The sequence below is a fragment of the Amycolatopsis sp. NPDC114505 genome (assembly GCF_055633615.1).
The window spans coordinates 1,658,497-1,713,424 of sequence record NZ_JBVKDV010000002.1 but is presented as its reverse complement, the minus strand read 5'-3'; the positions used below and the strand labels follow the sequence as shown (position 1 = coordinate 1,713,424).

Below are 54,928 nucleotides of genomic sequence, written 5' to 3'. Positions count from 1 at the left end.
TGGTCAACAACACCGACTTCGGGTTGCTGCACAACGCCGACTTCGCCCAGCGCATCCCCACCCGCACCGGCCCACCGACCCCCGACGACCTGGATGAGCTGCTGGCGTTGGTGTGGAAGGACCCCGGGTTCTTCCTGGCGCATCCGAAGACGATCGCCGCGTTCGGCCGGGAATGCACCAAAGCCGGTGTCTACCCCGACGCCGTCGACTTCGGCGGCCACCACGTCCCGGCCTGGCGCGGGGTGCCGATCCTGCCCTGCAACAAGATCCCGGTGACGGAGACCCGCACCAGTTCGATCCTGCTGATGCGGACCGGGGAACAGGCCCAGGGCGTGGTCGGCTTGCACCAGACCGGGTTGCCGGACGAGTACCAGCCCGGGCTCAACGTCCGGTTCATGGGACTTTCGGAGCAGGCGATCATGTCGTACCTCGTGTCGGCGTACTACTCCGCCGCCGTACTGGTCCCGGACGCGCTCGCGGTGCTCGAAAGCGCCGAACTCGGTCGAGAAGGCTGACACCGATGACGGTGACGGAAGAGCTCCAGCTGTCCCTGAGCGTCACGGCCGCGCGGACACTCACCACGACCACCAAGACGTTGCCGCAGATGCGCGGCATCACCACCCGCTGGCTGCTCTCCCAGCTGCCCTGGGTCGACGTGCCGGGCGGCAGCTACCGCGTCAACCGCCGCCTCACCTACACCATCGGCGACGGCAAAGTCTCCTTCTACACCACCGGCGCCCGCGTCCAGGTCGTCCCCGCCGAGCTCACCGAACTCGAACTGTTGCGGGGCTTCGGCGACGAGGACGCCCTCAGCGCCCTCGCGGAAGCCTTCGAGCAACGTGAGTACGAGCCGGGCGACACGATCGTCACCGCGGGCCGGCCGGTCGACACGCTGATCCTCGTCGCCCACGGCAAAGTCACCCGGCACGGCCGCGGCGAATACGGCGACGAGACCACCCTCGGCACCGCCACCGACGGCGACCACTTCGGCGCCGAACTCCTCGCCCGCGACGACGCGCGGTGGAGCTTCACCGCCCGCGCCGCGACCCACGTCATCGCGCTCGCTCTGCCCGCCGAAACCTACGCCCGCCTCAACGGCCGGTCCGAGTCACTCCGCGCTCACGTCGCCGAGGCCATCGGACGACCCCGGAAACCGCAGAACCCCAAGGGCGAAGCCAGCATCGACCTCTCCGCCGGCCACGACGGCGAACCGATCCTCTCCGGCACGTACGTCGACTACGACCCTTCACCACGCGAATACGAGCTCGCCGTCGCCCAGACGATCCTGCGGGTGCACAACCGCGTCACCGACCTCTACAACCAGCCGATGAACCAGCTCGAACAGCAGCTGCGGCTGACCGTGGAAGCGTTGCGGGAACGTCAGGAACACGAACTCGTCAACAACACCGACTTCGGCCTGCTCCACAACACCGATCTCAAGCAGCGCCTCACCACCCGCACCGGGCCACCGACGCCACTGGACCTCGACGACCTGCTTTGCCGCCGTCGCAAGACGAAGTTCTTCCTCGCCCACCCGCGCGCCATCGCCGCGTTCGGCCGCGAATGCACGCGGGCCCGCGTCTACCCCGACACGGGCGTCCTCGACGGCAAACGCGTCCACACCTGGCGCGGGGTCCCGATCCTGCCGTGCGACAAGATCCCGGTCACCGACACCGGCACGACGTCGATCCTCGCCATGCGCACCGGCGAAGACGACGCCGGAGTCATCGGGTTGCGCCCCAAGGAACTCCCGGACCAGTACCAGCCGGGACTCAACGTCCGGTTCATGGGCATCAGCGACCGGGCCGTGACGTCCTACCTGGTCAGCGCCTACTACTCCGCCGCCGTCCTCGTCCCGGACGCGCTCGGCGTCCTCGACCACGTCGAAACCGGCTCATGACCCGCCGGGACCGTCGGCGATGTGCCACGGCAGCACCTCGTATTCGCCCTCGCACGGGTTCCCGCGCAGCACCCGGTACTCCCCCGCGGTGAGGTCGACCAGGCTGCTCATGGTCGTCTTGTAGCGGCGCACGTCCGGATCGTCGTCACGCGGGTGCGCGCACACCCCGTGCGGGTGCCCGAAGTGGTCGCTCATGGTCTCCTGCACGACCTTGCGCACGCCCGCCGAGTCCGTGGCGTCCACCGCCCGCGCGAGCCCGCGTTCGATGACCGGGACGCGGTAGAGCGAGTCGACCGCGGCCGGCCGGTACCGCCCGGCCAGCGCCGGCGGGATGCCGTACTGGTAGTGGTTGCCGTGCACCAGGACGCCGTCCGACGCGTATCCCCAGCGGTGGTCGAGCGGCGTGGTCTCCAGGTCCACGGCGAACCCGTCGCGGTGGGTGAACAGCAGGTTCGTGGCGATGTGCTGAGGGTTCGCGAACGGCACGCGCAACGCGTCGCGCAGGGTCGGGCTGTCGAGGATCAGGCGGCGCAGCACCGGTTGCGGCAGGCCGGGCGGAGTGCCGAACGCGCCGTCGAGGCCGTTGGCGTTGAGCGCGAGGCCCGCCGAGTTGACGCCGTGGCGGCCGACCTGCCCCGCCTCCACCTGCATGATCACGGTCGGCTTGGGCGGCTGCACGATCCGGATCAGCACGGTCGTGGCCTCGGTCTCCGCCCGCCAGTCCCAGTTCTGTCCACAGTAGACGTGGCCGTCACCGGTCGCTTCGGGCAGCAGCGCGAACGACGAACAGCCGTCCATCTCGGTGAAGCCGCTGAGGTGGTTGCGCGCGATCTCGCCGCGCGCGTTGAGCGCGAGCACCTCGTCCGGGTGCACGCCGGCACCCGCCGCGATGCCGTCCATCTCCGCCAGGAGGTCCGGCGCGTGGGCGGCCACGAGCGTGCGCCACGGGCCGACCCGGGAGACCACGTCGGCCCAGGCCAGGCCGGGCTTGAGGGCGAACGAGCGCCGGTAGTGGTCGAGCGAGCGGGCGATCTCCGCCCGCGCGGCCTCACCGTGGTGGCGGCCGCGTTCGGCGGGTGGTCCGCTGAGCTCCAGCAGGGGCACGGTCGGCACGGGCGACTCCTCCGGCGGATGTAATGGCTATTACAAACCTTGCAGCGAATGACTGATGCGCTACTATGTAGTCATTCCTACAGGGAAGTCAATGACTGACATGGACACTACAGAGCTGTCGCTGCAGGACCGGATCACCGGCCGGCTGGCGATGATGTCGAAGGCGGAGCGGAAGGTCGCGGAGTACCTGCGCACCCACAGCCGCGAGGCCATCTTCGCCACCGCCGAGCAGATCGCGGCGGCCGCCGGCACCAGCGACGCGACCGTCGTCCGGACGGCCCGCTCGCTGGGCTACGCCGGCCTGCTGGAGCTGCGGCACAGCCTGACCCGGCAGGTGGTGCGGGCCACGAGCCCGGCGCCCCCGCCCGGGAGTCCGGACGAGCGGGTCTCGGCCACCGCCGCCCTGCTCGACCGGGTGTTCACCGAGGCGGCGCAGCGGCTCGCGGACACCTGGCGGCTCACCACCGAGGAGGCGTTCGGCACGGCGGTCGCCGCCCTGGCCGGCGCCCGCGACGTGCTCGCGTTCGGCATCGGGCCGTCCGAGTCGGTCGCCGCCTACCTGGCCCTGCGGCTGCGCCGGATCGGCCGGCGCGCCCGGGTCAGCGGGGCCACCGGCTTCCGCCTGGCCGACGACCTCCTCGAGCTCGGCCAGGGCGACGTGGTCGTGCTGTACTCCCCCAGCCGGCTGCTCGCCGAGCTGGAGATCGTGCTCGACCACGCCGCCGCCGTCGGCGCGCGGGCCGTGCTGATCTCCGACTCCCTCGTGCCCGTGTACGCCGACCGCGTGCACGTCTCGCTGTTCGCCGTGGACAGCACCACCGGATCCACCGGCGAAGGCCTGCCGTCCCAGGTGCTCACCGACGCCCTCGTGCTCGCGGTGCGCGCGCGGGACGAAAGCCGCGCCACCGAACGCGCCGAGCTGCTGACCGGCTTGCGGTCCGAGCTCAGCCAGACCCGAACCACCCGCCGCACCAGGAAAGAGAGCCCGTGAGCGCGACGACCGACGAGATCAGCCGCGTCGAGGCCGGTACCGCCCGCAACTACCACCCGCTGCCGGTCGTGCTGGCCGAAGGACACGGTGCCTGGGTCACCGACGTGGAGGGCCGGCGTTACCTGGACCTGCTCGCCGGCTACAGCGCCCTGAACTTCGGCCACGGCGACAAGGAGCTCCTGTCGGTGGCCCACGAGCAGCTGGACCGGCTCACGCTGACCAGCCGCGCGTTCCACCACGACCGGCTGGGCACCTTCAGCGAAGAGCTGGCCGCGCTGGCGAGCATGGACATGGTGTTGCCGATGAACACCGGCGCCGAAGCCGTCGAGACGGCGATCAAGGTCGCCCGCAAGTGGGGCTACACGGTCAAGGGCGTGCCGGCCGGACGCGCCCGGATCGTCGTGGCGGGCGGCAACTTCCACGGCCGCACGACGACGATCGTCAGTTTCTCCGACGACCCGGTCGCCACCGCGGACTTCGGCCCGTTCACACCGGGGTTCGACACGGTCCCGTTCGGCGACGCCGACGCCTTGCGCGCGGCCGTCACCGAGGACACCGTCGCGGTGCTGATCGAGCCGGTGCAAGGGGAAGCGGGCGTGCTCCTGCCCCCGCCCGGCTACCTCGCCGCCGTCCGCGAAGCCTGCACCGCGCACGACGTCCTGATGATCGCCGACGAGATCCAGTCCGGGCTCGGCCGGACCGGGCGCACGTTCGCCTGCGAGCACTTCGGCGTCGTGCCGGACGTCTACCTGCTCGGCAAGGCGCTCGGCGGCGGCCTCGTCCCGCTGTCTGCCGTGGTGTCGCGCCGGGACGTGCTCGGTGTCCTGCGGCCGGGCCAGCACGGCAGCACGTTCGGCGGCAACCCGCTGGCCTGTGCCATCGGCACGGCCGTGGTCCGCAAGCTCGCGACCGGCGAACCCCAGCACCGGGCCGCCGAGCTGGGCACGGTCTTCGCCGGGCTCCTCACCGGGCTGCCGAACGTCCGGGAAGTGCGGACGCTCGGCCTCTGGGCCGGGGTCGACGTCGTCGGCCGCAGCGGCCGCGACGTGTGCGAAGGGCTGCTCCGGCGGGGCGTGCTGGCGAAGGACGCCCACGGCTCGACGATCCGCCTCGCGCCACCGCTGGTGATCGACGAAGACGACCTGCGCCACGCCGTCACGCAGCTCGCCGAAGAGCTGGGCTCGTGAAGGAGTTCCTGCGCGGCCACGCGGAACTCGTCGAGGAGGACGGCCGGTTCGTCCCCCGCCGGCTGCCCGCCGGATCGCTGCACCCGCGGCTCGACGAGGTCGCGCGGATGCCCGCCGGGGTGCGGCTGGAGTTCGACACCGACGCCCGCGGGTTCGACTGGGACGTGGAGACCACCGGGTTCATCGACGTGGTGGTCGACGGCGAACTGGTCAGCCGCTCGCACGCCGTCCACGTCGGCGACCTGCCCGCCGGACGCAAGCGCGTGCGGATCTGGCTGCCGCAGTCGAGCCACATCAGCCTCGGCGAACTCCGGCTGAGCGGCGAAGTGACGCAGGTGCCGGAAGGCCCGCGCTGGATCGCGTACGGCAGCTCGATCACGCAGTGCCGGCTCGCCGCCGGGCCGTCCGAGACCTGGCCCGCCCTGGTGGCGACCGAGCTCGGCTGGTCGGTGCGCTGCCTGGGTTTCGCGGGCGAATGCCACCTCGATCCCGCGGTGGCGCGGTACATCCGCGACACCGAGGCGGACGTCATCAGCCTGTGCGTCGGCGTCAACATCCACGGCGCCGCGTCGTTCTCCGCGCGCTCGCTCGGGCCCGCGCTCGAAGGGTTCGTCCACACGATCCGCGACGGCCACCCGGACACCCCGATCCTGCTCACCACTCCCCTGCACGCCCCCGAGCGCGAGCAGCAGCCCAACGCGCTCGGGCTGACCCTCGCCGACGTGCGGGCCGAGGTCGCGAAGGCCGCCCACGGGCTGCCCGTCGTCGACGGCCCGTCGCTCCTCGGCCCGGCCGACGCCGGGCTCCTCGCCGACGGCCTGCACCCCGACGCCGAGGGCTACCGCCTCATCGCCGAGCGGATGCGGCCCCACCTCGCCGCGCTGCTCCCCACCGAAGGGCACCACCCATGAAGATCCTCGTCCTGCCGGGCGACGGCATCGGCCCCGAAATCACCGCCGCCACCCTCGACGTCCTCGCCGCCGCCGACCGCCTCCTGGGCCTCGGTTTGGAGTTCGAGCGCCGGGACATCGGGCTGGCGTCCCTGGCGGCCGAAGGCACCACCTTGCCGTCCGACGTGATGACCCGGATCCCGCAGGTCGACGGCGTGCTGCTCGGCCCGGTGTCGCACTACGAGTACCCGCCGCGCGCCGAAGGCGGCATCAACCCGTCGGCCGAGCTGCGGACGGTGTTCGAGCTGTTCGCCAACGTCCGGCCGTGCCGCTCGCGCCCGGAGCTGAGCGTCCTGCGGGCCCCGATGGACCTGGTCATCGTTCGCGAGAACACCGAAGGCTTCTACTCCGACCGCAACATGCACGCCGGCACCGGCGAGTTCATGCCCGACCCCGATCTCGCGCTGTCGGTCCGCAAGGTGAGTGCGAAGGCGGCCGAGCGGGTGGCCGTGGCCGCGTTCGACCTGGCGCGCGGCCGCCGCCGCAAGGTGACCGCGGTGCACAAGGCCAACGTGCTCAAGCTGTCCGACGGGCTGTTCCTGCGCGAGGTCCGGAAGGTCGCTTCGCGGTACCCGGACGTGGAACTGGAGGAGCTGATCGTCGACGCCACGGCCGCGCTGCTCATCCGCACCCCGGACCGCTTCGACGTCCTGGTCACCACCAACATGTTCGGCGACATCCTGTCCGACGAAGCGTCCGAGCTGTCCGGCGGCCTCGGCCTCGGCGGGTCGGTCAACGCGGGCCACGACCTGTGCGTCGGGCAGGCCCAGCACGGGTCCGCGCCGGACATCGCCGGGCTCGGCGTCGCGAACCCGACGTCGCTCATCCTCTCCGCGGCGATGCTGCTCGACTGGCGCGGCCGCCGCGACGACCACCCCGGCCTGGTCAAGGCGGCCGAGCTGATCACCGCGGCCGTCGACATCGCGCTCGACGACCCCGCCACCCGCACCCGCGACCTCGGCGGCTCCCTCGGCACGGCCGGGTTCGCCGAGGCCGTCGCCCACGCACTGACGAAGGTGAGCGCCCGATGATCCTGTCCGTCGACCCGGCCACCGGCACCGAGCTGGCCCGGTTCACCCCGCAGTCCACTGTGGACGTCGAAGCCGCGCTCGACGCGGCCGCCGCCGCCCAGGCCCGCTGGCGCACCTACGACGTCGGCGAGCGGGTGGGGCTGCTGCGGGAGCTGGCCCGCGTTCTCCGTGCGGGCAAGGAGAAGTACGCGCTGCTGATCACCGCGGAGATGGGCAAGCCGCTCGGCGAGGCCGAAGCCGAGATCGAGAAGTGCGCGGTGACGTGCGAGCACTACGCCGGGCAGGCCGGCACCTACCTCGCCGACCGGCCGATCCCGCCCGACAGCGTGGTCGTGCACGACCCGCTCGGCGTGGTGCTGGCCGTGATGCCGTGGAACTACCCGTTCTGGCAGTTCTTCCGCTTCGCCGCGCCCGCGCTCGCCGCGGGCAACGGGATCGTCCTCAAGCACGCGGGCAACGTGCCGCAGTGCGCGCTGGCCATCGCCGACGTCGTACGCGAGGCGGGGGCGCCCGACGGGCTGGTCCAGGTGCTGCTGGTGGAGTCCGACGCCGTCGCGGGCCTCATCGCGGACGACCGGATCGCGGCCGTCACCTTCACCGGCTCGACGGAGGTCGGCGCGATCATCGCCGCGCAAGCCGGGGCGGCGCTGAAGAAGCAGGTCCTGGAGCTGGGCGGGTCCGACCCGTTCGTCGTGCTGGCCGACGCCGACGTGCCCGCCGCCGCGGCCACCGCCGTCAAGGCCCGGTTCGTCAACGGCGGCCAGAGCTGCGTCAACGCCAAGCGGTTCATCGTCGAAGCGGCCGTCGCCGACGAGTTCGTCCGGGAGTTCACCGCCGCGGCCGCCGCGCTGGAGGTCGGCCCGCTGGCGCGGGAGAACCTGCGCGCGACGCTGCACGACCAGGTCCGCCGCAGCGTCGACGCGGGCGCTTCCCTTCTGCTGGGCGGAAAACCGGCCGACGGACCCGGGTACTTCTACCCGCCGACGGTGCTCGACCACGTGACGCCGGGCATGGCGGCGTTCGACGAGGAGACGTTCGGGCCGGTCGCCGCGATCACGCGGGTGCCCGACGCGGACGCGGCGATCGCGCTGGCCAACCGCACGGAGTTCGGCCTCGGCGCGGCGTTGTGGACGCGCGATGTGTCCCGCGCCGCCGTGCTGGTGCGCCGGTTCGAGGCCGGCGCGGTCTTCGTCAACGGCATGGTCGCGTCCGACCCGCGGCTGCCGTTCGGCGGCATCAAGAAGTCCGGGTACGGCCGCGAACTGGGCGCGGAGGGGATCCGCGAGTTCACCAACACCAAGACCGTGTGGCGCGGCCCGGGGTCGACGTCGTTCCCGCCGGCCGTGCTGCGCCCGGGGTCGCTGCCCGCGCACAACCGCGGCGGTGGCGCGAGCACCGTGCCACTGGTGACCCGCGCGATCGGCGCGCGGGTGTTCCTCAACGGCACAACGCTTTTCGAGGGCGGCGCGGGCATCCCGCTGCACACGCACAACTGCCCGGAGAGCGTGGTGATCCTCGAAGGCTCGGCGATCGTGGAGATCGACGGCACCGAGCACCACCTGGAGCGGTTCGACACGACGTACGTCGACGCGGGCACCCCGCACCGGTTTCGCAACGCGTCGGCCACCGAGCCGATGCGCATCCTGTGGACGTACGCGTCGGCGGACGCGACGCGGACGATCGTCGAGACGGACGTGACCACCCGTGTCGACGCCGAACACAGCTTGCGCTAGACACAATCGTCAGTTGTCAAAGTTGCGTGGCACGAACACCGCCGCGGCTCCTAACTTCGTACTCGTACCGAGCAATCCGAAGAAGGAGCAGCACCATGCACGTGTTCGTCACCGGAGCGACCGGGTGGATCGGCACGGCCGTCGTCGGCGACCTGCTCGGCGCCGGGCACGAGGTCACCGGCCTCGCCCGCTCGGACGCCGCGGCCCTCAAGCTCGCCCAGGCGGGCGCCCGGGTCCGGCGCGGCGACCTCGACGACCTCGACGGTCTCCGCGACGGCGCGATCGACGCCCACGCCGTCGTCCACCTGGGCAACAAGCACGACTGGGGCAACCCGGCGGAGAACAACCGGACCGAACGGGCGGCCATCGAGACGATGGCGGGCGCGCTCGCCGGCACCGACCGGCCGTTCGTGCTGGCCGGCGCGCTCGCGGGCCTGGTCCAGGGCCGGCCCGCGGTCGAGACCGACGTGTCCCCGGCGGTCGGCCCGGACTCGATGCGCGGCGGCGGCGAGAACCTCGCCCTCGAGTACGTCGCGAAGGGCGTCCGGGTGGTCAGCGTCCGCTTCGCGCCGTCGGTGCACGGCGCCGGCGACCCCGGGTTCCTGGCGTCCCTCACCGCGGCGGCCCGCCGGCACGGCGTGTCGGCGTACCTCGGCGACGGCGACGCGGCGTGGGCCGCGGTCCACCGCCCGGCCGCGGCTCAGCTCGTCCGGCTCGCGGTCGAAGCCGCACCCGCCGGTTCGCGGGTGCACGCCGTCGCCGAAGAAGCCGTAACGACCCGGGAAATCGCCGAGGCGATCGGGCGGGCGTTCGACCTGCCGGTGGTTTCGGTCCCGCCGGAGAACGCCGTCGAGCACTTCGGGTTCATCGGCCGGTTCTTCGGCCTGGACATGTCCGCGTCGAACGCGCACACCCGCGAGCTGCTCGGCTGGACCCCGTCCGGGCCGACGCTGGTCGAGGACATCGAAGCGGGTGCGTACGCGTGACCGTGACGGCGTTCATGCTGGTGCTGAAACCGAGTTCTCCTCGGCGCGCGTGACCGACGTGTCGGAGTCCGTCGACCACGCGGAGAAGCAACGCCTCGTCAACGCCCTGGCCTGCCCACGTGATCGAGCGGTCGACACGCGTGATTGAAGGGTCGACACGACATCCGCCGGGCAAGCCCCCGTGTCGACCTCCCCGTCACGCGTGTCGACCCTCGGATCACGCGTGTCGACCATCCGCGCACACGGGATCAGAGGACGAACCCGGTCGGGAAGGGGTCGTCCGGGTCGAGGAGGTAGGTGGCCGTGCCGGTGATCCACGCCCGGCCCGAGAACTCGGGGATCACCGCCGGCACCCCGCCCACCTCCGTCTCCCCCACCAGCTCGCCGGTGAACGTCGTGCCGATGAACGAACTGTTCTCGAACGGCGTGTGCAGCGGCAGCTCGCCCCGCGCGTGCAGCTGGGCCATCCGGGCGGACGTGCCGGTTCCGCAGGGCGAGCGGTCGAACCAGCCCGGGTGGATGGCCATCGCGTTCCGCGACTTCCGGGCGTCCGAGCCCGGGGCGAGGAACTGGACGTGCTTGCAGCCGCCGATCAGCGGGTCGGCGGGGTGCTTCGGCGGGCGCTGCTCGTTGATCGCGGCCATGATGTCCAAGCCCGCGCTCAGTATCCGGTCCTTTTCGGACCGTTCGAACGGGATGTCCACTTGGGACAGTTCGAGGATGGCGTAGAAGTTCCCGCCGTACGCCAGGTCGTAGCGGACCTCGCCGAGGCCGGGGACGTCCACGACGGCGTCGCGCTCGGCGAGGAACGACGCGACGTTGCGGAGCTTGACCCGTTCGGCCCGCCCGTCGCGGACGGTGACCTCCGCGTGCACGAGCCCGGCCGGGGTGTCCAGGCGCACCACGGTCGTCGGCTCGGTCACCTCGACCATGCCGGTCTCGACCAGCACCGTCGCGACGCCGATGGTGCCGTGGCCGCACATCGGCAGGCAGCCGGACACCTCGATGTACACGACACCCCAGTCGGCGTCGTCGCGCAGCGGCGGCTGCAGGATCGCGCCGCTCATCGCCGAGTGCCCGCGCGGCTCGTGCATCAGGAACTGCCGGATGTGGTCCAGGTGCTCCATGAAGTACCGGCGGCGCTCGGCCATCGTCGCGCCGGGGATCGGGCCGACGCCGCCGGTCACCACCCGCGTCGGCATGCCCTCGGTGTGCGAGTCGACGGCCGTGATCGCGCGTGAGGACCGCACCTACGCCACCCCCAGCGAAGCCAGCGCGCGGCCCATGTCGGCGCGGACCTGCTCGCGCTGGACGTCCGAGAGCGGTCCCCGCGGCGGCCGGCACGGGCCGCCGTACCGCCCGACCATGTCCATCCCCAGCTTGATGGCCTGGACGAACTCGGTGCGCGAGTCCCAGCGGAACGCGGCCACCAGCGGCTCGTACAGCGCGCGGGCCTCGTCGAGCTTGCCCGCCGTGGCCAGCTCGAACAGGCGCGCCGACTCGGCCGGGAAGACGTTCGGGAACCCGGCGAACCAGCCGGTCGCGCCCATCAGCAGGCTCTCCAGGACGACGTCGTCCGCGCCGCTGATCACGGCCAGCTCCGGCGCCCGTTCGCGGATCTCCAGCACGCGCCGGACGTCGCCGGAGAACTCCTTGACGGCCACGACATTGTCGATCTGCGCGATCTCGGCGAGCAGGTCGGGCGTGAGGTCGACCTTGGTGTCGAAGGGGTTGTTGTAGACCATCACCGGCAGCCCGACCGACGCGACGGCTTCGAAGTGGGCGATGACCTCGCGGGGGTTGGCGCGGTAGAGCGTCGGCGGCAGGCAGAGGACGCCGTGCGCACCGTCTTCGGCGGCCGCTTCGGCCCACTGCTTGGCTTGGTGCGCGCCGGGTCCGTGGACGCCGACGACGACGATCCCGTTTACGCCGACGGCCTCGATCGCGGTCCGGGCGACGCGGCGGCGTTCGTCGTCGGTGAGCGAGGAGTACTCGCCGAGGGAACCGTTCGGGCCGACGCCACGGCAGCCGTTTTCGACGAGCCAGCGGCAGTGCTCGGCGTAGGCGTCGTAGTCGACGGCGAGGCCGGCGGGCGCGGTGTCGTCGGTCTTGTACGGCAGCGCGGCGGCGACGACCACGCCGCCGAGGTCGCGGGTGCTCATGCTCGGGTCTCCTTCGGGTCGGCGAGCTCGCCCAGGCGGATCGGCTGGGCGATCGGACGGTGGTGACGTTCGGCGCCCCCGCACAGGTCGGCGACGGTGGGCCCGCACATCCGGCCCTGGCACGGACCGAGCCCGGCCCGGGTGCCGAGCTTGAGTGCGTGCGGCCCCGGCATGACGGGGTCGGCGACGGCGGTCTTCAGGTCGCCGTAGGTGGTTTCCTCGCAGCGGCAGACGATGGTGTCGTCCCGCAGCCAGCCGGACCAGGCGGCGCCGATCGGGTGAGCGTTGCGCAGCCGCCGCGCGAAGGCCCGGGTACGGTCACGTTCGCGGAGCAGCTCCCGGCTCGGCGTACCCCCGGCGGCGGCACAACCGGCGACGGCACCTTCCGCGCGTGCGGCGTCGGCACCCCCGATCCCGGTGATCTCCCCGGCGGCGAAGATGGTTGCGACGCTGGTCCGTTGGTGCTGGTCGGTGCGGACGAACCCCCCATCGAGAACACACCCGGCGGCGACGGCGAGTTCGGGTTGCGGAACGAAGCCGTGCCCGACGCAGACGGCGTCGACCGCGTAGGTGCGTTCGGTGCCGGGGACGACCGACCAGTCCGCGCGAACCCGGGCCGTGACGACTTCGCGTACCCGGTCGTCTCCGCGAGCTTCGACGACGGTGCGGCCCAGGTGGAACGGGACGCGGTGGCGGGCGAGGGTGGCGGCGTAGCGGGCGAGTTCGCCGGTCTTGCGCGGGTGGAGGCCCCATCCTTTGAGGACGGTCGTGACGGGGTTGGCTTCGAGCACGGCGACGACCTCGGCGCCAACGTGGAGCAGCGACTCGGCGACGGGCAGCAGGAAGGGTCCGGCCCCGGCAACGAGCACCCGCCGCCCGACGGCGACCCGCTCGCCTTTGGCCAGTGCCTGCGCGGCACCGGCGGTGTAGACGCCGGGGAGCTGCCAGCCGGGGAACGGGAGGGTGCGGTCGTGCGCGCCGGTGGCGAGGATGAGGGCGTCGGGTTCGAGGGTGCGGCGTTCGCGGGCCGAGCCGTCTGCCGGGCCGCGTAGGACGTGGATCCGTCGTTCGTGCAGCGCCCAGACCGTGCTTTCCGGCCACCACTCGCACCGCGCCAGCAGCCGCTCGAAGTCTGGCCGCCGTTCCCCGAACAACGTCCGGTGGTACTGACCGCCCGGGGTGTCCGACTGATCCAGGACCGTCACCTCGGCCCCCGCCCGCAGTGCGGCTTCCGCGGCCGCCAGCCCCGCGGGGCCCGCTCCGACGATCACCACCCGCGTCATGCTTCCTCCTGCCGGGACTGGGTGCGGATCTCGTCTCCATCGGCCGCGCGGCGGCGGCAGGCGCGCACATCGGGCACGCCGTTCACCGTCAGCACGCAGTCGAAGCACGCCCCGATCCCGCAGAACACCCCGCGCGGGGCCCCGGAACGCGTCGTGCGCCACGACATCCGTCCGGCTGCCAGGAGCACGCCGGCCACCGTCTGTCCCTCGATGCCCCGCACCGGCTCGCCGTCGACGCTGATCTCGATCACGCGACCACCGCCGGACGGTCCACAGTGAACTCTTCCACCGGCATCGACGGCGGCGCCCCGGTCAGCAGCTCGCGCAGGAGCCGCGCCGTGCCGACGCTCAGGCCGATGCCCGCACCTTCGTGTCCCGTTGCGTGCCACAGGTTTCCCAGCCTCGGGTCCTCGCCCAGGACCGGGAGGTGATCGTCCACATAGGGCCGGAACCCGCCGTACGCGCGCATCACCGCGGCGTCGGCCAGCGACGGGAACAGCCGCACCGCCTTCGCCGCGATCGCGCTCAGCACGTCCGGCACGATCGTGTCGTCGAAACCCACCCGGCGGCGGGACGAGCCGATCAGGATCGTGCCGCCCCACGTCGACTCCACGACCGCCGACGTCTGCAGCTCGCCGTCGCCGGAGCCGACCGCGCCGACGTAGTCCGCGTCGTACACCTTGTGCCGCACCACTCCCGGCATCGGCGTGGTCACCAGCACCTCGCCGCGCCGGGGGCGGACCGCGATCGGGGCACCCAGGCGCGCCGAGACCTCGCCCGCCCACGGGCCCGCCGCGTTCACCACGACGTCGGCGTCGACGACCTCGCCGGGTACCCGGACCCCGGTGATCCGCCCACCGCGGACGACGGCGCCGACGACCTCTGTGTCGACGCGCAGGCGGGCGCCGTGCGCGAGGGCCGAGCCGAGCAGGGCCAGCGTCGCGCCGGCCGGCTGGACCTGCGCGTCCTCCGGGTAGTGGACCGCGGCCGTCACCTCGCGGGTCAACGCGGGTTCGGCCGCCGCCAGCTCCACTGTGGACAGTGGTTCGGTGCGCACGCCGGCCGCGGTCTGCTCGGCGGCGAACGCCTTCAGCGCGTGGGCGCCGGCTTCGGTGGTGGCCACGACGATGCCGCCCTTGGGGTCGAACTCGCAGGCGTCGCCGAGTTCGGCCGCGATTTCGGGCCACAGCCGCGCCGAGAGCTGCGCGAGCCGGAGCTCCGCGCCCGGCCCCTTGTCCGAGACGAGAAGGTTGCCTTCGCCGTGCGAGGTGGTGCCGCCCGCGGGCCGGCCGCGGTCGAGGACCACGACGTCGAACCCGGCGAGGCTCAGCTCCCGGGCGCACGCCGCCCCGACGACGCCGGCCCCGATCACCACCGCCCGCGTTCGGTCCATCGACCCTCCGGTGTTCGGTAAAGCGAACGATCGGAGGTTAAGTCTCCCGAGACGGAGGTGTCAATCCCGCAGGACGGGGTGCGGCCGTCCGTCGAGGCGTTCGTCGGCGCCGAACTGCAGCAGCAGCACCGAGTGCACGGGGGCGGTGAGCGCGGTGTAGCTGTGCGGCTCGCGGGCGTCGAAGGCGACGTAGTCCCCCGGCCCGAGGTCGACGGTCCGCCCGCCGACCTCGACGCGCAGCCCGCCGGTCTGGACGATCGTGTGCTCGACCCCGACGTGCCCCTGCGACCGTTGCGGCGCGTCCCCGCGGACGACCTGGTCGTAGACCTCGAACACGCTGCTCTCGGCCTCGATCCGGCGCAGTGGCCGCAGGTCGATGCCCTCGCCGCGGAGCACTTCGACGTCGGCGCCGCGCACGACCGTCAGCCCGCCGCGGGGCCGGTGGTCGAGCAGGTCGGAGATGGCCACTTCCAGGGCGCGCGACAGGCTGAAGACGGTCTCGATGGTCGGGTTGCCGGTGCCGGCTTCCAGCTGCGAGAGAGTGGCCTTGCCGATCCCGGACCGCCGCGAGAGCTCGGACAGCGACAGGCCCCGCGCCGCCCGCGCGGCCCGCAGGTTGACGGCGAGCATGTCGCGGATCGACGGCTCGGCCACGGGCGTCCCGCCGTTCGGTAAAGCGTCCATCGAGCCCCGTCTCCGTTCGGTTTGCCGATCGGGCCAGGGTCATGATGCCATGCCGGACCGCGAGCAGGGTGCTAAAGGCCGAGCCACCGCCGGTACGCGGCCATGTCGACGTTGCTGCCGCAGACGATCGTCACCACGTGCCGCCCCGCGAACCGGTCACGGTCCTCGAGGATCGCCGCGAGGCCGAGGGCCGCCGACGGCTCCACCACCAGGCCCGCGTGCTCCAGGAACAGCCGCATCCCGGCGATGATCGACGACTCCCGCACCAGGACGGCGTCATCGGCCACGGCGACGAGGTCTTCGAGGACCTCCGGGATGGGGAACCGGCCCGCGACGCCGTCGGCGATCGTGTCGGCCGACTCCGTCGTGACGACGCGCCGCTCGCGCCAGGACAGGGTCATCGCCGGTGCGCCCGCCGGCTGGACGGTGAGCACCTCCGTGCCCGGGGCGCAGGACTTCAGGACGTGCCCGATCCCGGTGGCCAGCGCCCCGCCACCGAGGGCGACGAGGACCGCGTCGAACGGCCCCGCGTCCAGCAGTTCGAGGCCGATCGTCGCCGCGCCCTCGCAGGTCTCGACGTCCAGGCTGTCCTCGACCAGCCGGACGCCGCGCTCCTTCGCCAGCGCCACGGCCCGTTCGCGGGCCAGCTCGAAGTCGCCGTCCACCAGCTCCAGTCCGGCGCCGAGGGCCCGGATGCGGTCGAGCTTGAACGCGGGCGCGAACCGCGACGCCACGACCGTGACGTCGATGCCGCGGGACCGTCCGGAGAGGGCGAGAGCCTGGCCGAGGTTGCCCGCGCTGGCGCACACGGCGGCCTGCCCGACGAGACCGTCGACGACGAGCTCGGTACCCCGGCCTTTGAAGCTGCGCACGGGATTGGCGGTTTCGAGCTTGATGCTCACCCGGCACCCGAGTGCGCGTTCCAGTGCTTCGCAGCGGTAGAGCGGGCTGTCGAGGAAGACCGGGTCGATCACGCGCCGGGCGGCCCGGATCCGGTCGAGGTCGAGGCGCGTTTCCGGCACGGTTCCGGAGCATAGCCGCCGGGCGGGCGACCGGGCCGTATCTCCGCGGCCGCTCACCGTCTCCTACCCTCGGACATCCCGAGTGGAGCGAAGGTGGACGGATGAGCGAGCCGGAACCGACCAGGCGGCACCTGGTCGTCTGCTGCGACGGCACGTGGAACACCCCGGACCAGGAGCAGCTGGGCCGGCCGTCGCCGACGAACGTCGCGCGGCTCCACCACACCGTCGCCGACCTCGGCACCCAGCCGCGGTACTACCACCCCGGCGTCGGCACCGGGCCCGGGCTGCTCGACCACCTCGAAGGCGGGCTCGTCGGCAAAGGCCTCTCGGAGAACATCAAGAGCGCCTACGGCTGGCTCGCGCGCACCTACTCCCCCGGCGACGCGATCCACCTCTTCGGGTTCAGCCGCGGGGCGTTCACCGTCCGCAGCCTCGGCGGCATGATCAGCCGGTGCGGCCTGCCCGCGGACCTCAAGACCGCCGGGTCCACGGAGTTCTGGGCCGAGGTCGACCGGCTCTTCGCCACCGTCTACCGGTCCGGCGCCGGCGAGGCGGCCGTCCCGGTCCCGATCGAGTTCCTCGGCGTCTGGGACACCGTCGGCTCGCTCGGCATCCCGGACTGGCTCGGCCCGCTGAAGCTCGTCGAGGACCACGTCGGGCACCTCCCCCGGTTCCACGACACGAAGCTCGGCGAGCACGTCAAGCACGCCCGCCAAGCCCTGGCCATCGACGAGATGCGCGGCCCGTTCATGCCGACCCTGTGGTCGAACCTGCACGAGGTGCGCGACGGACGCACAGCCAAGCAGGTCTGGTTCCCCGGCGACCACTGCGACGTCGGCGGCGGCCACGACCGCACCGGCCTGTCCGACGCGGCACTGCAGTGGATGATCGACGAATGCCGCGCGGTCGTCCCGGACCTGGTCTTCGACGACGCGATGTACAAGCAGATCGCGCCGGACGCCCGGGACGTGCTGCACAACTCGCTCCACAGCGTGTACACGGTCCTGTGCCCGGCGCCGCGCGCCTTCCCGTTCATCACCCCCGGTTCCGCCGACGTCTCGCCGTCCGCGGTCGACCGGCAGGCGACGCCGCCGATCACCACCGGCCCCTACCGCGACGGGCGCCGCCTGGCCGCCGGCGAGTCGGCGACGGTCGACGTCTACGCCGGGAAGCCGTGGAACTGGACGGGTATCCACCTCGAGCCCGGCGAGTACGAGTTCAGCACCGAGGGCACCTGGCTCAACGGGAAGATCGCCCACCACCCGGACGGCACCGAGGCGGACGCCCGGCTGGACTTCCAGGACGTGCTGCACGCGCTCGCGACGACGTCGGCCTGGCTCCAGACCCAGCTCGCCCGGCTCAACGACGCCGACGCCCGCTCGTTCGGCGGCCGCCGCTGCGAAGACGCGAAGTGGATGGCACTGATCGGCACGGTGGCGGCCCGGGACCTCGACGTCCACGACGTGCAGCAGCCGTACGAGGCCTTCCCGATCGGCAGCCGGCTGGAGAAGTGGGTCGTCGAGAAGCCCGGCTACTTCTACGCGTACGCCAACGACAGCTGGCTCGGGTATTCGAGCAACCGCGGCTCCCTGCGGTTGACGATCACGCGGCTCAGCTGACCGTCACGCACGCCGATCGGCCGGAAGAAGAAGCTGATGCCGACAGTCGCGAACGACAGGATCAGCGCGTCCTTCCTCAACCCCGTCAGGCCCACGCGGTCGCAGCGGCGAAGTCCTCGAACGACCGGGCCCGCCGGCCGAGCGCGCGCTCGACGCCGTCCCCGAGGTCGGCGCCCCGGCCGTCGCGCAGGTCCGCCAGCAGGCCCGTGAGCAGGCGCGCCACGTTTTCCGGTACGCCGTAAGCGGTTTGCCGCTCGACGAACGCCTCGGGGGCGACGGCTTCGTAGCCGATCTTCCGTCCGGCGGCCCGGGCGATCAGGCTCACCGCCTCCCAGAAAGCCACCGTCCGCGGGCCGGTCAGCTCGTAGACCTCGCCGTGGTGCCGGTCGTCCGTCAACGCCGCCGCGGCGACCTCCGCGATGTCCTCGGCGTCGACGAACGGCGCGCCTCCGTCCCCGGCCGGCAGGCTCAGGACGCCGTCGCGGATCCCTTGCACCCACGGGCCTTCGCTGAAGTTCTGCGCGAACCAGTTCGGGTGCAGGATGGTCCAGCCGACGCCGGACTCGCGGACGGCCCGCTCGGCGGTGTGCAGCGGATGGCCCTCCTCGCCGGCGCGCGGCGCGGACAGCAGCACCAGCCGTCGCGCGCCCGCCTCGACGGCCTCGGCCACGAACCGCGGCAGGCGTGGTTCCGCCCGCAGGTCGGGCTCGACGAGGTAGGCGGCCGTGACGCCGTCCAGGGCCCAGGTGGACGGTTCACCGAGGTCGAAACCGTGGGCGCGCGAAGCGATCCGGGCATGGTCGAGACGCTGCGCGACGCGGCGGCCGGTCTTGCCGGTGCCGCCGAGGATCAAGGTGGTCATGCCCTCAGCCAACCGCGGTCCGGCAAGACGATCCATGGGAGAAAGTCGATGATTCCTTTGTGATCGTCTAGGGTCGGCTCATGGACGTGCTGAGCGACCTGCTGCACCGGGCCCACGCCGCGGACGCGCTGGTCCGGCAGCTGATCCAGCGGCCGCCGTGGTCGCTGACCTTCGCCGATGCCCCGCCGCTCACGCTGGTCGCCACGCTCGGCGGGCACGCGTTCCTCGACCTCGGCGCCGGGCCGCCGGTTCGCTTGGCCGCCGGGGACATCGCGCTGGTCAAGGTGCCCGGCTACACGATCGCCGACGACCCGGCCACCGCACCCCAGGTGGTGATCCGGGGCGGGCGGAAGTACCCGATCACCGGCACCGGAGACCTGAGCCCCCGCGCTCCGCGCACCTACGGCGACGGCGCGCCCGGCGCCACGACGATGTTGCGGGGCGCGTACGAGCTCCACGGCGTCGTCGCCGAGCGGTTCCTGGACATGCTCCCGCCACTGGCCGTCATCCCCGCCGGGGCACGGACCCGCGCGGCCCTCGACCTGCTCGCCGCCGAGGTCGCCCGCGACGAACCGGGCCAGGACGCCGTGCTGCGCCGCCTGCTGGACCTCGTGCTCGTCCTGGCACTGCGGGCGTGGTGCGCCGCGACCGACGCCCCGCCGGCTTGGTACCGCGCGCTGGGCGACGGCGGCGTCGGGGAAGCCCTGCGCCTGCTGCACGCCGAGCCCGCCCACCGGTGGACGGTCGCGGCGCTCGCCGCCCGGGTGGGGCTGTCCCGGGCCGCGTTCGCCGCGCGGTTCGCGCACCTGGTCGGCGAGCCGCCGCTGACGTACCTCACCGGCTGGCGGATGACGCTGGCCGCGGACCTGTTGCGCGACACCGAAGACACCGTCGCCGCGGTGGCGAAGGCGGTCGGCTACGAAGACCCGTTCGCCTTCAGCGTGGCCTTCAAACGCAACCGCGGCGCCAGCCCGTCGGACTGGCGCCGCGGCCGGGAGAACGTCACTTCGTGAGCGTCGCCGGGTCGCTCGTGCTCGGGCGGCCGGTCTCGACGTGCCCCGCGAGGCGGCGCAGGAACTTCGGGTCGCGGTCCGAAGACACCGAGACGTCGTACCAGTTGTTGCTGCGCCGGGTGTCGACGTGCTCGACGACCCGCGCGCCCGGGCGCAGCCGGTGCGTCGACGAGCAGCGGCCGTACGCGTCCGCCACCGTCAGCTGCACCGTCGTGGTGCCGCTGTTCGTCAGCACCAGCGCGAGTTCCCCGCCTTCCTGGCGCACGCTCACCTCGGGCCCCGCGGCGCCGCCGCGGAACTGGCGCACGAACCCGTTGGGCCCGTAGGCGGTGTAGTCGTAGGCCCCGGACGCGGGCAAGGCCGCCGGCAGCGACTTGCCGGCGCCGGCGGTGTACGTGCGCGGCTCACCGCCGGGCGTCACGACGGAGAACGTCGCGCCCGCGCGGCCGTGGTTGGCGAACGTGACCGTGAGGGTGCCGTCGGCCAGCCGGGCGTCGGCCGACAGGTCGTACGGCAGCGCCCGCGCCGGCCGCAGCCCGCGTTCCTGCTTCGGCAGCACGTTGTGCGCCGGGACCACCGGCACGTAGTCCGGGTGCCGCACGCGGTCCGGCGGCTCGTAGCCCGCCGTGTCCGGCAGCGCAGGCACGCGCACATCGGTGCGTGCGAAGTCGAACGCCGAGGTCAGGTCGCCGCACACCGACCGCCGCCACGGCGTGATGTTCGGCTCCTGCACCCCGAAGCGCCGTTCGATGAACCGGATGATCGACGTGTGGTCGAACGTCTCCGAGCAGACGTAACCGCCCTTGCTCCACGGCGACACGACGAGCATCGGGACGCGCTGGCCGAGCCCGTACGGGCCGGCCGGGTTCGCCGCCGAGCCCGCGAAGATCTCCCCGGTCGTGTCCACAGTGGACTTCCCGGCCGAAGCGTACGGCGGGACCACGTGGTCGAAGAAGCCGTCGTTCTCGTCGTAGGTGATGAACAGCGCGGTCTTGCTCCACACCTCCGGGTTCGCCGTCAGCGCGTCGAGCACCTGCGCGATGTACCAGGCGCCGTAGTTCACCGGCCAGTTCGGGTGCTCGCAGAAGGCTTCCGGCGCGGTGATCCACGAGACCTTCGGCAGCTTCCCGGCTTTGACGTCGGAGCGCAGCTGGTCGAAGTAGCCGTCGCCGGCCTTCGCGTCCGTGCCGGTGCGCGCCTTCTCGTACAGCGCGTCACCCGGCTTCGCGTTGCGGTAGGAGTTGAAGTACAGCAACGAGTTGTCGCCGTAGTTGCCGCGGTAGGCGTCGTCGATCCAGCCCCAGCCGCCGGCGGCGTCGAGGCCGTCGCCGACGTCCTGGTAGATCTTCCACGAGACGCCGGCCTTTTCGAGGCGCTCGGGGTAGGTGGTCCAGGAGTAGCCCTTCTCGTCGTTGCCGAGGACCGGGCCGCCGCCCTGGCCGTCGTTGCCCGTGTAGCCCGTCCACATGTAGTAGCGGTTCGGGTCGGTCGAGCCCATGAACGAGCAATGGTAGGCGTCGCAGATCGTGAACGTGTCGGCCAGCGCGTAGTGGAACGGGATGTCCTCGCGCGTCAGGTACGCCATGGTGGTCGAGCCCTTCGCGGGCACCCACTTGTCGTACCTGCCGCCGTTCCACGCCGCGTGCGTGTCGTTCCAGCCGTGCGGGAGGTCCTGGATGAACTGCAGGCCCAGGTTGTCCGCTTCGGGACGGAAGGGCAGGATGTCGCGCTTGCCGTCGGACTGCGCCCAGACGGACTTGCCCGACGCCAGCGTCGCCGGCCGCGGGTCGCCGAAGCCGCGGACGCCGCGCAGTGTGCCGAAGTAGTGGTCGAACGACCGGTTCTCCTGCATGAGGACCACGATGTGCTCGATGTCCCGCAAGGACCCGGTGCGCCGGTCTGCGGGGATTTCGGCGGCGCGGGCGATGCTGGTGGAGAGCGCGGAAAGGGCGGCGGTGCCGCCGGCCAGCTGCAGGAAACGCCGTCGGTTGACGTCCGTCATGGGGACTCCGGGGTGTCGTGGTGGAGAGCCGGGTCAGTATGTGCGGGACTTCGAGAACCTGTGCCGGGCTCGAGGCTAACGCCGGGCGAAACCCTGGTAAACGACTGCGGACGGACATGATCTTGACACGATTAGGGAAGTACGTACTAATGTAGTGCTTCACTATGAATGACTTCGCGAAGGACCCCGACGACCACCTCTACTCCCCCGACGTCCGCGGTGCGCTGGCCGAGTTCACCCTCGGTGAGGACACCGGCATCCTCGAAGCCGCGGCGGCGGTGCGCGTGGCCGCGCGCAGCCTCGACCAGCTGCGGGCCCGCGGCACCGACAGCCGCGGCCTCAGCCCCGGCGCCCTCGACATCCTCATCCGGCTGAGCACGGCCGAAGCCAACGTCAAGGACCTCGCCGCGTCCGCCGGGGTCAGCTCACGCAATGTCACCGGCCTGGTCGACACCCTGGAGCGCGCCGGGCACGCGGAACGGGTCCCCGACCCGCGCGACCGCCGGTCGGTGCTGGTCCGGATCACCGACGACGGCCGGACGTGGCTCGAGGAGTTCCGCCGTCCGTCGCAGCTGGCGATGGCCGCGCTCTTCCGCGGCTTCACCGCCGCCGAAACGACCCAGCTGCGGCACCTCTGCCTGCGTCTCGCCGAGAACCAGCAGCGTCTCGCCCGCCACCTGGAGGACCGCTGAGCGGGGTCAGTCTCGCAGGTCGTCGGCGGTGAACGAGCGGCGCTCGGTGAGCCGGGCCAGGTGCGTCTCCAGGGTTTCGAGCTGCCCGAGCCCGATCCGGTCGGCCCAGCGGCTGCGCACGTCGTCGAACAGCGCGCCGCCGACGGTCATCAGCTCGTGGCCCCGGGGCGTGACCCGCAGGCGCTTGCGGCGCGCGTCGGCGGGGTCGGGCTCGCGGTCGACGTAGCCGAACCCCTCCAGCACGGCGATGGTCTGCGCGGCCGCCTGCTTGGTGACCGACAGCCGGCGCCCGAGCTCGGAGGCCGTGTCCGCGCCCGCGTCGACGGCACGCAGGGCGAACTCGTGCACCGGGCGGACACCCTCGTGGCCGCGCTTCGCGAGCTCCACGTTCACTTCGTCGACCATGGAGTGGAAGCCGCCGAGCAGCAGAAGCGCGAGCTCGGCACCGCTGGACTGCGCCATGGGGCCGATCATACGAGGCAGCCGAGATGGACAAGTGACTTGTCTATCGCCTAAGGTTGGACAAGTCACTTGTCTATTGCCTCGGAGGAACCCCATGCCCGGTGTCGATCACCACCGCGTCCGCGTCAACGGAACCGAACTGCACTACGTTGCCGCCGGCACCACCGGGTCCCCCGTCCTGCTGGTGCACGGCTTCCCGGAGACCTGGTGGGTCTTCCACAAGCTGATCCCCCTGCTGAGCGAGCACCACCGGGTGTTCGCGGCCGACCTGCGCGGCTTCGGCGACTCGGCCACCGCCACCCCGGACCACGACAGCGCGACGGCGGCGAAGGACCTCGGCGAGTTGATCGCGTCCCTGGACGTCGGACCGGTCCACCTCACCGGCCAGGACATCAGCGGGCCGACGACGTTCCGCGTCGCCGCGACCCACCCCGAACTCGTCCGCAGCTACACGGGAATCGAGACGGCACTCCCGGGATTCGGCGCCGAGTCACTCGCCGACGTCACCCACGGCGGCGCCTGGCACATCGGCGTCCTGGCCGCGCCCGGCATCCCGGAGATGCTCCTCGCCGGACGCGAGCGCGCGTTCCTCGCCGGCTACGCGATCCCGTCGCTGGTCGCCAGCCCCGACGCGTTCACCGACGCCGACATCGACGAGCTGGTCCGCTCGTACGCGCGTCCCGGCGCGTTCGCCGGCGCCGCCGGTCTGTACCGGTCCCTGCTCTCGGAAGGGGATGAGCTCCGCCGGCTCGCGGCCCGGAAGCTGGACCTGCCGGTGCTGGCGGTGGCGGGTTTCTCGGACCGCACGCCGGCGACGTTGCGGCAGGTCGCCGCGAACGTGACGGCGGTCCACATCGACCGGATCGGCCATTACGTGGCGATGGAAGCCCCCGACCGGCTCGCGGCCGCCCTGCGCTCGTTCTACGCGGACGTCGACCGCGATCGCGAGTAGTCCGCTGCTCGGTCGTCAGGTCCTGGTGACGGCCCGTTTGACGGTCTTGATCACCGGCGCGGTCTCGACGTGCGTGATGGCGGGCAGTGCGGCCACCCGCGTGGTCAGGTAGCGGTACAGGTGCTGCTGGTCCGCGCAGACGACGCTCGCGTACAGGTTCGTCGGCCCGGTCGTGGCGGCGGCGAAGGCGATCTCCGGGTGTTCCGCCAGGGCCGTGCCGGCCTCCTCCAGGTACGCGGGCGGGACCGAGAGCCACAGCAGGGTCCGGGGGCCGGCCCCGAACAGGCGGCTGTCGACGTCGATGTCCAGGTACAGCACGCCGCGTTCGCGAAGCTCGGTCATCCGGCGCCGGACCGTGGTCGACGACCAGCCGGTCACGGCGGCCAGGTGCTCGAACTCGGCCCGGCCGTCGGTGGCGAGCGCGGCGAGGAGCCTGCGGTCCCCGTCGTCGAGCCGCACCGGCCCCGGCCGGTGCGGCACCGGCGGCGGGCGCAGCCGCTCGACCGCCTCGTCGTCCAGCGAACCGAGCTTCGCGACCAGGCTGTCCGGGCCGCCGTAGTACGCGTGCAGGACGGAGTGCGCGGTCACCCCCTCCACGCGTGGGGTGCGCGGAAGCTTGGTCAGCAGCAACGCTTCGCTGTCGGCTTCGCTCTCGGTCTGGACCGTGCAGGTGATCTCCGTGCCGCCGGAGGTGATGCTCACCCAGGACGTGTCGGGGCGGCGGGCCAGCGCCTCGGCGACCGGGACCGACGCGGCGGGCGCGCAGCGCACCCGCAGGAACCACAGCACCGCGCCCAGCGCGACCGGGTCGACCCCGCCGAGCACCCGCACCGCCCCCGCCGACCGCAGCCGGGCGTACCGGCGGGCGATGGTGCGATCCGACACGCCGAGCACCTCGGCGATCGTGCTGAACGGGGCGCGGCCGTTGACCTGCAAGGCGTGCACGAGCCGGCGATCCAGCTCGTCGTAGTCGGATTCCACCGCGCCGAGCGTAGTCCGCGCCGGATATCGGCGAACTCGCGTCTGTTTCTGGCTTGGTCGCCGCGGCGGCCGGAGAGTTGCTCTCGTCCTGATCGGCACAACCAGGGGAGAACTCATGGACACCGACGTGCTCGTCGTCGGCGCGGGCCCGACCGGCCTGACGCTGGCCCACGAACTGCGGCTCGCGGGGGTGTCGGCCGTGCTGGCCGACAAGCTGGCGCAGCGCAGCACGTTGTCGAAAGCGGGCGGCGTGCAGTCGCGCACGCAGGAGGCGTTCGACCAGCGTGGCTTGTTGGAACCGTTGCTGGCGACGGGAAACTTCCCGGCCGGCACCGCCCACTTCGCGGGCATCACGCTCCCGCTCACCCGTGGCCGGCACCGTCATCCGTGGCGGTCCATCCCGCAGGTGGTGATCGAGGGATTCCTCGAACGGGACATCCCGGTGCGGCGCGACCACGAGCTGACCGCCATCGCCCAGGACGGCGACGGGGTCACCGCGACCTTCGCGAGCGGCGCTGTCGTCCGCGCCCGTTACCTGGTCGCCGCCGACGGCGGTCGCAGCACGGTGCGGTCACTGCTGGGAGCGGAGTTCCCCGGCCGGCGGGGCACGATGACGACCGTCGCCGCCGACGTCCGGCTGGGCGGCGTCGACCTGGCGATGACGCACGGCCGGAGCGAGGACGGGCACTGGGTGTCGGTGTTCCCGCTCGGCACCGATCCCCAGGGCAGGCCGCTGCGCCGGCTGGCACTGGGCGGACCGGACCGGTCACTCCCCCGCGAGGCCCCGGTCACCGAGGACGAGATCCGCGAGGGGCTGCGTGCCGTCTTCGGCTCCCGGGTGCGGCTGCTGGAACTGCGTTACGCGCGCCGCATCACCAACGCGGCAAGGCAAGCCGCGCAGTACCGGCACGGGCGGGTGTTCCTGGCGGGCGACGCCGCCCACGTCCACCTCCCGATCGGCGCGCAGGGCATGAACACCGGAATCCAGGACGCGCTGAACCTCGGCTGGAAACTCGGCGCCGCGGTGCACGGCTGGGCGCCGCCGCACCTGCTCGACACGTACCACGCGGAACGCCACCCGGTGGCGGCCGCCGTCCTGCGCAACGTCCAGGCGCAGAGCCTGCTGATGGACCAGCAGGGCACCGGCGACCCGGATCTGGTGGCTGCCAAGGAATTGTTCGCGGCTCTGACGGAGCTGCCGGCGGTCCAGTACCACCTCGACGACATGCTGTCGGGGATGGGCATCCGCTACCCCATGCCGGGCGCCGAGAACCAGCCGCTCGTCGGCCTTCCCGCACCGGACGAGGATCTCGGCCCGATCCGCTCGCACGAGCTGCTGCGGAGTGGGCGCGGAGTCCTGATCGATCCGGACGGCAGGTTCGCCGAGGTCGCCAAGCCTTGGCATGACCGCGTGGATCGCGCGGGCCTGGGTGCGGACACCGAACCGATGCTCGTCCGGCCGGACGGTTACGTGTGCTGGGCAGGGAAACCGGACGACCTCGAACCCACGCTCGCTCACTGGTTCGGCGAGCCACACTGATTGCGGTTTCTCGCCCGGGAATGCCCCGGACACCGGAACATTTCTCAAAAATGTTGGTAAAATTCCGCGTGATCGGGGTCACCGGGTGGTTCCCTCTGTTAGGTAACTTTCCTAACTAACGACGGAGGGTCCCCGCCCATGTCATCCCGCAAGCGCTTCGCTGTAGTGGCCGCCGCGGCTCTGACGCTCATCGCGCCGCCGCTCGGCGTCAAGGCCGCCGACGCGGCCGGCACGACCACCGCTTCCCCGGCCTCGGCGGACAAAACGTACACGGCCGCCGAGGTGCTGGCCGGCGTCAAGAAGAACAGCACGACCGCGAACAAGGTCAACTCCAAGCCCCACATCAACACCATGACGCGATCCCAGAACGTGAACGTGTTCCAGGTGTCGTCGGGTGTCTACGCCTACAGCTCGTCCCTGGCCGTCGACGACGACGGCAGCGACCCCGACCCCGATCCGGACCACCAGGGCGAGACGACGTTCCAGGACAGCAACGGCAAGCAGCTGGCCGCGCACCACGTCCCGTTCTACGTACTGGGCGACGACTGCTACGACCGCAAGAGCCCGTGCCCGCACTTCTTCTACAAGGAGCACGGCATCAAGGGCCGCCAGTTCGCGCTGATGTTCTACAAGAGCAAGGTGATCGGCGCGATCTTCGGCGACACCCAGACGGGGAACAACCAGACCACATCGGACAACGACTCCCGCGAACTGGGCGAGGCATCGGTGAAGGCGGCGTCGTCCCTCGGCATCCCCAGCAGCGGCACCACCGGCGGCGTCGACAACGGCGTGACGGTGGTGATCTTCTCGGGCTCGTCCTGGGTCGTGAACGGCGCGAACGCCAACCTGAACGCCAACGCCCAGGCTCTGGTCCAGAAGGCACTGGACACCCTCGGGAGCAGCATGGGCGTCTGAGTCCCCGCGATCACCGGGAGGTGGCCGCGCCAGGACGTCACCGGGTGCTTCGAGCCGGGGCGAAAACCCGGCGCGGCCACGGCGGGCGTTCTGCGATAATCGCCACTGTGAACAGTGGCAACACCATGCCGGGAGTGCATTTCCTGCTCTCGATGGCCGACCGGGGCGACGCGGCCGCGGCGCGGCAGCGGCTGGGGATCGGCGAGCCGCAGCCGCTCACCGACGGGAACGCCGCGTGGGAGCTCGCTCGGCTCGACGCACCCAGGTCGGTCCAGCTGTGGATGCTCGAGCGAGACGATCCCGTCACGAACCGGCTGGTGTTCCACCAAGCCGACGTCGACGCGGCGCACAAACGTGACATCCTGCGCGGCCTGCCGTTCGGCACCGCCGCCGGGCCACTGCCGGTGCGGATCGACTGCGGGCGGTCGTACTGCCCGCACCGGGAACCGGACATCCCGGTCAGCCGGCGGGGACTGATCGGCGGGCTGCGCGAGGCACGGACGATGGGGTCGGCCCGGACGGCGGTGCGCGCCGTCGGCAAACCCGACTGGGCCGCCGTCGCCGAGGCGGATCGGGAAGAGCCGTTGCCCGGCTTCACGCGCTGGGCACTGGGGGTGCGGATCGACTGCCCGCCGGAGGTGCGCGCGCAGTTCGGCTCGCACCCCAAGTTCACGAACCGGCTCCGCCGGGCGGGCATCGTCGAACTGCGCGACTTCGTCCTGCTCGGCCGGCCGCCCGGGGACGTGCTGGCCGTACTGCGGCTGGGCACCCGGCTGTTCCCTCAGCGCGCGGAGGAGGCCGCTGTCCTGCTGGCGCCGATGGTGCGCGCCGAGCTCGGAGCGAACCCGGACGCGTGGGCGGTGCTGGCGCAGCTGCTGCCGACGTTCGCCGGGACGGTGCCCGAACTGGTGGCCACCAGCGGCGCCATCGCGCGGGTGTGAGTGACGGGCGGCTGGATTCGAACCAGCGTGTCCCTCCTTGCGGAAGAGGTGCGACTGCCTCTGCGCTACGACCCGTCGTCACGGATGCTACAGGGGGAAAAGTGGGGTACCGGACGCGGTTGCCGGTCGTCGACCTGACCGATCGGCGGGCGCTGGCGAGCTGGCAGCCGGCCCCGCCCGCGGTGATCGCCGAGGCGGAGCGGCTCAAGGAAGCCGCACTGCTCGACTTCGGGCTCGCCGAGTCCGTGGTCGGCTCGTGGCTGTTCACCAAGTGCCGGTACCAGATCGCCACGACGGCGATCGACACCGCCGCGGTCGTCGCGTCCGGCGACGGCACGTGCCTGCTGCTGTTCAACCCCGGCTTCTTCGTCGGGATCGGGCTGGACGGCGTCAAGTTCGTGCTGTTCCACGAGGCCCGGCACCTGGTGCACCGGCACCTGTTCGCCGAGCCGGAGCTGCGGGAGGACCCGGTGTTCACGCTCGCGGCCGAAGTGGTGATCAACCACGTCGCCCTCGTGCGGCTGGGCCGGGGGCTGCCCCGGTCGGACGGGAAACCGACCGGAATCGACCCCGCGGACATCCACGCGCGGTACGTCGAAGACCTCACCGCGCAGGACCTGCTTCCCTTGGCGTACGACGATTTCACCGGCACCGACATGACCGTCTACACCGAACTCAAGCGCATGAAGCATCCGCCGGTGCCGGCGCCGCTGTGCGTCCACGTGACCCACCGGCTTCCGGTGGACCAGGAGACGGTCGACGCGACCGTGTCGTCGGCGTTGCTGAACTCGCTGCTGGCGGCCCGCCGCGGCAACACGGTCGCCGAGTCCGAGCTGCTCGATCTGATGGGACGCACCGAGGACACGGCGAGCCGGATCTGGGGGAACCTCGGCGCGGGCGCGCTGCGGGGCGTGACCGCACGGACCGGCAAGGTCGACTGGTGGCAGCGGTGGCTGGTCGACGTGCTCGGCTCGAAGCTGCGCGAGGGCGAGCGGCTGGTGTACCCGAAGAAACGCGGCGCGGTGCTGGCGGTGCTCGGTCATGAGCCGATGCTGTCGCGACGCGGACCGGTCCGGGACAAGGTGCTGGTGATCGCGTACGACACGTCCGGGTCGATGCCGGCGAGCGTGCTGGACTGGATGATCGAGCTGGTCGGCGAAATCGAGGGCGTGCAGGCGCACTGGCTGTCGTTCGACGGTGTGGTGATGCCGTTCCGGCCGGGAGAGCCGGTGTACGGCGGTGGCGGCACCAGCTTCCAGGCCGTGGTGGACCACGTCGAGGGACGGTCCACGGTGGCGGGCAGGTACTTCGAGGAACGCCCGGACGCCGTCGTCGTGCTCACCGACGGGTACGCCCCGCCCGTGACACCGGCCGAGCCGGACAAGTGGATCTGGCTCATCACCGAGGGCGGCGACGACTGGCCCGACGCGCACACCCCACCCATGGCCTGCCACCGCGTGCGGCCCGTGACCGGAAGAACCCGATGACCGAGACCGCGCGCCCGGCCTGGCGACCCAACGCGACCTACCGGACCGACCCCGGGAGCGGGTCCCGGCTGACCGCCTTCATCGACGCGATGATCGACATCGGCCAGACCGGGCAGATCTTCGGCACGCACGGCATCGGCAAGACCGCCACCTTCTTCTCGCACATCGCCGAGGCGCACCCCGGCACCGAACTGGTGTTCGTGCCCGCGGCCAACCTCACGCCGGACGACCTGCTGATCAACGCCCCGGTGCGGGAGGACGGCGAGTTCGCGCTGCGGCAGCTGGTGATGAGCCGGCTGCGGCCGGGGAAGCCGTTCGTGCTGCTGATCGACGACTCGCTGCAGGCGGCGGAGACCATCCAGTCGCAGCTCATGCAGATCGCGGGCAACTGGACGCTGGGCGAGTACGACCTGCGCGCGCTCGGCTGCGTCGGCGTGTTCCTGACCGACAACGAATCACTCGCCGAGACCTCGGCGCGGCGCAGCGATCTCGCGATCCTGGACCGCATGGTCACCGTGCGGGTGACCGCCAACGACACGGCCTGGCGCGGCACGCTCGCGGCGCGCCACCGTGACCGGGACCTGCGTGCGTTCTTCGGCGTGTGGAGCTCCCTCGGGCCCGGGCTGCGCGAGGTGCTGTCCCCCCGCACGATGGAGCACATCCTGGCCCTTGCCCGCGAGGAGTTCCCGCTGCGCTGGGCGCTTCCGCTGGTCAACGGCGAGCGGCTGCGACTGGAGGAGACGCTCGGCAAGAAGAGCGTGGACCGCACCGCCGAAATCCTCGGCAGGCTCGCCGACGCGCTGGGCGTGCGCAACCCCGCCACCATCCCGGATCCGGTCCGGCAGGTGCTGCGGGCCGCGCTGCGCAACCGCTGGAGCGTCCTGCTGCAGGGGCCGCCGGGCTGCGGCAAGACCGAGCTGGTGCGCGAGACGATCCGGGCCGGGCTCGGCCGCGATCCGCTGTACTTCTCGATGCCGGTGACCAACGTCGAAGACCTGTGCGCCCCGATCCCGACCTCGGACGGGACGCTGGAGAACCTGATCGCGCGGCCGTTCACCGGCCGGGAGCCGAAGGCGATCGTGTGGGACGAGTACAACCGCCCCAAGGACAAGGCGGCGTTCGCCCGGCTGATGGAGATCACCCAGGAGTGGTCGCTGGCCGGGCGGCCGATCGAGAACCTGCGGGCCCAGGTGGCGATCCAGAACCCGCCTTACCACCTGGGGCGCAAGCTCCTGGTGTCCCGCAACAACATCGCGCAGGCGACCCGGTTCACCGCGTCGCTGGTGGTCGAGCCGGCCGACATCCCGGCCAACGAGTGGCTGATCCGCCAGTACGGCGGCGTGGCGGAGACCGTGCTCGAGTGGTGGAAGCACGACATCGACGACGAGGGCCGGGAGTGGATCACCAAACGGACCATCGAACGGCTCATCAAGCTGCACGAGCGCGGCCTGCCCCTGAAACTGGCCACGATCTACCTCGGCGACGGCGAGTACGCGCCGGTGCCGCTGACCGCGCTGGTCGACCGGCTGAACAACCGGCCGGTGACCGGTCTCGGCGAGCTGGCCAGGCAGGCCGGCCGGTGGGTGGAGCGGCTGCGGTCCGAGTCGGCGTCGGCCGAGGGCGGCGACGGCGGCGACGTCGTGCACCAGGTCCTGGCCAACGCCGAGCTGTCCCAGCTGCGCCGGCACCGCAAGGTCGTCGCGCGGCTGGTCGCGTTGCTGCCGCCCAAACTCCGGGCGACCTACCTCGTCGGCGTGACCGAAGACCGGCAGCGGTTCTGGATCGACGTCTTCACGAAGCTGATCTAGTGTCGCGCGTCTGAGGTTCGTTGACGGGTGGCGTGGGGCAGGATCTGATCTGCGGTCTTGGTTCAGGCGAACGGGTGGCAGCGGGTGTTCCAGCCGTCGATGAAGCCGCGGATCGCGGCGACGAGTTCTGTGACGTTGTCGAAGGATCCGCGGCGGATCGCCTGGCGGGTGATGATGCCGAAGAACACTTCGACCAGGTTCAGCCAGGAGCCCGAGGTGGGTGTGAAGTGCAGCGTGATCCTCGGGTTCCTGGCCAGCCAGTCGTTGACCTCGGCGTGCTTATGGGTGTGGTAGTTGTCCAGCACGACGTGTAGTTCGCGGCGGGGATAGGCCTTGGCCACTTTCTCCAGGAAGTCGAGGAACTCGGCTTTGCCGTGCCGGTCGTAGCACTGATCGGTGACCTTCCCCGTTGCGATCTCCAGTGCCGCGAACAAGGTCGTGGTTCCGTTGCGTTTGTAGTCGTGGGTGGCCTTCTCCGGCAACCCGGGACGCAGTGGCAGCATCGGCGCGGTGCGGTTGAGTGCCTAGATCTGGGACTTCTCGTCCACGCACAACACGAGCGCCTTCTCCGGCGGGTTCAGGTAGAGCCCGACCACGTCGCGGACCTTGGCCTCCAGTTCCGGGTCGGTGGAGAACTTGAACGTCTCCTGCCGCCATGGCTGCACGTGATACTTGCGCCAGGCCCTGGCCACGGTCGCGTCGCCGACACCGAGGTGCCGGCCGAGAAGTCGGCTCGACCAGTGCGTGACCGCCAACGCCTCCGGCGGTGGCTCGAGTGTGGCCGCGATGATTCCCACGTCGTCCACGGTTTTCGGCCGTCCGGAACGAGGTTCGTCGTCCAAACCCGCCAGGCCGTGCACCGCGAACCGGTCACGCCACTTGATCACCGTCGGACGCGAAACCCCGACCAGCCGAGCGGTGCCCGAGGTTCCGTGTCCGTCCGCGACCGCCAGGATGATCCGGGCTCGCTCGACGTGACTGGCCCGGATCGCCCGTGACCGTGTCCACGACTCCAGGATGACCCGGTCCTCGTCACTGACCATCAAACCCGACGAAGGCATGACCCATCATCGCAAACCCACAGCCGTAAACTAATTAACGACGCGCGACACTAGATCTTCGGTGCACGCTGCGCACCGCCGCCACATCGGCCGGCACCGGGGGCCGCTCGGGGATCCCGGCACTCGCCGCGTCCAGTCCGCGCCTGATGCTGGTGGCGATCCCCTTGCCCAGCACGAACCGGGTGGGGGTGACCGCTCGCCGGGTGCCGTCCAGCAGCCGGTGAGCGGCTCGGCTGTCGAGCCCGGTGTTGCTCAGCACGAGGTAACGCAGGCGATGCGGCCGTTCCGCGAGCGCGTCGGCGATGGCCGCGGTGGCGGCCTCGTCCAGCCGGTTGTCCGGGGCGTCGAGGACTCTCGCGGCCTTGACGCGCCCGAGATCGCACACCTCTACCCCGGCACGGGCCGCCGCGATCACCAGCCTGGCCGCCGCCTCCGGCCCGATTCCGTTGCTGGCCAGGGAGATCCGGCGCACGTTCCCGGACTCGAGCGCCTCGGCGATGGTGTGCGCGCCCTCGTCGCCGAGCCGGGCCGCGGACACGTACAGCTCGCTCACCGCGCCGGCGGCCAGCACTGCCGCCAGGTGTGTCGCGCCGGCCGGGCCGAGCGGGTTGCCGCCCACGTAGAGCCGCTCGATGCGCCGGCCGGCCCCGGCCGCGGCGAGGATCGCCGCCACCAGCGTCGCCACACCGGTGGCGTCGAGGCCGGTCTGGACCAGATCGAGGGTGCGCAACGACCGCGCGGACTCGACGATCGCGGCCGCCGCGTCCCCGTCGCCGATCGGGTTGCGCTTGAGCCAGACCCCGGTCACCGTGCCGGCCTGCGGCGACATCCGCAGGCTGTCCGCGATCCGGCACACGGCGCCCGCGGTGATGCCGTTGCAGCCGAGGTAGAGGGTCTCCACCTCGCGCTCGACGGCCTGCCCGGCGACCTCGGCCGCGCCGTCGCCGAGTCCGTCGGTGCCGAGCAGGAGATGCTTGATCACGCCGGGACGCAGCGCTTCCGTCACCAAGGCCGCGCCCTCCGGGCCGAGAGCGGACTTGCACAGGTCGAGCCGGCCGTCGGGAAGCGCCGTGCCGGTCGGGAAGTCCCGCCGTTCGGCGGTGGCCGTTCCGGTGCGCAGCCACGCCAGGAGGGGTTCGAGCCTGCTCACCACGCCGCCTCCCGGTAGTCCTTCAGGAACACCCCCGCGCTCGGCGTGCCCCGCTCGCCCCGCACGATCGGGTCGTACACCCTCGCCGCGCCGTCCACGACGTCCAGCGGGGTGCGGAAGCCGTCCCCGGCCAGCCGGTCCTTCTTCGGCATCGGGTTCTCGTCGGTGATCCAGCCGGTGTCGACCGAGCACATGTAGACACCCCGCTCCGCGAGTTCGGGACCACTGGTGCGGGTCAGCATGTTGAGCGCCGCCTTGGCCATGTTCGTGTGCGGATGGCCGGCAGTCTTGTTCCGCACGGCGAACCGGCCTTCGACGGCGGTCACGTTGACGACGTACCGCCGCGGGTGCGGCGAGGCCAGCAGCAGCGGCAGCAGCCGGTCGCACAGCAGGGTCGGCGCGAGCGCGTTGACCAGCTGCGTCTCCAGCACCTCCGCCGCGTCGAGCTCGCCGACGCGGACCGACCACGAGTTGACCGGCGAGGTGTCCGGCAGCAGCCCCGCCTCGTCGAGCTCGGCGAGGGCCAGCGCGCCCGTGCTCTGCCCCAACGCGAGCATGGGGCTGAACCCCGGGGCCAGCAGGGCGTTCGACGGCAGCGCGCCGGTCTCGCCGCCGATCAGCGCCGCGTACGACTCGGGTGGCCGCCGGACGGTCTGGGCGGCGTTGTTGACCAGGATGTCGAGCGGCCTGCCGTCCGCGCGCAGTGACTCGGCCAGGCCGAGTACCTGGCGTGGATCACGCAGGTCGATGCCGAGCAGCGTCAGCCGGTCCAGCCACCGCGCGCTGCCCGGCACCGCCTCGAAGCGACGCTGGGCGTCGCCCGGGAAGCGGGTCGTGACCAGCAGCTCGGCCCCGTCCCGGAGCAGCATGAGCGCGAGCTGGAAACCGATCTTCACCCGCCCTCCGGTGAGCAGCGCGCGGCGTCCCGTCAGGTCCGTGCTCGCAGTGCGGCGCTCGGCGTTCTCCCGTGCGCAGGGCGGGCAGAGCCGGTGGTAGAACGCGTCCACGAGCCGGTAGGGCTCCTTGCAGACGTAACAGCGTCTCGTCCCGGCCAACGGGCGTGCCACCGCCTCCGGGTCCGGTCGCAGCGGCGCATCCTCCCGCCGGTCCAGGGCACCCGTCGCGGTGGCGGCGTCGATCGCCGCGTCCGCTTCGGCGCGTTCCGACGTACGCACCTTCTTGCGGCGCTGCCGCCCCTCGCGGGCGAACGACTCCGCCACCCGCTCGGCCTTCAACCGCACCGGATCGTCCACCGGCAACGCCCGCAGCCGCGCGACGGTCTCGTGGAACGCCGCCAGCTCGGCTTCGCTGACCATGCGGGTTCCCTCCTGCGTTCCGGCCGGATTCGCCTCGGGAGGGCGGCGCACCTGCTCCGCGCACCAGGACCGGGCCTGCCAGGGCGGCCGGATTCGAACCGGCGTGCACCGGATCCGCAGTCCGGGGCGCCTGCCTCTGCGCTACGACCCTGGCATTGCCGAGATCGTATCCTCCCGGCCGGGAGGGCCACGCGCGGAGTGCTCGACGACGGTCGGCAACCGCAACCGGCACAAGGGTTCTCACGACGAAGGCGTGAGGTTCTGGCAAAGAGCGGTGGGAAATTTCGGCTCCACGGCCAGGATTTCGCCGCAGCCGCCGCCCTTGGCCGAGGCGAAGCTCGCCCAGCCGTTGCCCGCCCAGCGGTAGGCGACGCGGTTCGGGGGCTGACCCGCGTGCCGCTGCAGGTCGTGGATCAGCCAGTTCTGGTCGCACGCCCGGGTCGTGCCCGGGTACTCCGCCTCCGCGCTGAACTCCGCCAGCGCGACCCACGCCCTGTCGCAGTGGTCGGCGGGCGGTTCGCACCCGAGCATCTTGTCGCACTGCTTCCAGCCGCCGGGGGCCGGATGCCAGGCGTCGCCCGCGTTGACGACCACCGGCCGCTTGCCGATCGGGGCCGCCGTCTTCATCGGGAAGTCGGCCGGGACCCGCCGGCAGTCCGCGCCGTCCTTGGTCTGGAACACGACGCCGGCGTCGATCCTGTCGGCCGTCTCGGTGACCTGGGCGTGCGGGCCGACGGCACAGCCGGGCAGGTCGACGTGCAGCACCGCACTGTGGTCGTCCGGGCCCGGCCGGATGTCGGTGACCCACGCGGACTCGTCCGCCCGCGGAACCGCCACCGGCGGAGTCACCACCACCGGTGGCGGCTCCGTGAACGTGGTCTTCGGCGTGGCCGTGCTCCGGTACGGGATGTTCATCGCCAGCACCAGCCAGAACACGAGCCCGCCGGCGGCGAGCAGCCCGAAGCTCCACAGCACGGGTCTGACGAATCTCGACATCGACGTTTCCCCTCACCGTTGCCGGCGGCAGCCTACCCGGGAACGCCGGCCTTCGTGCCCGTGATCAGCATCGCGTGCCCGAGCACCTTCGGATGCCGCAGCGGGAAGGGCAGGGGCACAGCGTCGGCGAGGCTGCCGAACTCCGCGATCTCGGCTCTGGCCCCGCCGACCGCGTCCCGGACATCGTCGAGCGAAGGGTAGAAAGCCGGGTCGCCGAACAGGTCGAGGAAGACGTACCGGCCGCCCGGCCGCAGGACCCGCAGTGCCTCGGCCGCCCCGTCGGACTTGCGTTCCACATCGCCGATCTCGTGGAAGGTCAGGCAGCTGACCACGACGTCGAAGCTCCCGTCGGCGAACCCGAGGGCGGCACCGCTCCGCTTGAGGAACGTCGTGCGCGCGGCGACCCCCTCGATCCGCGCGTTGTCCTCGCACAGCTCCTTCGAGTACTCCCAGTCCCGCCCCCACGAGTCGACGCCGGTGACCGTACCGGCCGACGCTTTCGCGAGCTTGACGACCAGGCTTCCGCTGCCACACCCCACGTCCAGCGCCTGGCTCTCCCCCGCAAGCTCGGCCTTCGCGACGATCAGGTCGTGGATGCGGCGCTGAAGGTCACCGCCGCGGGGCGCGAACCGATAAACGGTCAGCGCCAGGATCGCCGTGATATAGCCGAGAAGCGCGAAGGGGGCCAGGAAAAGCAGGAACCACGGCGACCAGAACGCCACCGCGCTCCCGGCCAGGCACACACCGCTCAGCGCCGCGAACACGGCGAGCCAGGTGCTGCGGATCCAGGTGCGGTAGCGCGGTTTGCGCTCGCTCGACATCGGCCGATTCTACCGTTTCCCTCCAGTCCATTGCGTGAAATCGCATTTTGTGGCTCACCGGAGGGGCCCATAGTGTCGAATTCATGGAGTGGAACTTTCGGACGGCCGAAGAACTCGCGGCCGCCTTGCGGGCCGGTGAAGTGACCTCGGTGGACCTGACCGACGAGGCGATCGACCGCATCGAGCGGGACGACAAGGCGATCAACGCGATCTGCGTGCCGGACTTCGACCGTGCGCGGGCCGCCGCACGCCGTGCCGACGAGGCGCGCGCCCGCGGTGAGGACCGGCCGCTGCTCGGTATTCCGGTGACGGTCAAGGAGTCCTACGACGTCGCCGGGCTCCCCACGACCTGGGGCATGCCGCCGCACCGGAACTTCAGGCCGGCCGAGGACGCGGTGCAGGTGTCGCGGCTCAAGATCGCGGGCGCGGTGGTGCTCGGCAAGACCAACGTGCCGCTGGGGCTGCAGGACATCCAGAGTTTCAACGAGATCTACGGCACCACCAACAACCCGTGGGATCACGGCCGCACGCCGGGTGGGTCCTCCGGCGGGTCGGCGGCGGCACTGGCGTCCGGGTTCGGCGCGCTGTCCATCGGCTCCGACATCGCCGGTTCGCTGCGCACTCCCGCGCATTTCTGCGGCATCTACGCGCACAAGCCGACGCTCGGGCTGGCGGCGAACCGCGGCATGGTGCCGCCGTCCGAGCCGGCCTTGCCCGTCGACCTCGACCTCGCCGTCGTCGGCCCGATGGCGCGCAGCGCCCGCGACCTCACGCTCCTGCTCGACGTCATGGCCGGACCCGACCCACTGACGTTCGGCAAGGCATACGACGTGACGCTGCCGCCCGCGCGCCACGAGCGGCTCGGCGACTTCCGCGTCCTGGTCCTCGACGAGCACCCGCTCATTCCGACCGCGTCCGCGGTGCGCGCGGGCGTGAACCGGGTGGCCGGCGCGCTCGCCGACGGCGGCGCCCGCGTCGAACGGCACAGTCCGTCAATGCCCGATCTGTCCGAAGCCGCGACGCTCTACATGCAGCTGCTGATTTCGAGCTCCACCGCGCGTTTCCCCGTCGATTCGATCGAGCAATTGCGCGCCCGCGTCGCCGGAATGGGCGCGGACGACAGTCTCGACGCCGTGCGGCTGCGCGCGATGCTGTTCAGCCACGCCGACTGGATGGCGGCGAACAACCGCCGTGAAGTCCACCGCCACGGCTGGCGGCAGCTGTTCACCGAGTTCGACGCGGTGGTCTGCCCGATCACGCCGACACCCGCGTTCCCGCACGACCACCACCCCAACCCTATGGAGCGGCGCATCGACATCGACGGCGCCGAGTACCCGTACTTCGACCAGCTCGTCTGGGCCGGTGTGGCCACCATGCCCGGCCTGCCCGCCACCGCGATCCCGGCGGGCCGCTCCCCCGAGGGCCTTCCGGTGGGGGTGCAGCTGATCGGTCCGCAGTTCGAAGACCGCACTCCGCTGCGTCTGGCCGAACTGCTGGAGCAGAAAATCGGCGGCTTCCAGGCACCGAAGTAGTACTTTCGGCCGATGTCGGCCCGCAAAAACCCTCCGAAAGACGTGGGCCATTTCGGGGTTCTCGCTTCGGCTCCGGTTCCGCTGTCGATCACCGCCCTAATGTGGCGGTGCTTGGTGATCTTGAACCGGAACCGAAGAGGGGAACCACCTTGCCCGACCGGACCAGACTTCTCGGCAGAACGCTCGCTGCGGCGGGCACCGCGGCGGCACTCGCGCTCGCCACGGCCGTTCCCGCGGCCGCGGCGGCGCCCTCCACCGTCGAGCAGGACGTCGCGCAGCTGTACCAGGACGTCACCGATCTCTACAACGGCCTGCCCGCGGACGCGCTGCGCCGCGTCGACCGGCTCATCGAGTCGCCCATCCCGCACCTCGGCCCGCGGAGCCGGGCCGCGCAGGGCCCGATCCCAGGCTGCACCGAGGGTTCGCTGCTGACGTACGCGAACAAGCTCGCGGCCCAGCTCACGCCGCTCGAGAACCAGGCGTTCGACGCGCTGTCGGGGCTCAGCCAGCTGTACGTCCAGGGCGTCGCGTCCGACAAGACCCCGCAGGTCTTCGGCACCGACGGCCAGTACACCCCGCGCGCCACCGCGACCATCGACAAGCTGCGCGGCTTCTGGGACATCGAGAGCTGGAACATCCAGCTCGTCGCCTGGAAGGGCACCGATCTGGGCAGCCAGGCGAAGATGGCGCAGACGTTCAGCCTCGGCCTCGCGCCGGCGAAGGTGAAGGCCGCCGCCGCGCTGGCGACCAAGGTGCTCTACGAAGTGCCGGCGCTGCAGGGCGGCCGGCACCCGCTGCTGACGTTGAACGCGTTCTCCGCCCCGGCCGGCAGCCTCGGCGGCAAGCGCGTGGCCCTCGGCGACGGCCTCCTCGACACGGTGAACGCCCTCGGCTTCGACGACGTCTCGGTGGAATCCGTGGTCGGCCACGAGTACGGCCACCAGGTCGACTTCGCCCACGAGAACTACCCGCGCAACGAGTCGTCCGAGATGGGCCCCGACGCCTACGGCGGCTACTTCGTCGCGCACGCCAAGGGCTTCGCGTGGAACGCCCGCACCCAGCAGGAGGTCACCTACCTCGACGCGTCCATCGGCGACTGCTTCCACAGCCACGGCACCCCCGACCAGCGCAAGGCCGCCGGAGCTTGGGGCGAGAAGCAGGCGACGAGCCAGGGCAACCCGAACCGGATCGTCCCGACCGCGACGATGATCGAGAAGTTCCAGAAGGAGTACCCGAAGCTGATGCCGCCGGCCGATCAGTCCGCGGTGGCCGCGGTGGCCGCTGCTCGCGGTTAGGCTCCCGGGCCGTCTCCCCCGAACCGAGGGAGACGGCCCGTTTCTCAGGGCTGGGGCTCGACTTCGCAGTCGAGGTAGAGGTGCCCGTTGGCGCTGACCTCGGTGGTCCCGACGTTGCCCCCGGAGGTCAGCCACCAGCCCGCCGGCGGTGTCACGCGGACCTCGTACTCGCCGACCGGCAGCCCGGTGAACCGGAAATCGCCGTTTCGGTCGGTGTAGGTGGTGGCCCGGCGGTCGATGTCGTACAGCCCGACCATGGTGATCTTGATGCCCTTGAGCCCCTCACCCGGGTCCTTGCGCTGGTTTCCGTTCTTGTCGTAGTAGCCGGCTCCTTCCGACTCGCCGGTCAGTCCGGGCACGGACGCCCGGGCGACGCCGATGTTGTCCTGCGGGTCGGTGTCGCCGTTCTGAGCGGTGAAGCCATCGGCGATCGTCACCCGGCCGACGTTCGCGGAGCCGGCGGGCACAATGCCGCGCAGGACGACGCTGACCGTCTGACCCGCGGGGATGGTGATCCCCTCCTGGTCGTGGCCGACGCCGGCCCAGTCGGTGATCTCCAGCTCCCACGAGTCGCCGTTCCCGCCACTGTCGTTGACGACCTTGACGGCGTCGACCGAGCCCCAGTTCGCGAACTTGTAGGTGACCGTGGCGGTGTCACCGGCGTGGTAGGTGAGCTTGTCGAACCGGGTGGAAACGACGTGAACGTTCGGTTCCGCGGTCGCGGCGACGGCGGGCAGCGCGCCCGCGAGCAGGGCGGCCGAGCATGCCGCCGCGATGAATATGGGTTGTCTGAAACTGGAGAACATCGACACGACTCCCCTTCGTCCGGAGGCGGGAAGATCCCGCTCGGAGTTACACGCCGCTGCGGCGCGAAGGGTTTATCCGGAGTTGTGCCGGCAACGACCGGTGGGTGCGTTTCCACAGCCTGCCCGAATCCAAGCGCTATCCCGACGTCGACGCCGAGTACGACAAGCGACGAGGACGAAACCGACCCGGACTTCGTCACCTACACCCACCTGTACGCCAACTGCAGGCTTTGGGGGCCCGGTCTCGTGGACGACCAGCTCCGCGCCGCCGAACGCGACGCCCTGAAACGCCGTCACACCGGCTGGCTCTCCGTTCATCCCTCCGGCTTCTGAGCCACCGCGGAGCGGTACCGGCCCGGAGTCTGCCCGACCAGATCCGTGAACGCTTCGATGAAACTGGTCGGGTTCGCCCAGCCCAGCCGGATCGCCGTGTCCGTGACCGACGCTCCGTCGCCGAGTTCGAGCAAAGCCCGCTGGATCCGCAGCAGCGTGCGCCACTGGTGGAAGCTCATCGACAGCTCGCTGCCGAACAACCGGCTGAGGGTTCGCTCGCTCGACCCCGTCCGGTGCCCCAGTTCCGCCAAGGTCGCCGGGCTGGCCGGGTCCGCGTGCAGCAGGTCCGTGACGGCCTTGAGGCGGGGGTCCCCCGACTCCGGAAGGCGCAAGGGTTCCCGCGAGGCGCGGGAAAGCTCCGAGATGACGACCTCGAGCAGCAGACAGACGCGAGCGGGGTCGTCGTCGCCGAGCAAAGCCAGGTACGCCTCGCGCAGCAGCGGACTGGCCACGAACACCGAGGGCTCCGACGGTAGCCGCTCGGCCGAGGCCGCCGGGACCCGGAGCAGGCGGATGTCGGTCTCGCCGTGGGAACGGCTGCTGTGGACGTAAAACGGGGGCACCCATGTGATGCGGCTCGCCGGCGCCACCCACGTGCCGACCTGGGTCTTGGTGACCAGCGCTCCGGACGCTGCGTACCTGAGCTGTCCGAAATCGTGGCAGTGCGGGGCGACCTCCTCGCCGTGGACCAGGGGCCCGCAGGCGCCCGAAAACTCCTGAACACGTTCGGTCACGCCACCCACCCTAACCAAGTTTTGGCGGGTTTCCGGCGTTTCCTGGCGCGACACCGGTGGTACGCCCGCGCCGTGACGATCATCGTCGAGGTATGCGAACCATCACCCAGCACACGCTCGGCGGCCCCGACGTCCTCACCGTCGTGGACGCGCCGGAGCCGCGCGCCCGGCCGACCGAAGTCCTCGTCCGCGTCAAGGCGATCGGGCTGAACCCGCTCGAAGCGCGCCTGCGCGCCGGCGAGTTCCCGCTGCTCGGCCCGCCGCCGTTCACCCTCGGCTGGGACATCAGCGGTGTCGTCGAGGACGCGCCGCAGACGTGGCGGTTCCGGCCCGGCGACGAGGTGTTCGGGATGCCGCTGTTCCCGCAGGCGGCCAACGCGTACGCCGAATTCGTGGCGGCGCCGGCCTTGCACCTGGTGCGCAAGCCGGCGTCGCTCTCGCACGTCGAGGCTTCGGCGTTGCCGATCGTCGGGCTGACCGCGTGGCAGGGCCTCGTCGACCTCGGCGGTGTGAGCGCGGGCGACCGCGTCCTGGTCCACGGCGGTGGCGGCGGGGTCGGCCACGTCGCCATCCAGATCGCGAAATCCCGCGGCGCGCACGTGATCACGACCGCCGCCGGGAGCATCCGGGAGTTCGTCGCGGGGTTCGGCGCCGACGAGGTGATCGACTACACGACGGTCGACTTCGCCGAGGTGGTCCGCGACGTCGACGTCGTGCTCGACACGATCGGCGGCGACACCGCCGAGCGCTCGCTCGCGGTGCTCCGCCCCGGCGGCCACCTGGTGACGGCGGTCGCCGAGGAGGACTCGGCGCTCATCGCCAAGTTCGAGGCGGCCGGCCTGCGCTTCAGCGGCATCGCGGTCGACCCGGATCCGATCGCGCTGCGCGGGCTCGTCGACCTCGTCGAGCGGGGCGGGCTCCGGGTCCACGTGCAGGAGACGTTCCCGTTCGAGCGCGTCGCCGACGCCCACCGGCTGCTCGACGGCGGCCACCTCCGGGGCAAGGTCGTCCTCACCGTGTGACCGTCAGAGCCGCGAAACCTGGTAGTGCGCGATCAGCCACTTCTCCCCGGCCCGGCGGACGATCACGCCGAGCTGCACCGAGATCGTCGGCCGGTCCGGGAAGGTGAAGTCGACGCTCGCGTACCCGAGCACCACGTCGTCGGCCAAGGTGCGGGTCTCCACGATCCGGTACTCCGCGGTCATGCCGAGCGGCTGGGAGTCGTAGTACGCCACCACGCCGTCGCGGCCCACCGTGTACGGGTGGAGGCCCTGGAAGATCGCGTCTTCGGTGAAGTTCTCCGCCACCCGCTCCGGGTCGTGCGCGTCGACCGCCGACTTCCAGGCGTCCAAGACTCCGGTCAGGATGCTCATGACGTCAGTGTCCCGCGCTCTGGCCGCCGTCGACGTGCAGGATCTCGCCGGTCACGAACGGCGCGCCCTCCAGGTACACGATCGCGTCGACGATGTCGCTCGTGTCGCCGATCCGCCCGACCGGGTGCAGGCCCGCGAGCGCGTCGTGCGTCGACGCCGGGTGCATCGGGGTGCGGATGATGCCCGGCGACACCGCGTTCACGCGGATCCCCCGCGTCGCGTACTCGATGGCGAGGGACTTCGTGACCGCGTTCAGGCCGCCCTTGGTCAGTGACGCCAGCGCCGACGGCACCGCGCTGTTCGCGTGGTCGGTCAGGCTGGTCGTGATGGTGACGATGTGCCCGCCGCCGACCTCAAGCATCGCGGCGATCGCGCGCTGGGTGACCTCGAAGAAGCCGCGCTGGTTGACGCCGGTCACGAGGTCGAAGTCGGCCGCCGTGTACTCGGTGAACGGCTTCGCGATGAAGACACCGGCGTTGTTGACCAGCGCGTCCACGCGGCCGAACGTCGCGAGTGCCTGGTCGATCACGCGGGCGCCGACGGCCGGATCGGCGATGTCGCCCGGGACGGCCAGGATCCCGGCGTCGCCCGACGGGGTGATCGAGCGCGAGTTCGCGACGACGGCGTAACCGAGCTTGCGGTACGCCTCGACCACGGCCGCGCCGATGCCCTGGGAAGCGCCGGTGACGACCGCGACCTTCTGCGTGTTCATGGTTCCTCCTGGTGAGTGGACTTCCTGAGCCGAGGATGTGCCGGGTGTGAACCGGTGCGCCACGACCGGTTCGCTCACAGCTGGGAGGCCCCGGCTCCCACCGCACTAAGCTGCCGGTATGGAGCTACGCCAGCTTCGGTACTTCGTGGCGGTCGCCACAGAACTGAACTTCGGCCGGGCCGCGGAGCGGTTGCGCATCGCCGGACCTTCGCTGTCCCAGCAGATCAAGGCGCTCGAACGCGACCTCGGTATCCGGCTCTTCGACCGCGACCGCCGCTCGGTGACGCTCACCGAGTGCGGCGAGTCGCTGCTGCCGCGGGTGCTCGCGCTGCTGGAGCAGGCGGACGAGCTGCGCCGCTCGGCCGCGGGGATCGCCGCGCGCGAGCCGGTGCGGCTGGGGTACGTCAACTGGCACCCGGCCGACCTGCTCGACCGCGTCGCGGGCGTCGCGCACCTGCACGTCGACACGTGGGTGCTGCCCTCGCACGCCCAGCTGCGGCGGGTCGCCGACCAGAGCATCGACCTGGCGATCTGCTGGGCGCGGGCCGCCGACCTGGCCGAGCACGACCTCGAAGCCCGCCTGCTCGGCGCGGACCGCCTCCACGCGATCGGCACCGGCAGTGCCGAGGTGGCGGCGAAGGACGTCGTCGTGCTCGTCGACGCCGACACCGCCAGCTGGGCCTCCTGGAACGACTACGCCGAGGAGTTCGCGCGGGCCACCGGCGCCCAGGTCGTGCCCACCCACGACGGCGGCGTCACCGGCCCGGCCTTCTTCGACCACGTCCGCCGGCTGCGGCGCCCGGTGCTCAACTCACCCAAGGGCCAGACGACGCCGGTGCCGCCGGACCTCGCGCGCCGGGCGGTGACCGGCCCGGCGCCGCTGTGGACGTGGTCGCTGGTGTCCCGCCGCGACGAAACCCGCGCCCCGGTCCTGGCGACGATCGCGGCACTGGCCCGGGACGTCGGCCCGCTGGACCTCGACACCGGGTGGGTGCCCGCGGACGACCCGCACGCGGGCCTCAGCCGAACGCCCGCACCGCCACGTCCTGCCAGTCTTCCCACGTCTTCAACCGGTCCTGGTACTCCTCGGTGACCGCCGGCAGGGACTTGCCGAGGAACATCCGCAGCGGCGGGTCGGCGGCGTCGACGAGCTCGAGGACGGCCGCCCGGGTCGCGTACGGGTCGCCGACGTCCCACTGGCCTTCTTCGACGGCCGGGTAGTCCGGGTTGGCCGTGCTCCGGCGCGAGCCCACGCCGAGCCAGTCCGTCGCGTAGGGGCCCGGCTCCAGGTTGGTGACGTGGATGCCGAACTGCGCGACTTCCTGGGCCAGGGACTGGGAAAGCCCTTCCAGCGCCCACTTCGACGCGTGGTAGGCGCCGATGCCGGGGAACGCGACGACGCCGCCCTCGCTGGTGACCTGGATGATGTGCCCGCGGCGCCGCGCCCGCAGGATCGGCAGCGCCGCCTGCGTGACCCAGAGCGCGCCGAAGAAGTTCGTCTCCAGCTGGGCGCGGACATCGTCTTCGCTCAGTTCTTCGACGCGGCCGAAGTGGCCGTAGCCGGCGTTGTTGACGACGACGTCCAATCCGCCGAAGTGGTCCGCCGCGCGCTGGACGGCGGCGAACACGGCTTCCCGGTCGGTGACGTCGAGCCGCAGCGGCAGCACGGCGTCGCCGTAGCGCTCGGCGAGATCGGCCAAGTCGGCGAGGTTGCGGGCGGTGGCGGCGACCCGGTCGCCGCGGTCGAGGGCGGCTTCGGCCCAGTGGCGGCCGAAGCCCTTCGAGGATCCTGTGATGAACCAAATCATGCTTCCATGGTGAGCCCGTCCAGCCATGAGCACCAGCGATGTCTTCGCACATCTGCTGTGCGCTTTGTGCATGGCTAGGCTGGCGGCATGGCAGAAGTGACGCTGACCGGCCTGCGGGTGATCCGCGAGGTGGCGGCCACGGGTTCGTTCACCGCGGCGGCCGCGTCCCTCGGGTACACGCAGTCCGCCATCTCGCGGCAGGTGGCGATGATGGAAGCCGCCGCGGGCACGGCGTTGTTCGAGCGGCACGCCCGCGGGGTGCGGCCGAGCCCGGCCGGGGCGCTCCTGGCCCGGCACGCCACCACCGCGCTGGCGGTCGTCGACGCCGCGGAGCAGGAGCTGGCCGGCCTGGCCGACCGGCTGGCGGGGCGCCTGTCGATCGGCGCCTTCCCGGCCGCGGCGGCGGTCCTGGTCCCCCGGGCACTCGCCGTCCTGCGGACCCGGCATCCCGGGCTGGCCGTCACGCTCGAGGAAGGCGCGACCCCGGTGCTGCTCGCCCGGCTCCGCGGCGGGCGCACCGAGGTCGTGGTGATCGGCGTCGGCGCCGGGCTGCCCGGCTACGACCTCGCCGGCCTGCACCAGGACGTCCTGACCGAGGACGACCTGCGCGTCGCGGTCCCGGCCGGGCACCGGCTGGCCCACCGGCGCCGGGTGGACGTCGCCGACCTGCGCGACGAGACGTGGATCGCGGGCCGCGGCGGACGCGGAGAGCCGCAGTTCGGCGCGTGGCCGACCCTGGACGAGCCCCGCGTCGGTCACGCGGTCCGCAGCTGGACCACCCGGCTGGGCATGGTGGCGGCCGGGCTGGGCATCGCGCTGCTGCCGGGCGTGGCGGCCGCGTCCGTGCCCGCGGGGGTCGCGGTCGTGTCCGTCGAGGACCCGGCGTGGCGCGGGCGGTCGGCGGTGGTCGTTACGCGGCCGGGCCGCTCGGCGGGTGCCACCGCCGTGGTCGACGCGCTTCGGGAGCAAGCGGCCGAGCTACGCGGCTGAGCGGGGGGGGCGCGGCCGGTCCGCAGTCGTCATCACCCGCCCGGGCCGCTCGGCCGGCGCCACCGCCGCGGTCGACGCGCTGCGAGAACAGGCGGCCGAGCTACGCGGCTGAGCGGGGGTCGCCGGCGCCACCGCCGCGGTCAGCGCGCTGCGGGAGCAAGCGGCCGAGCTACGCGGCCGACCGGGGGAAGGAACTCGCCCACCCACGGCCGGCGCGGCCGGGGGACAATCGGGGGCATGGAGCCCACCGGCCGGCCCAAAGAGCTCGGCGACTTCCTCAAGGCACGCCGGTCCCAGCTGACCCCGCACGACGTCGGCCTGCCGGACGCGGCCTCGCCGCGGCGGGTGGCCGGGCTCCGCCGGGAGGAGGTCGCGCAGCTCGCCGCGATCAGCGTCGACTACCTGACGCGGCTCGAGCAGGGACGCGTGCAGGCCTCTTCGTCGGTCCTCGCCACGCTGGCCCGCGCGCTCCGGCTGAGCGACGATCAGCAGTCCTATGTGTACGAACTGGCCGGCAAGCCCTTCCGCCGGCCGCGGCGCCGGGCGGGTGAAAAGCTGCGCCCCGCCATGAAAAGGCTTCTCGACCGGCTGGCGGAGACACCCGCGATCGTGCTGGGCCATCGCCTCGACGTGCTCGCGTGGAACGAGTCCGCGGCCGCGCTGTTCACCGACTTCGCCCGCTATCCGGCGAACCGCCGCAACTACGTGTACCTGCTCTTCGCCGACCCGCAGGTGCGCGCGCTCCACACCGACTGGGAAGAAGCGGCCCGCACGGCGGTGGCGGCGTTGCACCTGGAGGCCGCGCGCGACCCGGACGCGCCGGAGCTGGCCGACCTCGTCGGCGAGCTCGCGGTGCACCACCCGGAGTTCCGCACGTGGTGGGCGGCCCACCACGTGACGAGCGCGGGCTACGGGGTGAAGCGGTACCGCCACCCGGTGGTCGGCGACCTGACGCTGGACTGCGACATGTGGGAAAGCCCGGACGGCAGCGGCCAGCGGCTGATGGTCCTGACGGCGGAGCCGGGCTCGCCCGCCCACGAAGCACTGCGGATCCTGGCGTCGTGGACGGCCGAACCCGCCGAGCGCCGACCCTGATCGAGCCGGGCGATCCCTGCTGACGTCGACGGCCGTGAACGGGCTGTGGCGCGCCGGTCCGCAGCCGGACCGGCGCCCCCGGCTCAGCTGCTGTGCACGTCGTACGTCAGGTGGTAGTCCGCGCCCTTCAAGGCGTTGAAGAACGCCGTCAGCGTCCCGATTCCCGCCTGCGTGTCCGTGATCGTCACCGTGCCGAGGTTGTCGTCCTTGCCGCTGTCCTCGTCGATCAGCGTCACCTTCACCGAGCTCGTGAACGCGCGCAGCGTGTTGAGCGTGACGTCGTCGCCCTTGCCCAGCTTGTGCGGGCCCGAGACGGTGACGCCGTTCATCTGCACGACGACGTCGTCCTTCCCGATCACGTCGTCCTTCTTGACGCACTTCAGGGTCTTGATGTGGAGCTGGGTCATGGTCCCTCCAGGACAATCGTGGTTGTACTGAAGACCAAGGGACCGGCGGCCGCTCCCAGATACACGCCTAGCGGCGCAGCAGTACCGCCGCCGCGGCGGTGCCGGCCACCACGACGGCCGCCAGCGCCAGCATGCTGATCCCCATGCCGTGCGCGAAAGCCGCGCGCGCGGACGCCGCCAGGTGCTCCCCCGCCGGGCCCGTCGCGACCGCGAGCGCACCCGCCAGCGAGCCTTCCGCCACCTCGCGCGCGGGCGGTGCCAGCGCCGCCGTCGCCGGGCGGACCGCATCCGTGTAGCCGGCGGAAAGGACGCTGCCCACGAGCGCGATCCCCAGTGCCGCGCCGACTTCGCGCGTCGCGTCGTTGACCGCCGAGGCCACGCCGTAGTGCGACGGCGGCACGTTGTCGAGGATCGCGCTCGTCGCCGCCGGGGCCGTCACGCCGATCCCCGCGCCGAGGACGCACACCGCGATCGCCAAGGCGATGTAGTCACTTCCCGCGTCCAACTGTCCGATGAGGACCATCCCGAGGACGACGACGGCGAGCCCGGTGCACGTCACCGCCCGCAGCCCGAACCGGCGGACCAGCGGCGCCGAAGCCAGCGACAGCGGGAACAGCGTCACCGCGACCGGCCACAGCGCCAGCCCCGACGCCAGCGCCGAATACCCCCGCACCAGCTGGAGGTACTGGGCCAGCGCGTAGAACATCCCGAACGCCGCGGTGAACTGCACGGTCACCGAGACCGAGCCGGCCGCGAAAGCCGCGTCGCCGAACAGGCGGACGTCCAGGAGCGGGGACGCGCGCCGCAGCTCGTACCCGGCGAACAGCGCGCCCAGCACCAGCCCACCCGCGATCGAGCCGAGCACGGTTCCGTTGCCCCAGCCCAGATCGGCGACGCGCAGGATGCCGAACACCACCGCGCCGATCGCCGAGGCGCTCAGTACCGCGCCGACGACGTCGAACCCGTGGGGACGGCGGTCGCGCGACGTCGGCACCGTCAGGCTCGCGGCCACCAGGACCACCGACAGCACCGCGGGCCCGAGGAACACCGAATGCCACGAAAAGCTCCGCAGCAGCACCCCGGCGAGCACCAGCCCGCCGAGCCCGCCGACGCCGGCCACCGCGGCCCAGATCCCGACCGCGCGACCGCGGCGTTCCGGCGGGAAGCTCGCGGTGATGATCGACAGCGTGGCCGGCATGATCATCGCTGCGCCGAGCCCCGTGACGGCCCGGGCCGCGATGATCCACGACGCCGTGCCGAGGAACACCGGCGCGGCACAGCCAGCGGAGAACACCAGCAGGCCGAGGACGAGCACCCCGCGGCGCCCGTACCGGTCGCCCAGCGCGCCGGCCGGCAGCACCAGCGCGGCCAGCACCAGCGTGTAGACGTCGACGATCCAGGTCTGCCCGGCCTGGCTCGCGCCGGTGTCGGCGGCCAGCGCGGGCAACGCCGCGTTCACGATCGTCACCATGGCGATCACCAGGCCGACCGCCGTGCACATCACGCCGACCGTCCACGCGCGGCGGCCGGTCGACAGGACGACCTCCTCGGCGGTCTCGGGCTCCGCGCGCATGCACCCCGCTCCTCGTCCTCGGCACCGGTCCCCCGACGCTACGTCCGGGTACCGAGACTCACGGCCGGGTCCCGTCTCGGTTCCCGGACTGCTGGTCACCCGTTCGTGGTGACGGCACAGGGACGACACTGGGCGGACCGCCGCAGCGCCCCGAAAGGACTCCGATGACCCCCTCGCCGACCGACCTGCACGAGCTCCTCAGCGCGCGCGGCTGGTCCCTCGACGGCGAACGCGACCCCCGCGACCCGGCGTTCCCCGACGACCCGGAAGCCGGCTGGCACTACCCGGCCACGTTCGGCGGCCGGCACCTCAACGCGATCGGCTCCGCGACGCCGTCGCGGCTGCAGTGCTACTTCACGCTCGACGGCGAAGGCGCCGCCGTGGTCGCGCTCCTCCCGGCCGGGAACGTGCTCCGCAACGGCTGTCCCGAGCACGACACGGACGAACGCCACGTCGACGTCGAGCGGATCGCCGCGGAACTCGACGTCTGGGAGCCACGGGCCCGGGAGCTGGACCCGCGAGCGCTCGTCGAGTGCCTGTTCTTCGGGCCGTGCCCCGGCGACGTCAGCTCGCGCGAGGCTTGAGCACGTCCTCTACGAGCGTGCTCACCATGCCGCGGGGGATGCTCGCGCCGGTCAGGGCGCAGTAGACGATCGGGCCGACCAGTGCGTCCAGGGCGGCGTCCGGTCCGAGCCCCGGTGAGATCTCCCCTGCGTCGATCGCGCGGGTGAGCAGGGCGCGTTCCTCGTCGCGACGCGGACCGAGGTAGCGCTCGTGGAAGCTCCGGGCCGTGGCGGGATCGTGCTGCGCCTGGGCGAGCAGCGTGAGCAGGACCTTGCCCGCCGGGTCGCGGGTGAGGAACCGCGCGAACGCCCGCAGGTAGCCGCGGATGCCGTCCGCCGTGGGCTTGTCGGCCGGGACCGGGAAGCGCTTGGCGCTGTCCTCGATCAGGGTGTCGAGGAGGATCTCGACCTTCGACGGCCACCAGCGGTAGATCGTCTGCTTCGCGACGCCGGCCCGGCGCGCGATCGCCTCGACGGTCAGGGCGGCGAAGCCGTGCTCGACGAGCAGGTCGTCGGCGGCGTGCAGCACGGCCAGGCGCGCGGCCTCGTCGCGCCGGTTGCCGGAGCGGGGGCGGTCGGTCATGCGGACACGATAGCGCCTCTGTCGAGACGCAACGTCTTGTCTAGACGCAACGTCGCGTCTAGTCTCGGGGTTCGACCCACCGAAGGAGTAGCTGTGTCCCAGAACCAAGCCCTCGTCGTCGGCGCCTCCCGCGGTCTGGGGCTCGTCCTCGCCGCCGAGCTCGTGCGCCGCGGCCGCCACGTCATCGCCACCACCCGCCGCGACAGCGCCGACCTGCGCGCCCTCGCTTCCGGCGGCCGGCTCGAGATCGAGCAGTTGGAGATGACGAGCGCCGGCGAGCTGGCCGCGTTGCGCGAGCGCCTGGCGGGGCGCCGGCTCGACCTGCTCTTCGTCAACGCCGCGATCGACCGCGGGAACGCGCCGATCGGCGACGTCCCGGTCGAGGTGTTCACCGAGGTCATGGTCACCAACGCGCTGAGCCCGCTGCGGACCGTCGAGGCCCTCGGCGACCTCGTGGTGCCCGGCGGCACCGTCGCGGTCATGTCGTCCGAGCAGGGCAGCATCTCGCTCAACACCGAGGACGGCTACGAGCTCTACAAGGCCAGCAAGGCCGCGCTCAACCAGCTGATGCGCAGCTACGCGACGCGGACCGCCGGCGACGGGCGGACCAAGCTGCTCATCGACCCCGGCCACAACCGGACGCGCCTCGGCGGCCCCGACGCGCCACTCGCGCCCGAAGAGAGCGTCCCGGCCGTCGTCGACGTCCTAGAAGCCCAGGCCGGCGCGCCCGGCCTGCGGTTCCTGGACCGGCACGGCGAGCCCGTGCCGTGGTAGCGCTCAGCCGGCGTCGCGGACCACGCCCCGGCACAGCCGGAGCAGGGTCGCGCGCAGGTCGTCGTGGCTCAGGTGGTCCAGCCGCCGGTTGACCACGCCGAGGTCGCTGATCAGCCAGTACGCGGCCTGCCGGCCGACCGTCGGCGCCGGGCATCGAGCTCGATGCGCTCGGCGTCGGCGATCTGCTGCAGCGAGGTCGCGTCGAACCCGTGGTCCAAGAACAGCTTCCGCGCGATGTCGAGGACCGCCTGTCTCGTCTTCTCGGCCTGGGCCGCCCGGGTCGACATGACGTCCTGGTCACCGGGGGCACGGGCTACGTCGCGGGCTGTGCGTCGCGCGGCTGCTGGACGACGGCTACGACGTGCGCCCCACGGTCCGTGACGCGAGCCGGGGCGAGCGGGTCCGGCGGCCGCTCGGCTCGCGGGCCGGCACCCTCGAGTTCGCGGTCGCGGACCTGATGTCCGACGACGGCTGCGCGTACGTGCTCCACGAGACACTGTGGACGGACCTCGACTCCCCCCGGCCTGCCCGCGTACCGCCGCTCGAAGACTGCCGCCGAGCTTGCGGCGTGGGAGTTCATGGTCGCACTCGACGGGCTGATGACGCTGACGACGGTCCTGCCCGGCGCGGTGTTCGGCCCGATCCTGTCCGCGGACACGCTGGGCTCGACGCGGATCATCGCGCGCCTGCTGGCGGGTCTGGGCGAGGCCGCCCGGAAGGTCCCGAAGCGGCAGCTGCCGGACATCGCCGTGCGGGCGGCGGCGCTGTTCGACCGTTCGCTTCGCGAGATCATGCCGGGCTTGGGCGGCGCAACCGGCACAGCATCGAGAAGGCTGGGGTGGACCCCGCGGCCGGCGCGGACGAGCGTCGTGGACTGCGGCAGGAGTCTGCTCGAGCACGGGGTCGTGGGTACGCTTCCGGGGTGAGTGGTCAGGAAGAAGGTCGGGGCCCGCTGGCCGAGCGGATCGGGCAGCGGATCGGCGGGCTGTCGGCCGCCGAGCGGCGGGTGGCCGAATACCTGTGGAAGCACCCCGGGATGATCGTGCTGTCGACCGCCGGGGAGCTCGGCGAGCTGAGCGGCACCAGCGACGCCACCGTCATCCGCACGGTCAAGTCCCTCGGCTACTCGGGCCTGCCCGAGCTCAAGCGCGCGGTGGGCCGGCACGTCGTGTCCGATACGCCCGCCACCCGCCTGCGGCACCGCGTCGAGGAGGCCGGCGACGACACCGCCTCCCAGCTCGACCAGCTGCTCGCGGAGTCCGTCGACCGCCTGACGGAGACCCGCCGGCTGCTCACCGAGCCCGCTTTCACCCAGGCCGTCGACCTGCTTTCCGGCGCGCGCGAGGTGCTCGCGTACGGCCTCGGCATCGCGGAGCTCCCGATGCGCTACCTCGCGACGCGGTTACAGCGCCTCGGCCGCCGGGCGCGCAGCACGTCGGCGACGGGGTTCCGGCTCGCGGACGAGCTGCTGCCGCTGGAGCCGGGCGACGTGTTCGTGCTGAACGCCCCCGAGCGCCTGTTGCCGGACATGACGACGGCTCTCCGCCACGCGCGCGCGGCCGGCGCGGGGGTCCTGCTGCTGACGGACTCGCTGGGCGCCACTTTGGACAGTCAGGTCGACGTGACGCTGCCGGCCGTGCGGTCGTCGACGGGGCTCACGCAGGAGGGGCTCAGCACGACGCTGGTGCTGGACTGCCTGCTGCTGGCGGTGGCGAAGCGCGACCCGGGCGCGGTGTCGGCGAACACGGAACTGCTGGCCGACCTGCGCGACCGGTTGGCGCCGCGGGACATGCGCTCACGCCGCACCTGACGCGGCTCAGCGGCCCATCTCGCTCGACCGGTCCCGCGCCGCGACCACCGCGGCCATCACCGCCGCGCGCAAAGCACGCCCCTCCAGCTCCCTCATCGCCGCGATCGTCGTGCCGCCCGGGCTGCACACCGCCGCCCGCAACCCCGCCGGGTCGGCGTCCGGGGCTCCCAGCATGCGGCCCGTTCCCTCCGCCGTCGTCAGGACCAGCTCCTCCGCCAACGGCCTCGGCAGCCCCGCGAGCACTCCCGCGTCGATCATCGCCTCCGCCATCAGTGCGAAGTACGCCGGGCCGCCGCCCGACAATGCCGTCACCGCGTCCAGCTGGCTCTCCGCCACCTCGATCACCCGCCCCAGCGGGGACAGCATCGTGCGCACGCGGTCGAGGTCGGCCGGTACCGCGTGCGTGCCGCCGGCGATCGCGATCGTGCCCGAACCCACCGAGACCGGGAGGTTCGGCATCGTGCGCACCACCGCCACGTCCGGCAGGCTCGCCTCCATGCGCGCGATCGGCGTCCCGCCCACCGCCGACACGATCAGCTGCCCCGGCCGAACATGCGGTGCCAGGGAATCCAGCAAAGCCGCGAAGTGATACGGCTTCACCACAACGAAAACAGTCGAAGCCGAAGCGACCGCCGACTCCAGAGAAGCGATCGAAACGTCGTACCGCGACTTCAAGTACGCGGCCCGCGACGGGTTCTGCTCGACGACCGTCACCTCCGGACCGAGTCCCGCCAGCAGGGCCTCGCCCATGTTCCCGCCGCCCACGATGGTTGTGCTCATCGCAGCACGAACCCCCTTCCCAGTTCGTCGTCCGGATCGAGGCTGAACGTGCACTCGCCCGTCAGGTAAGCGTTTCCCGACACCTCGGTGGCGACCGCGGAGCCGCCCGACAGGACCCGGCCGGTGAACCGGGTCCCGATGATCGAATCGTGCGTCAGCACCGCGCCGGACGGCAGCCGGCCGTCCGCCGCCAGCAGTGCGAGCCGGGCCGACGTCCCCGAGCCGCACGGCGACCGGTCGACCTGGCCGTCGGCGAAGATCGTGACGCTGCGCTGGTGCGGCCCCGAAGGCGTGTCCCCCAGGTCGTCGTAGAAGATCGTGCCGTAGATCCCGCTCAAGCGACTGTCCTCATGGGACGCCCACGACGTCGCGTTCAACGCGCCCTTGATCTCGCGTCCGGCGGCGATCAGCTCCGTGTGACAGGACGGCGAAACCGTCAGTCCCACCGAAGGAGCCGGCACCGACGCGTAGATCGCCCCGCCGTAGCTGATGTCGGCGTGGGCCGGGCCCGCGGGGACGTCCCGGCCGATCACGTACGCGTCCACGTTCCGGAACGCCACTTCCCGCACGACACCGGCGACGCACGTCACCGCCGCCGTGACCCGGCCGGACGGGACGTCCATCACCACTTCGGTGACGCCGTCGCGCGAAGCCGGGACCCGGCCGGTGCGGACCGCCCACGCGCCGAGCGCGATCGTGCCGTGGCC

At 72.0% G+C, this 54,928-nt stretch carries 54 protein-coding genes, 2 tRNA genes and 1 pseudogene (2 of these 57 running past the window's edge); 27 read left to right on the top strand and 30 right to left on the bottom strand.

Features of this window, described 5'->3' with window-relative positions:
* Both ACZ7OU_RS25970 and ACZ7OU_RS25965 read left to right on the top strand, forming a co-directional pair.
* On the top strand, positions 1-515 hold the 3' end of the coding sequence (locus tag ACZ7OU_RS25970; RefSeq protein WP_470257655.1) for a family 2B encapsulin nanocompartment shell protein. The gene continues 889 nt to the left of window position 1, outside the view; 515 of the gene's 1,404 nt are visible here — the last part of the coding sequence; its start codon lies off the left edge, out of view; it ends in the stop codon at positions 513-515.
* A gap of 5 nt (positions 516-520) precedes the next feature.
* A complete protein-coding gene (locus ACZ7OU_RS25965; protein ID WP_470237490.1) occupies positions 521-1,900 on the top strand; it encodes a family 2B encapsulin nanocompartment shell protein in 1,380 nt (459 codons plus the stop codon).
* On the opposite strand, the gene ACZ7OU_RS25960 is transcribed toward ACZ7OU_RS25965, so the two are convergent.
* On the bottom strand, positions 1,895-3,013 hold the full coding sequence (locus tag ACZ7OU_RS25960; protein ID WP_470237491.1) for a C45 family autoproteolytic acyltransferase/hydolase: 1,119 nt from the start codon (positions 3,011-3,013) through the stop codon (positions 1,895-1,897). The two genes, ACZ7OU_RS25965 and ACZ7OU_RS25960, sit on opposite strands and share 6 nt — an antisense overlap.
* 100 nt (positions 3,014-3,113) lie before the next feature.
* Here ACZ7OU_RS25960 and ACZ7OU_RS25955 point away from each other — a divergent pair, with 100 nt between their 5' ends.
* The 6 genes from ACZ7OU_RS25955 (at position 3,114) to ACZ7OU_RS25930 (ending at position 9,891) form a co-directional block, all read left to right on the top strand.
* Complete coding sequence (locus ACZ7OU_RS25955; protein ID WP_470257084.1) at positions 3,114-4,004, top strand: MurR/RpiR family transcriptional regulator; 891 nt, start codon at positions 3,114-3,116, stop codon at positions 4,002-4,004.
* A complete protein-coding gene (gene rocD / locus ACZ7OU_RS25950) occupies positions 4,001-5,191 on the top strand; it encodes an ornithine--oxo-acid transaminase (protein WP_470237493.1) in 1,191 nt (396 codons plus the stop codon). Before ACZ7OU_RS25955 ends, rocD begins: the two co-directional genes overlap by 4 nt.
* The gene (locus ACZ7OU_RS25945) at positions 5,188-6,102 is read left to right on the top strand and encodes a GDSL-type esterase/lipase family protein (RefSeq protein WP_470237494.1); all 915 of its coding nucleotides are present in this window, start codon (positions 5,188-5,190) and stop codon (positions 6,100-6,102) included. Before rocD ends, ACZ7OU_RS25945 begins: the two co-directional genes overlap by 4 nt.
* Positions 6,099-7,172 (top strand): isocitrate/isopropylmalate dehydrogenase family protein, encoded by a 1,074-nt coding sequence (locus ACZ7OU_RS25940; protein WP_470237495.1) that lies wholly within the window; start codon positions 6,099-6,101, stop codon positions 7,170-7,172. Before ACZ7OU_RS25945 ends, ACZ7OU_RS25940 begins: the two co-directional genes overlap by 4 nt.
* On the top strand, positions 7,169-8,905 hold the full coding sequence (locus ACZ7OU_RS25935) for an aldehyde dehydrogenase family protein (RefSeq protein WP_470257083.1): 1,737 nt from the start codon (positions 7,169-7,171) through the stop codon (positions 8,903-8,905). The genes ACZ7OU_RS25940 and ACZ7OU_RS25935 overlap by 4 nt, the downstream gene beginning before the upstream one ends.
* A 95-nt stretch (positions 8,906-9,000) precedes the next feature.
* Positions 9,001-9,891 carry an SDR family oxidoreductase gene (locus ACZ7OU_RS25930; RefSeq protein WP_470257082.1) on the top strand — a complete coding sequence of 297 codons (891 nt, stop codon included), beginning with the start codon at positions 9,001-9,003 and terminating at the stop codon, positions 9,889-9,891.
* 248 nt (positions 9,892-10,139) lie between these two features.
* On the opposite strand, the gene ACZ7OU_RS25925 is transcribed toward ACZ7OU_RS25930, so the two are convergent.
* The 7 genes from ACZ7OU_RS25925 to ACZ7OU_RS25895 all read right to left on the bottom strand — a co-directional run bounded on the left by ACZ7OU_RS25925 (position 10,140) and on the right by ACZ7OU_RS25895 (position 16,435).
* On the bottom strand, positions 10,140-11,141 hold the full coding sequence (locus ACZ7OU_RS25925; RefSeq protein WP_470257081.1) for a proline racemase family protein: 1,002 nt from the start codon (positions 11,139-11,141) through the stop codon (positions 10,140-10,142).
* The gene (locus tag ACZ7OU_RS25920; protein ID WP_470257080.1) at positions 11,142-12,053 is read right to left on the bottom strand and encodes a dihydrodipicolinate synthase family protein; all 912 of its coding nucleotides are present in this window, start codon (positions 12,051-12,053) and stop codon (positions 11,142-11,144) included.
* Entirely contained in the window at positions 12,050-13,336 is a 1,287-nt protein-coding gene (locus ACZ7OU_RS25915) for an FAD/NAD(P)-dependent oxidoreductase (RefSeq protein WP_470257079.1), read from the bottom strand. Before ACZ7OU_RS25915 ends, ACZ7OU_RS25920 begins: the two co-directional genes overlap by 4 nt.
* Positions 13,333-13,584, bottom strand: coding sequence for a (2Fe-2S)-binding protein (locus ACZ7OU_RS25910; RefSeq protein WP_470257654.1), 252 nt, complete (start codon positions 13,582-13,584; stop codon positions 13,333-13,335). Before ACZ7OU_RS25910 ends, ACZ7OU_RS25915 begins: the two co-directional genes overlap by 4 nt.
* Entirely contained in the window at positions 13,584-14,729 is a 1,146-nt protein-coding gene (locus ACZ7OU_RS25905) for an NAD(P)/FAD-dependent oxidoreductase (RefSeq protein ID WP_470257078.1), read from the bottom strand. Before ACZ7OU_RS25905 ends, ACZ7OU_RS25910 begins: the two co-directional genes overlap by 1 nt.
* A gap of 60 nt (positions 14,730-14,789) precedes the next feature.
* On the bottom strand, positions 14,790-15,413 hold the full coding sequence (locus ACZ7OU_RS25900) for a helix-turn-helix domain-containing protein (RefSeq protein ID WP_470257077.1): 624 nt from the start codon (positions 15,411-15,413) through the stop codon (positions 14,790-14,792).
* Between the two features lie 71 nt (positions 15,414-15,484).
* Positions 15,485-16,435, bottom strand: coding sequence for a threonine ammonia-lyase (locus ACZ7OU_RS25895; RefSeq protein ID WP_470257076.1), 951 nt, complete (start codon positions 16,433-16,435; stop codon positions 15,485-15,487).
* Between the two features lie 101 nt (positions 16,436-16,536).
* Between ACZ7OU_RS25895 and ACZ7OU_RS25890 the strand changes: the two genes are divergently transcribed.
* Complete coding sequence (locus tag ACZ7OU_RS25890) at positions 16,537-18,054, top strand: DUF2235 domain-containing protein (RefSeq protein WP_470257075.1); 1,518 nt, start codon at positions 16,537-16,539, stop codon at positions 18,052-18,054.
* Between the two features lie 85 nt (positions 18,055-18,139).
* Here the strand turns inward: ACZ7OU_RS25890 and ACZ7OU_RS25885 are convergent, their stop codons facing one another.
* Positions 18,140-18,916, bottom strand: coding sequence for an NmrA family NAD(P)-binding protein (locus ACZ7OU_RS25885; RefSeq protein WP_470257074.1), 777 nt, complete (start codon positions 18,914-18,916; stop codon positions 18,140-18,142).
* Positions 18,917-18,996: 80 nt separating this feature from the next.
* Here ACZ7OU_RS25885 and ACZ7OU_RS25880 point away from each other — a divergent pair, with 80 nt between their 5' ends.
* The gene (locus tag ACZ7OU_RS25880) at positions 18,997-19,929 is read left to right on the top strand and encodes an AraC family transcriptional regulator (protein ID WP_470257073.1); all 933 of its coding nucleotides are present in this window, start codon (positions 18,997-18,999) and stop codon (positions 19,927-19,929) included.
* Here ACZ7OU_RS25880 and ACZ7OU_RS25875 read toward each other — a convergent pair.
* A complete protein-coding gene (locus ACZ7OU_RS25875; RefSeq protein WP_470257072.1) occupies positions 19,919-21,931 on the bottom strand; it encodes a phosphocholine-specific phospholipase C in 2,013 nt (670 codons plus the stop codon). The genes ACZ7OU_RS25880 and ACZ7OU_RS25875 overlap by 11 nt on opposite strands.
* Before the next feature lie 164 nt (positions 21,932-22,095).
* Between ACZ7OU_RS25875 and ACZ7OU_RS25870 the strand changes: the two genes are divergently transcribed.
* On the top strand, positions 22,096-22,623 hold the full coding sequence (locus ACZ7OU_RS25870) for a MarR family winged helix-turn-helix transcriptional regulator (RefSeq protein WP_470257071.1): 528 nt from the start codon (positions 22,096-22,098) through the stop codon (positions 22,621-22,623).
* Between the two features lie 6 nt (positions 22,624-22,629).
* Here the strand turns inward: ACZ7OU_RS25870 and ACZ7OU_RS25865 are convergent, their stop codons facing one another.
* Positions 22,630-23,085 carry a MarR family winged helix-turn-helix transcriptional regulator gene (locus ACZ7OU_RS25865; protein WP_470257070.1) on the bottom strand — a complete coding sequence of 152 codons (456 nt, stop codon included), beginning with the start codon at positions 23,083-23,085 and terminating at the stop codon, positions 22,630-22,632.
* Between the two features lie 94 nt (positions 23,086-23,179).
* On the opposite strand from ACZ7OU_RS25865, the gene ACZ7OU_RS25860 reads away from it, so the two are divergent.
* A complete protein-coding gene (locus tag ACZ7OU_RS25860) occupies positions 23,180-24,037 on the top strand; it encodes an alpha/beta fold hydrolase (RefSeq protein ID WP_470257069.1) in 858 nt (285 codons plus the stop codon).
* Positions 24,038-24,052: 15 nt separating this feature from the next.
* Here ACZ7OU_RS25860 and ACZ7OU_RS25855 read toward each other — a convergent pair whose 3' ends face one another.
* Complete coding sequence (locus ACZ7OU_RS25855; RefSeq protein WP_470257068.1) at positions 24,053-25,018, bottom strand: Lrp/AsnC family transcriptional regulator; 966 nt, start codon at positions 25,016-25,018, stop codon at positions 24,053-24,055.
* A 115-nt stretch (positions 25,019-25,133) separates the two neighbouring features.
* Between ACZ7OU_RS25855 and ACZ7OU_RS25850 the strand changes: the two genes are divergently transcribed.
* The 3 genes from ACZ7OU_RS25850 to ACZ7OU_RS25840 all read left to right on the top strand — a co-directional run bounded on the left by ACZ7OU_RS25850 (position 25,134) and on the right by ACZ7OU_RS25840 (position 28,414).
* Positions 25,134-26,558: an FAD-dependent monooxygenase gene (locus tag ACZ7OU_RS25850; protein ID WP_470257067.1), complete on the top strand. Its 1,425-nt coding sequence runs from the start codon at positions 25,134-25,136 to the stop codon at positions 26,556-26,558.
* A gap of 138 nt (positions 26,559-26,696) precedes the next feature.
* Positions 26,697-27,473: a glycoside hydrolase family 75 protein gene (locus ACZ7OU_RS25845; protein ID WP_470257066.1), complete on the top strand. Its 777-nt coding sequence runs from the start codon at positions 26,697-26,699 to the stop codon at positions 27,471-27,473.
* A 107-nt stretch (positions 27,474-27,580) separates the two neighbouring features.
* Positions 27,581-28,414 carry a hypothetical protein gene (locus tag ACZ7OU_RS25840; protein WP_470257065.1) on the top strand — a complete coding sequence of 278 codons (834 nt, stop codon included), beginning with the start codon at positions 27,581-27,583 and terminating at the stop codon, positions 28,412-28,414.
* A 1-nt stretch (position 28,415) separates the two neighbouring features.
* On the opposite strand, the gene ACZ7OU_RS25835 is transcribed toward ACZ7OU_RS25840, so the two are convergent.
* Positions 28,416-28,491 (bottom strand) — tRNA-Ala (locus ACZ7OU_RS25835).
* 24 nt (positions 28,492-28,515) lie between these two features.
* On the opposite strand from ACZ7OU_RS25835, the gene ACZ7OU_RS25830 reads away from it, so the two are divergent.
* Positions 28,516-29,901: a vWA domain-containing protein gene (locus tag ACZ7OU_RS25830; protein ID WP_470257064.1), complete on the top strand. Its 1,386-nt coding sequence runs from the start codon at positions 28,516-28,518 to the stop codon at positions 29,899-29,901.
* Positions 29,898-31,709, top strand: coding sequence for an AAA family ATPase (locus ACZ7OU_RS25825; protein ID WP_470257063.1), 1,812 nt, complete (start codon positions 29,898-29,900; stop codon positions 31,707-31,709). Before ACZ7OU_RS25830 ends, ACZ7OU_RS25825 begins: the two co-directional genes overlap by 4 nt.
* Here ACZ7OU_RS25825 and ACZ7OU_RS25820 read toward each other — a convergent pair.
* The 6 genes and pseudogenes from ACZ7OU_RS25820 to ACZ7OU_RS25795 form a co-directional block, all read right to left on the bottom strand.
* Positions 31,706-32,770, bottom strand: a pseudogene (locus ACZ7OU_RS25820) (IS630 family transposase). The gene ACZ7OU_RS25825 and the pseudogene ACZ7OU_RS25820 overlap by 4 nt on opposite strands.
* Positions 32,771-32,804: 34 nt before the next feature.
* Positions 32,805-33,920, bottom strand: coding sequence for a leucine-rich repeat domain-containing protein (locus ACZ7OU_RS25815; protein ID WP_470257062.1), 1,116 nt, complete (start codon positions 33,918-33,920; stop codon positions 32,805-32,807).
* Positions 33,917-35,236, bottom strand: coding sequence for an SDR family NAD(P)-dependent oxidoreductase (locus tag ACZ7OU_RS25810; protein ID WP_470237518.1), 1,320 nt, complete (start codon positions 35,234-35,236; stop codon positions 33,917-33,919). The genes ACZ7OU_RS25815 and ACZ7OU_RS25810 overlap by 4 nt, the downstream gene beginning before the upstream one ends.
* A gap of 76 nt (positions 35,237-35,312) precedes the next feature.
* Positions 35,313-35,390 (bottom strand) — tRNA-Arg (locus ACZ7OU_RS25805).
* A gap of 86 nt (positions 35,391-35,476) precedes the next feature.
* Entirely contained in the window at positions 35,477-36,232 is a 756-nt protein-coding gene (locus ACZ7OU_RS25800) for a hypothetical protein (protein WP_470257061.1), read from the bottom strand.
* A gap of 32 nt (positions 36,233-36,264) precedes the next feature.
* Positions 36,265-37,053, bottom strand: coding sequence for a class I SAM-dependent methyltransferase (locus ACZ7OU_RS25795; protein WP_470257060.1), 789 nt, complete (start codon positions 37,051-37,053; stop codon positions 36,265-36,267).
* An 83-nt stretch (positions 37,054-37,136) separates the two neighbouring features.
* Here ACZ7OU_RS25795 and ACZ7OU_RS25790 point away from each other — a divergent pair, with 83 nt between their 5' ends.
* Both ACZ7OU_RS25790 and ACZ7OU_RS25785 read left to right on the top strand, forming a co-directional pair.
* Complete coding sequence (locus ACZ7OU_RS25790; RefSeq protein WP_470257059.1) at positions 37,137-38,585, top strand: amidase; 1,449 nt, start codon at positions 37,137-37,139, stop codon at positions 38,583-38,585.
* A 149-nt stretch (positions 38,586-38,734) separates the two neighbouring features.
* Complete coding sequence (locus ACZ7OU_RS25785; RefSeq protein WP_470257058.1) at positions 38,735-39,880, top strand: M48 family metalloprotease; 1,146 nt, start codon at positions 38,735-38,737, stop codon at positions 39,878-39,880.
* Positions 39,881-39,924: 44 nt separating this feature from the next.
* On the opposite strand, the gene ACZ7OU_RS25780 is transcribed toward ACZ7OU_RS25785, so the two are convergent.
* Positions 39,925-40,686 carry an SdrD B-like domain-containing protein gene (locus tag ACZ7OU_RS25780; protein ID WP_470257057.1) on the bottom strand — a complete coding sequence of 254 codons (762 nt, stop codon included), beginning with the start codon at positions 40,684-40,686 and terminating at the stop codon, positions 39,925-39,927.
* A 314-nt stretch (positions 40,687-41,000) separates the two neighbouring features.
* Positions 41,001-41,753 carry a helix-turn-helix transcriptional regulator gene (locus tag ACZ7OU_RS25775; protein ID WP_470257056.1) on the bottom strand — a complete coding sequence of 251 codons (753 nt, stop codon included), beginning with the start codon at positions 41,751-41,753 and terminating at the stop codon, positions 41,001-41,003.
* A gap of 92 nt (positions 41,754-41,845) precedes the next feature.
* Between ACZ7OU_RS25775 and ACZ7OU_RS25770 the strand changes: the two genes are divergently transcribed.
* Positions 41,846-42,775 (top strand): NADP-dependent oxidoreductase, encoded by a 930-nt coding sequence (locus ACZ7OU_RS25770; RefSeq protein ID WP_470257055.1) that lies wholly within the window; start codon positions 41,846-41,848, stop codon positions 42,773-42,775.
* Between the two features lie 3 nt (positions 42,776-42,778).
* Here ACZ7OU_RS25770 and ACZ7OU_RS25765 read toward each other — a convergent pair whose 3' ends face one another.
* Together ACZ7OU_RS25765 and ACZ7OU_RS25760 are read right to left on the bottom strand one after the other, a co-directional pair.
* Positions 42,779-43,126, bottom strand: coding sequence for a YybH family protein (locus ACZ7OU_RS25765; protein ID WP_470257054.1), 348 nt, complete (start codon positions 43,124-43,126; stop codon positions 42,779-42,781).
* A gap of 4 nt (positions 43,127-43,130) precedes the next feature.
* Complete coding sequence (locus ACZ7OU_RS25760) at positions 43,131-43,838, bottom strand: SDR family NAD(P)-dependent oxidoreductase (protein ID WP_470257052.1); 708 nt, start codon at positions 43,836-43,838, stop codon at positions 43,131-43,133.
* Positions 43,839-43,956: 118 nt separating this feature from the next.
* Here ACZ7OU_RS25760 and ACZ7OU_RS25755 point away from each other — a divergent pair, with 118 nt between their 5' ends.
* Positions 43,957-44,931, top strand: coding sequence for a LysR family transcriptional regulator (locus tag ACZ7OU_RS25755; protein ID WP_470257051.1), 975 nt, complete (start codon positions 43,957-43,959; stop codon positions 44,929-44,931).
* On the opposite strand, the gene ACZ7OU_RS25750 is transcribed toward ACZ7OU_RS25755, so the two are convergent.
* Complete coding sequence (locus ACZ7OU_RS25750; RefSeq protein ID WP_470257050.1) at positions 44,858-45,646, bottom strand: SDR family NAD(P)-dependent oxidoreductase; 789 nt, start codon at positions 45,644-45,646, stop codon at positions 44,858-44,860. The genes ACZ7OU_RS25755 and ACZ7OU_RS25750 overlap by 74 nt on opposite strands.
* Before the next feature lie 87 nt (positions 45,647-45,733).
* Between ACZ7OU_RS25750 and ACZ7OU_RS25745 the strand changes: the two genes are divergently transcribed.
* Together ACZ7OU_RS25745 and ACZ7OU_RS25740 are read left to right on the top strand one after the other, a co-directional pair.
* A complete protein-coding gene (locus ACZ7OU_RS25745) occupies positions 45,734-46,636 on the top strand; it encodes a LysR family transcriptional regulator (protein WP_470257049.1) in 903 nt (300 codons plus the stop codon).
* A gap of 237 nt (positions 46,637-46,873) precedes the next feature.
* The gene (locus ACZ7OU_RS25740; RefSeq protein ID WP_470257048.1) at positions 46,874-47,731 is read left to right on the top strand and encodes a helix-turn-helix domain-containing protein; all 858 of its coding nucleotides are present in this window, start codon (positions 46,874-46,876) and stop codon (positions 47,729-47,731) included.
* A gap of 83 nt (positions 47,732-47,814) precedes the next feature.
* On the opposite strand, the gene ACZ7OU_RS25735 is transcribed toward ACZ7OU_RS25740, so the two are convergent.
* Together ACZ7OU_RS25735 and ACZ7OU_RS25730 are read right to left on the bottom strand one after the other, a co-directional pair.
* Positions 47,815-48,138 (bottom strand): hypothetical protein, encoded by a 324-nt coding sequence (locus ACZ7OU_RS25735; protein ID WP_470237532.1) that lies wholly within the window; start codon positions 48,136-48,138, stop codon positions 47,815-47,817.
* Between the two features lie 67 nt (positions 48,139-48,205).
* Positions 48,206-49,711, bottom strand: coding sequence for an MFS transporter (locus ACZ7OU_RS25730; protein ID WP_470257047.1), 1,506 nt, complete (start codon positions 49,709-49,711; stop codon positions 48,206-48,208).
* 164 nt (positions 49,712-49,875) lie between these two features.
* Between ACZ7OU_RS25730 and ACZ7OU_RS25725 the strand changes: the two genes are divergently transcribed.
* The gene (locus ACZ7OU_RS25725) at positions 49,876-50,295 is read left to right on the top strand and encodes a hypothetical protein (RefSeq protein ID WP_470257046.1); all 420 of its coding nucleotides are present in this window, start codon (positions 49,876-49,878) and stop codon (positions 50,293-50,295) included.
* Here ACZ7OU_RS25725 and ACZ7OU_RS25720 read toward each other — a convergent pair.
* The gene (locus ACZ7OU_RS25720) at positions 50,276-50,857 is read right to left on the bottom strand and encodes a TetR/AcrR family transcriptional regulator (protein WP_470237535.1); all 582 of its coding nucleotides are present in this window, start codon (positions 50,855-50,857) and stop codon (positions 50,276-50,278) included. The two genes, ACZ7OU_RS25725 and ACZ7OU_RS25720, sit on opposite strands and share 20 nt — an antisense overlap.
* Positions 50,858-50,950: 93 nt before the next feature.
* Between ACZ7OU_RS25720 and ACZ7OU_RS25715 the strand changes: the two genes are divergently transcribed.
* Positions 50,951-51,631 (top strand): SDR family NAD(P)-dependent oxidoreductase, encoded by a 681-nt coding sequence (locus ACZ7OU_RS25715; protein ID WP_470257045.1) that lies wholly within the window; start codon positions 50,951-50,953, stop codon positions 51,629-51,631.
* Between the two features lie 110 nt (positions 51,632-51,741).
* On the opposite strand, the gene ACZ7OU_RS25710 is transcribed toward ACZ7OU_RS25715, so the two are convergent.
* Positions 51,742-51,918: a TetR family transcriptional regulator gene (locus tag ACZ7OU_RS25710; protein WP_470257044.1), complete on the bottom strand. Its 177-nt coding sequence runs from the start codon at positions 51,916-51,918 to the stop codon at positions 51,742-51,744.
* 291 nt (positions 51,919-52,209) lie between these two features.
* Here ACZ7OU_RS25710 and ACZ7OU_RS25705 point away from each other — a divergent pair, with 291 nt between their 5' ends.
* Positions 52,210-52,557 carry a hypothetical protein gene (locus ACZ7OU_RS25705; protein WP_470257043.1) on the top strand — a complete coding sequence of 116 codons (348 nt, stop codon included), beginning with the start codon at positions 52,210-52,212 and terminating at the stop codon, positions 52,555-52,557.
* Positions 52,554-53,441, top strand: coding sequence for a MurR/RpiR family transcriptional regulator (locus ACZ7OU_RS25700; RefSeq protein WP_470257042.1), 888 nt, complete (start codon positions 52,554-52,556; stop codon positions 53,439-53,441). Before ACZ7OU_RS25705 ends, ACZ7OU_RS25700 begins: the two co-directional genes overlap by 4 nt.
* A gap of 6 nt (positions 53,442-53,447) precedes the next feature.
* On the opposite strand, the gene proC is transcribed toward ACZ7OU_RS25700, so the two are convergent.
* Positions 53,448-54,221, bottom strand: a complete 774-nt coding sequence (proC, locus tag ACZ7OU_RS25695) for a pyrroline-5-carboxylate reductase (RefSeq protein ID WP_470257041.1) — start codon at positions 54,219-54,221, stop codon at positions 53,448-53,450.
* Positions 54,218-54,928, bottom strand: partial view of a proline racemase family protein gene (locus ACZ7OU_RS25690; RefSeq protein WP_470257040.1) — the 3' portion only. The gene runs 264 nt beyond the window's last position; the window shows 711 of its 975 coding nt (coding positions 265-975); the start codon falls outside the window, past its right edge — the gene reads right to left on this strand; its stop codon occupies positions 54,218-54,220. The genes proC and ACZ7OU_RS25690 overlap by 4 nt, the downstream gene beginning before the upstream one ends.

Coding starts and splice junctions, on each gene's coding strand:
- ACZ7OU_RS25965 (WP_470237490.1), top strand. CDS start 521: ATGACGGTGACGGAAGAGCTCCAGCTGTCCCTGAGCGTCACGGCCGCG.
- ACZ7OU_RS25955 (WP_470257084.1), top strand. CDS start 3,114: ATGGACACTACAGAGCTGTCGCTGCAGGACCGGATCACCGGCCGGCTG.
- ACZ7OU_RS25940 (WP_470237495.1), top strand. CDS start 6,099: ATGAAGATCCTCGTCCTGCCGGGCGACGGCATCGGCCCCGAAATCACC.
- ACZ7OU_RS25935 (WP_470257083.1), top strand. CDS start 7,169: ATGATCCTGTCCGTCGACCCGGCCACCGGCACCGAGCTGGCCCGGTTC.
- ACZ7OU_RS25930 (WP_470257082.1), top strand. CDS start 9,001: ATGCACGTGTTCGTCACCGGAGCGACCGGGTGGATCGGCACGGCCGTC.
- ACZ7OU_RS25920 (WP_470257080.1), bottom strand. CDS start 12,053: ATGAGCACCCGCGACCTCGGCGGCGTGGTCGTCGCCGCCGCGCTGCCG.
- ACZ7OU_RS25915 (WP_470257079.1), bottom strand. CDS start 13,336: ATGACGCGGGTGGTGATCGTCGGAGCGGGCCCCGCGGGGCTGGCGGCC.
- ACZ7OU_RS25905 (WP_470257078.1), bottom strand. CDS start 14,729: ATGGACCGAACGCGGGCGGTGGTGATCGGGGCCGGCGTCGTCGGGGCG.
- ACZ7OU_RS25900 (WP_470257077.1), bottom strand. CDS start 15,413: ATGGACGCTTTACCGAACGGCGGGACGCCCGTGGCCGAGCCGTCGATC.
- ACZ7OU_RS25890 (WP_470257075.1), top strand. CDS start 16,537: ATGAGCGAGCCGGAACCGACCAGGCGGCACCTGGTCGTCTGCTGCGAC.
- ACZ7OU_RS25885 (WP_470257074.1), bottom strand. CDS start 18,916: ATGACCACCTTGATCCTCGGCGGCACCGGCAAGACCGGCCGCCGCGTC.
- ACZ7OU_RS25880 (WP_470257073.1), top strand. CDS start 18,997: ATGGACGTGCTGAGCGACCTGCTGCACCGGGCCCACGCCGCGGACGCG.
- ACZ7OU_RS25875 (WP_470257072.1), bottom strand. CDS start 21,931: ATGACGGACGTCAACCGACGGCGTTTCCTGCAGCTGGCCGGCGGCACC.
- ACZ7OU_RS25870 (WP_470257071.1), top strand. CDS start 22,096: ATGAATGACTTCGCGAAGGACCCCGACGACCACCTCTACTCCCCCGAC.
- ACZ7OU_RS25865 (WP_470257070.1), bottom strand. CDS start 23,085: ATGGCGCAGTCCAGCGGTGCCGAGCTCGCGCTTCTGCTGCTCGGCGGC.
- ACZ7OU_RS25860 (WP_470257069.1), top strand. CDS start 23,180: ATGCCCGGTGTCGATCACCACCGCGTCCGCGTCAACGGAACCGAACTG.
- ACZ7OU_RS25850 (WP_470257067.1), top strand. CDS start 25,134: ATGGACACCGACGTGCTCGTCGTCGGCGCGGGCCCGACCGGCCTGACG.
- ACZ7OU_RS25845 (WP_470257066.1), top strand. CDS start 26,697: ATGTCATCCCGCAAGCGCTTCGCTGTAGTGGCCGCCGCGGCTCTGACG.
- ACZ7OU_RS25825 (WP_470257063.1), top strand. CDS start 29,898: ATGACCGAGACCGCGCGCCCGGCCTGGCGACCCAACGCGACCTACCGG.
- ACZ7OU_RS25810 (WP_470237518.1), bottom strand. CDS start 35,236: ATGGTCAGCGAAGCCGAGCTGGCGGCGTTCCACGAGACCGTCGCGCGG.
- ACZ7OU_RS25800 (WP_470257061.1), bottom strand. CDS start 36,232: ATGTCGAGATTCGTCAGACCCGTGCTGTGGAGCTTCGGGCTGCTCGCC.
- ACZ7OU_RS25795 (WP_470257060.1), bottom strand. CDS start 37,053: ATGTCGAGCGAGCGCAAACCGCGCTACCGCACCTGGATCCGCAGCACC.
- ACZ7OU_RS25790 (WP_470257059.1), top strand. CDS start 37,137: ATGGAGTGGAACTTTCGGACGGCCGAAGAACTCGCGGCCGCCTTGCGG.
- ACZ7OU_RS25780 (WP_470257057.1), bottom strand. CDS start 40,686: ATGTTCTCCAGTTTCAGACAACCCATATTCATCGCGGCGGCATGCTCG.
- ACZ7OU_RS25770 (WP_470257055.1), top strand. CDS start 41,846: ATGCGAACCATCACCCAGCACACGCTCGGCGGCCCCGACGTCCTCACC.
- ACZ7OU_RS25765 (WP_470257054.1), bottom strand. CDS start 43,126: ATGAGCATCCTGACCGGAGTCTTGGACGCCTGGAAGTCGGCGGTCGAC.
- ACZ7OU_RS25760 (WP_470257052.1), bottom strand. CDS start 43,838: ATGAACACGCAGAAGGTCGCGGTCGTCACCGGCGCTTCCCAGGGCATC.
- ACZ7OU_RS25755 (WP_470257051.1), top strand. CDS start 43,957: ATGGAGCTACGCCAGCTTCGGTACTTCGTGGCGGTCGCCACAGAACTG.
- ACZ7OU_RS25750 (WP_470257050.1), bottom strand. CDS start 45,646: ATGATTTGGTTCATCACAGGATCCTCGAAGGGCTTCGGCCGCCACTGG.
- ACZ7OU_RS25745 (WP_470257049.1), top strand. CDS start 45,734: ATGGCAGAAGTGACGCTGACCGGCCTGCGGGTGATCCGCGAGGTGGCG.
- ACZ7OU_RS25740 (WP_470257048.1), top strand. CDS start 46,874: ATGGAGCCCACCGGCCGGCCCAAAGAGCTCGGCGACTTCCTCAAGGCA.
- ACZ7OU_RS25735 (WP_470237532.1), bottom strand. CDS start 48,138: ATGACCCAGCTCCACATCAAGACCCTGAAGTGCGTCAAGAAGGACGAC.
- ACZ7OU_RS25730 (WP_470257047.1), bottom strand. CDS start 49,711: ATGCGCGCGGAGCCCGAGACCGCCGAGGAGGTCGTCCTGTCGACCGGC.
- ACZ7OU_RS25725 (WP_470257046.1), top strand. CDS start 49,876: ATGACCCCCTCGCCGACCGACCTGCACGAGCTCCTCAGCGCGCGCGGC.
- ACZ7OU_RS25720 (WP_470237535.1), bottom strand. CDS start 50,857: ATGACCGACCGCCCCCGCTCCGGCAACCGGCGCGACGAGGCCGCGCGC.
- ACZ7OU_RS25710 (WP_470257044.1), bottom strand. CDS start 51,918: ATGTCGACCCGGGCGGCCCAGGCCGAGAAGACGAGACAGGCGGTCCTC.
- ACZ7OU_RS25705 (WP_470257043.1), top strand. CDS start 52,210: ATGGTCGCACTCGACGGGCTGATGACGCTGACGACGGTCCTGCCCGGC.
- proC (WP_470257041.1), bottom strand. CDS start 54,221: ATGAGCACAACCATCGTGGGCGGCGGGAACATGGGCGAGGCCCTGCTG.